The organism is Flavobacterium frigoris PS1 (assembly GCF_000252125.1).
Lineage (GTDB): Bacteria > Bacteroidota > Bacteroidia > Flavobacteriales > Flavobacteriaceae > Flavobacterium > Flavobacterium frigoris_A.
Genome location: NZ_AHKF01000012.1, coordinates 1 through 56,530 on the forward strand (window position 1 = coordinate 1; position 56,530 = coordinate 56,530).

Here is a 56,530-nt window from a genome sequence, read left to right on the forward strand (position 1 = left end):
GTAAAAGCCTTAACGTTGTTTTGTTTCGGTTGAATTGTTGCTGATTTTTTAGTAGATGCTATTGTTGTAGTTTTTTTGTCTTCGGTTGATTTTACTTCATTTATAAGGGAAGTCACTACGGCACTATCCTCTGATGAGGTTGACATAGTTTTATTATCCGTAGCTAATGTTTCAGTATTGAAATTTACTGCATCAAAATCTTCGGACTGAACTCCCATTGCACATCCTATATACAAGGGTAGAAAGAGATAGATGAATTTATTTACAGTTTTCATAATAAGGAAGTATAATTGATAGAATGGGACTTTATGCCTTAGTCTATAGTAAGGCTAACGTTAGTGCCTACAAATTTTTCTCTTGAGTCAGCAACTAATAGGCATTCGTAATTTCCTTTAGGTAGCTCGGAAATGTCGATGGTATAATCTTTGCAAAAACCAGGAAATACTAAGCCTCTGATTGTTGTTTTTTGAAAAATATTTTTCCCTTCAGCATCATAAACTTCTAAAGACAATTTTACACCTTCAATAAATGAATGTTGATTAGCAATTTTAATTGTTAAGTTTTTGTTTCCTGTAGTTTTGTCAATTTCAATTTTTTGGAAATCTAAACTTACTTCGTCAAGACTATTTACGTTTGTTATTAATGCAATAGCGTATCTCATTTTTGTATTAAGACCGATGTTTTGAGCAAGTTTTTCTTTTTTAATAGGCTTTGCTATATCTATCATTAACATGTTCCAGAAAGTGCCTCTTATGGCTTGGTCTTTTGGGATGTTGATGGTAAACTTGTAGGTGTATTTTTCTTTAGGACTCAGTACTTTATCCATCAAACTGCCATCAAACCATTTTAAAGACGATTTTAAGTGGGATTGTGTCGCTGAAAAAGTTCGATTTTCTGCGCAAGAAAAAATAGCTTCGTTTAAACTAAAGAAGACCGTTTGTTCTTCATCTGAATTATTTAGTAGAATAATTTCTCCCTGGATTTGAGTACCAGACATTCCAGAATAAACATGTGTTAATCCGTTTGTTACGATAACACTAGAGTAGGTTAAATTCACGAATAGAGATAAGGCGATAATTAAGTATATTTTTTTCATTTTTAGGTTCTTTAATAAAATATTAGAATCTTGTACTCACTGTTAAAGTTAACCTGTAAGTTGGGAAATGGATAGTGGTTTTCGATAGCTCGCTTGTTACTGTAGTCAAATGGTATTATGTAGCCTTTAAACTAGTTCGATGCGTCAGCATGATATTGATCGGGTGTATTTTTGATTGGCGATGTCGTACAAATGAGACTTCTATGTTTGTATTAATTGTGTTTTTAGTATTGGTCCTAAAAGAGAAAGGTTCTATACATTGTGTAAAGAACCTTTCTTTGTAGGTGTGTTAAAAAGAATTGGAGTACTAAATATCTGTCAAAGTATATTTAATAGTTGCAGAGTAATCTCCAGCACGGTATAGTGCGAAGTTTCCATTTTGTTCTAGTGTGTACGTTAATTTTACACCTTTAGCTAAATCGCCAGTGTACACACTTTCAATACTTGTTACTAATAATGCATCTACACCAATTGCATTCGTCACCCCGAGAGCTACTCCTGCACCAGTTACTGTTCCGGCTGAATCTGTTGTGCCTCCATTAGCTATTAGTGCCGGAGCTGTTGGTGTAATTCTTAAATCTAAACTCCCTGGAAATGTACTACCCGCTTCTAACTGAACATTGATCTGACGGGTTAAGTCATATCCGTTAGCATTCGTTGCCGTAGCTACAACACTAGTGTAATTCAACCATAAATTAGTGTAACTCAAGGCTGAAAACGCATACTTACCAGCTTCAGCATTAACACCAAGTTGTGTAGCATCAGCCATGTCAAACACAATTGTTGCAGCTTCTGTTCCGGTATTGCTGTCATAAATGTCTATCAGCGCCACTTCTGGTACATCTACATTGAAAACGTGTGAAGCAATGTTTAAATCATTGTTGTCTTGAGCATTTACATTACTAGCAAATAAAGCGGCAACGGTTACGATTAATAGGTTAACTTTTTTCATAATATTGGGTTTTTTAATTATTAATATGATGTAAAAGTACTATTGGACTAGAATTGTTTTTAGCGTTATTCGTTGGATAACCTTGAAGTATAGATGAGTAAAACATTCTATCCTATAATAGGAAAGTGATAGTTTGCTCTTTTTTCTAAAAAGCATCCTAGTGTAATTTCTGTTTTGTCTTAACTAATAGGGAAGCGCTATTAAACGTATCAAAAAAGTATATATTTGTACTATAATAGCCTACAATATAATTTTAAAATGTTACGATGAAGCAATCTACTACTATATATAGCCTCAAGAAATTAATACTAATTAGTTTTGTACTGCTTTTTTGCATGCAAGCGTACTCTCAAGTGGAAGAGTCTACGAAAGAAGTTGCCTTAATTAAAATTGATTCTTTGTACAGAGAAGATCAGTTCTTTTTTAGTTTTACCTACAATACACTACAACAGAAACCTACAGATCTTGCCCAAAATAAATTTTCAACTGGTTTTTCAGGTGGTTTTTTGAGAGACATGCCTGTTAATAAAGATAGAACGATAGCTTTTGCAACCGGACTAGGGCTAAGTTATAATAGTTACAATCAAAATCTTTTTATATCGGAACTTGGACAAACACCAGTTTATTCAATAATTGACGCTGAAACGGCTTACAGCAAAAATAAATTCTCGCAATTGTTGGTTGATGTACCTATCGAATTTAGGTGGAGGACATCAACCTATGAAAGTCACAAGTTTTGGAGAATTTATGGTGGGCTCAAAATCAGTTATTTGCTGTACAATAAATCTACTTTTAGTGATGCCAGTAGCAAAATAGTTGTTTTGAATAACAAAGATTTTAATAAGGTTCTTTATGGACTCTATATTTCAGCGGGTTATAACACCATAAATGTGTATGCCCATTACGGCTTAAACTCTCTTTTTAAATCGGCAAATATAGAAGGCAAAAGCATAGACATGAAGGCACTTAATATTGGGGTTATGTTTTACATTTTATAGCCATAAAAACAATAGGAGAATCTGTGGGATAGTCCCTAAAAGGATACCTATTATTAATTCCTTACTGCTGTGGGCTTTCATTACTAATCGCGACGAAGCTACAAAACCGTTCATGAGTATCAAGGTCATTATTAAAGCTACATTTTGGGTTTGATAATGTATAGTGAGACCAAAAGCGAATAGTGTCAATGCACTTATTCCCATCATATGCAAACTTGCCTTTGTTTTAATAAATAGTAAAAGCATTGCGATCAACGTGCTGAATAATGCACCCAATAGGAAAAAATGGAGCTCTGTATAGCGCTCTACCGTGATGCTATTGCGAACTAGAATTATAAGCAAAAAACTTTGAATGAGTAAAGGCAACTTCCGCTCAGATATTGCGGGAACCATAATCGATGCAATTCTCCCTGAATAACGCAAAATAAAAAAAAACAGTATCGGAATTAGTACTGTAATAATTAAGATCTGAGATAAGACAAAATACTTTTCCTGACTTCCAAAATCAGAAAAATTTAAAATTAGGTAATATATGGTTGCGTATAGCGGAATAAATACGGGATGGAAAATATAGGAGAATAGGGGGAGTATTTTTTTCAAAACTTATGTAGTTGGTTAGCAAGACAAATATAAGGAATATGAAAAAAAAGGAGGTGATTATTTTCTTGATTTTAATTTGATGGTAAAATGAGTAGCCGTTTTTTTAAAGGAGGTGATCTACTGTCAATCCTGAAATTCTCCGTCCACAGTGCCTACGTTTTAAAAAGAAGTGTTATTTTTGAGAAAGTTTCGCAAAAGCTGATATTCTTTGAAAACAGCTCATAATCGAGGCTTTTCTTTAATTGTTATAACAAATTAGCGTGTGTCGCACTCCAAATAAATGAGCATATTACTAAAAAACATCATTCCAGTGCTAAATGCCGAATGGATCGGGAATACTCCCGAAGCAGAAGTGGAAGCTATTTCTATCGATAGCCGTTCATTGCAAAATAGTTCTCATACCTTATTTTTTGCATTGGTTGGCCCTAATAATGATGCGCATCTTTACATCAAGGACTTAATTGAGATTGGTGTGCAGAATTTTGTGGTGACCTATATCCCTGAAGAATGTAAAGCAAAAGCAAATTTTATTGTAGTACAAAACACTTTAGAAGCATTACAACAGTTTGCCGCCTATTATCGTGCTCTTTTCAAATTCCCCGTAATTGGTTTGACCGGAAGTAACGGCAAGACAATCGTAAAGGAATGGCTGAACTTCTTGTTGAGCCCCGATTTTAACGTGATTAGAAGCCCAAAAAGTTATAATTCGCAGGTAGGCGTTCCCCTATCAGTTATTGCCATAAATGAAAAGCACAACCTTGGGATTTTTGAAGCGGGAATATCGACGGTTACTGAAATGGAAAAGCTAGAAGCGGTGATCAAACCCACTATCGGGATTCTGACAAACATAGGCTCATCACATGATGAAGGCTTTGAGAATTTAGAACAAAAAATAAAAGAAAAACTACTTCTTTTTAAGGATTCGAAAGTGCTGATTTATCAAAAAAACAAGCTTATTGATAAATGTATATTACCAGATACAAAAACATTTAGTTGGAGTTTTGAGCAAGAAAACGCTGATGTACTGGTTTTTAAAAAACAGACTGAGAATCAAAGCACCACGCTGCATTATAAATACAAAGGAAATGCATATGAATTAAATATTCCTTTTCAGGACAAGGCATCGATAGAAAATGCCATTTCCTGTTTGCTGCTTTTATTATATTTTAATTATGACAGTGCAACTATTCAGTCTAGAATGTTGTTGCTTTTTCCGGTTGAAATGCGCTTGAAAGTTAAAACAGGTATTAATAATTGCAGTCTTATTGATGATAGTTATAGTTCCGATTTTCAGTCGTTAAAAATTGCGCTTGATTTTCTGGAAAGCCAAAAACAGTTTCAAAAGAAAACGGTTATTCTATCGGATATTTTCCAAAGTGGATTGTCAAATGAAGAGTTGTACTCGAAGGTTGCCCAGTTGATTGTTTCTAATAATATTAGCCGAGTTATCGGGATAGGGGAGACTATTTCTGAATTTAAGGAAAAGTTTACCCACTGTATTACATTTAAAAATACGGCTGAATTTGTTTCGAATTTTGAAAACCTTGAATTTGCTAATGAAACCATTTTGATAAAAGGCGCACGTTCTTTTCAATTTGAGGAAATTGTTTATTTATTGGAAGAAAAGACACATGAGACTGTTCTTGAAATCAACCTGAACGCCATTAGTTACAACCTGAACTTTTTTAAATCAAAGCTAAAACCCGATGTCAAAATTATGGTAATGGTTAAAGCATTTGGTTATGGTAATGGAGGTCTTGAAATTGCCAAATTACTAGAACACCATAAGATAGATTACCTGGGTGTGGCTTTCGCTGACGAAGGAATTTCGCTGAAAAACGGTGGGATTCAATTGCCTATAATGGTTCTTAATCCTGAGAACACTAGTTTTTCGGCTATTATCCAACATCAATTGGAACCAGAAATCTATTGTTTAAAAAGCTTGCATGCTTTTTTAAAAATTGCGAAACACAAAAATCTGGAGCGCTTTCCCATCCATGTAAAATTAGATACGGGAATGCACCGTTTGGGTTTTGAAGAAGACAGTATTGACGAGCTTATTGCTACGCTAAAGGGGAATGTTCATGTGGAGATAAAAAGTATTCTGTCCCATTTGGCCACAAGTGATGATGTAAAGCACCGTGATTTTACTGATTCGCAGATAAGCTTATTCGACAAATTATCATCAAAAATAGTATCTGAATTGGGAATAAATCCTGTTCGTCATATATTGAATACTTCGGGAATTAGTAATTTTCCTGATGCGCAATTTAATATGGTTCGCTTGGGAATAGGACTATATGGAGTTTCAAATGATCCCTCGGAACAAAAATATTTAGAGAATGTGGGTACTTTGAAGTCGGTTATTTCTCAAATCAAAACCATTTCCGCTGGCGAGAGTGTAGGTTATGGTCGGAAATTCATGGCTGAAAAACCAACGAAGGTTGGGACGATTCCAATTGGTTATGCCGATGGAATATCCAGAGCTTGGGGTAATGGTGTCGGATTCGTTACCATCAAGGATAAAAAGGCGAAAATTATTGGTAGTATCTGTATGGATATGCTAATGGTCGATGTTACTGAAATTGATTGTACCGAAGGAGATGCTGTAATCATTTTTGGAGAAAGCCCAACAGTCTCCTATATCGCCAAGAAACTAAATACAATCCCTTATGAAGTATTGACCAGTATTTCACAACGGGTAAAACGTGTATTTTATCGATAATTCAGGTAAATTGTAAGAGAAACGTTAGGATTTGTTGAAAATTTATTAAATTAGATTTCCGAATTTTAATCTAAAAAAATAATTATGGGATTTTTCAGTGATTTTAAGGCCTCTTTGATGAAAGGCGACGTGTTAAGTTTAGCAACTGCCGTAGTAATTGGTGGTGCATTTGGAAAGATTGTAGGGTCTGCAGTTGATGACATTATTATGCCCATTGTAGGATTGATAACTGGTGGAATTGATTTCACGCAGAAATTCATCAGTCTTGATGGTATTAGTTATGAAAGTTTAGATGCCGCAAAAGAAGCAGGTGCCGCAGTTATTACTTATGGTAACCTTGTTCAATCCATAATCAATTTTGTGATAATTGCATTGTTTGTTTTTGTTGTGTTAAGAGCAGCCGAAAAAACAAAAAAGAAAGAAGAAGCGGTAGCTGCAGCTCCTGCTGGACCAACTCAAGAAGAGTTACTTATACAAATTAGAGATTTATTGAAAAAATAATACCGCTATACTATTTGTTCTAATTCATCCTGAAGATACTTCAGGACTAAACCGCTTCTTAATTGAGGCGGTTTTTCTTTTTTAAGTGATAAAAATGAGTAAAATCTTTTCTGTAGAATAGATACAATTTACAAAATGTTTTATTTGTAACAATTTGTTACTTTTTGTGAACGCCCTTGTTTTGATCTTAATATTACTTACTTTTGTACTTCGAAATAAGTTTTCAATATTAAAAATATAGTATGAGAATAGCAGTTGTAGGTGCTACCGGAATGGTTGGCGAAGTAATGTTAAAAGTATTAGCGGAAAGAAACTTTCCTGTAACGGAGTTAATCCCTGTGGCTTCTGAGAGATCAGTGGGAAAAGAAATAGAGTTTAAAGGTAAAAAATATAAGGTTGTAGGTATGCAAACGGCTGTAGACATGAAGGCAGATATTGCTTTATTCTCTGCCGGCGGAGAAACATCACTTGAATGGGCTCCAAAATTTGCAGCAGCTGGAACTACAGTTATCGATAACTCATCAGCTTGGAGAATGGACCCTACTAAGAAATTAGTGGTTCCGGAAATCAATGCTTCTGAGTTGACTGCAGCAGATAAAATCATTGCGAACCCAAACTGTTCTACTATTCAAATGGTCTTAGTTTTGGCACCTTTGCATAAAAAATACAATATCAAGCGTGTTATTGTTTCTACTTACCAATCCATCACTGGAACGGGAGTAAAAGCAGTACAACAATTAGAAAACGAATATGCAGGTGTTCAAGGTGAAATGGCTTATAAATACCCAATTCATAGAAATGCAATTCCACAATGTGATTCTTTTGAGGAAAACGGATACACTAAGGAAGAAATGAAATTAGTTCGTGAGACTCAAAAGATACTTGGCGACAGAACGATTGCTGTTACAGCGACTGCAGTTCGTGTGCCTATCGTAGGGGGACATAGCGAAGCAGTAAATGTTGAGTTTACAAATGATTTTGAGGTTTCAGACATTCAAAACATATTACATCATACTGATGGTGTGGTTGTACAAGATAATAATGACACTTATACGTACCCAATGCCAATGTATGCGCAGGGAAAAGATGATGTTTTTGTAGGAAGAATTCGTCGTGACGAAAGTCAGGCTAATACACTGAATATGTGGATTGTTGCTGACAATTTGAGAAAAGGGGCTGCAACAAATACCATTCAAATTGCTGAATATCTTGTTGCGTCAAAACTGGTTTAATCCATTTTAATATTATATCTCTAACCATCTGTTTTAACAAATTGTTAAAACAGATGGTTTTCTTTTTTAGGTTTGCCTACCTTTGCAGCGGATGAAAAAGAAGCAACTCATAATTAGTCTTTCTTTGGCGGTGACCGTATTACTCTCAATACTGTTGCAGTCTTTGCATACTTATGAGCATTTCGTAAAGCAGTTTACTCAAACTGAATGCCATCACAAATACAATGGGAGTAGGCCGGAAATAACACATCAACATCACAATTTTGATCATTGTAAGGTATGTCATTTCACATTTGGGTCCTATATTTCTCCAGTTGAGTTTGCATATAAACTCAACTCAAATTTCAGAACAGTTCCTTACTTTCTTGCAACAGCAGATGCTATTATTTCATTTTCTGGAAGCTTGTATTCTCATCGTGGTCCCCCTGTAAATAACTTGGGCTAATTTTTTAGCCACCATCATTTCTTTTTATTTACTAAATAGTTAGACTCTAGGCACCATTCTTTTGGAAAGCAAGAGTGACTAACGATACAATCATTTTAATGAAAAAAATCATCATAACCCTAATCTTGGGGTTTTCAGCTATGCTCCAAGCACAAAATAAAGTGTCGGGGACAGTAACAAATATGGCGAACCAGCCCATAAAAGGAGTTTCAGTTTATGCTCCAGAATTACATCAAGGAACAACAACAGATGCTAACGGAAATTATATTCTGACAAATCTTCCCAGTAGGAGTTTAAAGCTAAATTTCGTGTTTGTAGGTTTTTCTAACCAGAATAAGACCATCGAGATACGACAGAAAGAGAACACACTTAATATAATCCTTGAAGAAACTATATTCGAAATGGATGAGGTAATCGTTTCTACTGCTTTCAATAAAATACAGTCACAAAATGTGATGAAGGTAGAACATGCCACCATAAAGGAATTACAACAAAAAGGAACAGCAACCTTAATAGAAGGATTAGCAACGATTCCTGGTGTTTCTCAAGTTTCCACAGGAACTTCAATAGGAAAGCCAGTTATTCGCGGTTTGAGTGGAAACCGGGTGTTAGTTTATTCACAAGGAGTTCGCATGGAAAACCAGCAGTTTGGTGACGAACATGGTCTGGGATTGAACGATGCTGGAGTAGAAAGCGTTGAGGTTATCAAAGGGCCAGCTTCGTTATTGTATGGTTCAGATGCTCTTGGTGGAGTTTTGTATTTCAACCCAGAGAAATTTGCAGATGCCAATACGTTTAAAGCTAATTTTAGCCAAAAATTATTTTCCAACACCTTGGGAAGTAACTCTTCGCTTGGGTTAAAAACATCAACTGAAAACTGGAAATTCCTCGCTCGCGGAAGTTACAATACGCATTCTGATTACCGTATTTCTGGAGGGGACCGCGTAACCAACACGCGTTACAATGAAACCGATTTTAAAACAGGTATTGGCTATAGCAATTCTAGTTTTTCTTCGGTTCTTCGATACAATTATAATAATTTGGATTTAGGAATTCCTGAGGATGGTATTGCAGAGCAAAGTAAAAGCAAAAACACGGGTTTTCCAAGACAAGGCGTTTTCAGCCATTTGTTGAGTTTAAACTCTGTTATCTATTTAAAAAATTCAAAATTGGATATTGATTTGGGATATATTGCTAATGATCGTTCTGAGTTTGAGGATAGTGATGTGGCAGGATTGCGTATGAAGTTGAAAACTTTTAATTACGATGCTAAATACCATCTACCCACATTGGGTAAACTAGAATCAATTTTCGGAATTCAAGGAATGCACCAAACCAATACGAACTTTGGTGAGGAGTATCTGATTCCAGATGCGACTACTAATGATTTTGGTGTTTTTGGAACAGCTAATTATGAGTGGGGAAACAATAGTGCCGTACAAGCGGGTTTACGTTTTGATAATAGAAAAATTACTAGTGTTGAAAACGGTACAGTTGGAGAAGAGGGATATTTTAAAGCAATCGATAAATCATTTGATAGTTTTAATGCTTCTTTGGGATACAAGACAAACCTTGCAGACGATTTTACCTTACGATTGAATTTGGCCTCTGGATTTAGAGCGCCTAACTTAGCTGAATTAACATCTAATGGGGTACATGAAGGGACTAATCGCTATGAAATAGGGAATTCTGATTTAAAAACAGAACAAAACGTACAAACGGATTTGAACTTAGAGTACAAGAATGACCATTTTGAATTTTTTGTAAACGGATTTTACAATCACATCAACAATTATATTTACACATCACCTACAGGTACAGTTCTGGAGAATTCTGATGTATTCAATTATATTCAAAGCAATGCCAAATTGTATGGAGGGGAAGTTGGTTTGCATTTTCATCCGCATCCATTGGACTGGTTGCATTATGAAACTGCTTTTGAAACCGTTACGGCTAAAAAACAGAACGGGGACTACTTGCCACTGATTCCTGCAAACAATTGGAATAATACGCTTAGAGGTGAATTTAAAGTTAAAGAGTGGCTTGAAGCTGGATTCGCTACTTTTAATGTGAATACAACATTTAACCAAGACAATGTAAGTGGTTTTGAAACTAAATCTAACGGTTATACTTTAATAAATTTAGGCCTTGGGGGAACAGTAAAACTAGGTAAAACTGTTTTTGATGTTAACCTTAATGGAAATAACCTTTTCGACAAAAGATACATTGCCCATTTGTCAAGATTAAAAACGGATGGGATTCCTAACATAGGTAGAAACATTGTTCTAGGAGTGAACTTTAGCATTTAATTGAAGGGTTACTATAAGAAGCTATTTCTTAATCATTTCTTACAAGGCACAAAATCAAAATAGCAATTGGTTTTGTGCCTTTTGTGTTTATAATAATTACAATTAATGCTTTTTTGAATCTAAGTTCCGTATATTTGTTTAACTAAAATAAATAAAAGTTAAACAATTAAATTATCGTGAGTAAAGCTGCTGTAAATATTGTTTGGTTCAAGCGTGACTTGCGTTTTATAGATAACGACGCATTATATAACGCAAACAATTCGGGTCTACCATTAGTGTTGATTTATTGTTTTGAACCCACAGTTATGAGTTATCCAGATTCTGATGTGCGCCACTGGCGATTTATTTATGAATCCATCCAGGATTTACAAACCAAGCTCAATCCTATAAATGCAACTTTCTATTATTTTCACAATGAAGTGCAAAATGTTTTTTCAGAGTTGTCAAAAAAGTATGAGATAAAAACTGTTTTTTCTCACCAGGAAATTGGTAATAAAATCACTTTTGACAGAGATATAACCATGCAGAATTTTTTTCAAAAAAACAATATCATTTGGAAAGAATCACAAATGCATGGTGTCATTCGAAAATTAAAATCGAGGCAACATTGGGATAAGCGCTGGGAGAATGTCATGCGTGCAGAGCCAAAAATGGTAGCGGTAAACGATTTAAATCTAGTTCATTTAGAAGACGGTTTTTATAGTTATTTAAGAGGAAATCCATTAACAGAAGAGATAGTAAATCCAAATAAAAACTTCCAGAAAGGAGGCGAGAACCTAGCTTGGCGATACCTCGATAGTTTTGTAAAAGAACGGTATGTCAATTACAGCAAGCATATTTCTAAACCAGCTTTAAGTAGAAAAGGATGCAGTCGTATGTCTCCATATTTGACTTACGGTGCTATTAGTATGCGAATGATTTATCAATATACCAATCAACATTATGAAAATTCTAAGAATAAACGAGCCATTCTTAATTTTGTTTCCAGGCTCCATTGGCACTGTCATTTTATTCAAAAATTTGAAGACGAGTGTCGAATGGAATTCGAAAATGTAAATAGAGCGTATGACACTTTGGTTAAACCAAAAAATGAAAGGTATATCAAAGCTTGGCAAGAAGGAAAAACAGGAGTGCCTATTGTTGATGCTTGTATGCGATGTTTAGTAACTACGGGTTACATTAACTTTAGAATGCGAGCTATGGTGGTTTCATTTTTCACCTTTAATTTATGGCAAGACTGGCGTGAACTGCATTTTTTAGCTCGGCAATTTCTGGATTACGAACCGGGAATTCACTATCCACAAATACAGATGCAATCTGGTACGACTGGAATCAATACAATTCGGATTTACAGCCCCATAAAAAACTCTGAAGATCATGATCCAGATGGTGTTTTTATCAAACAATGGCTACCAGAATTAGCTGATATTCCTGTTAGTTTGATTCACGAACCTTGGAAGCTAAATTTAATTGAACAGCAATTTTATAACTGTGAAATAGGGAAAGATTATCCTGAGCCAATTGTAAACATAGAAGAAACTAGAAAATATGCCAGCGACATTGTATGGAGTTTTCGAAAAAAAGACGAAGTGAAAGAAGAAGGAAAACGGATTTTGAAAAAGCATGTTTCTAATCCGAATCGAAAAACTAAAAAGACAAAAACATAATGACTATTTTTTTAAAAGCAAATTGGGAAAATATTATCATGGCCAATTATGAAATTGACCCTGAAATACTGCTCCCTTACTTGCCGAAAGGCGTCGAGCTTGATTTGTATGATGGAAAAGCCTACGTAAGTCTGGTTGGGTTTATGTTCAAGAAAACTAAATTGTTTAACGTTGCTATTCCTTGGTTCGGCACTTTTGAAGAAATTAATTTGCGGTTTTATGTGATTCGAAAAGAGGGAGACAAATGGAAACGCGGAGTTGTTTTTATTAATGAAACCATTCCATATCCTATTGTAGCTTGGATGGCAAATAAATTATACAAAGAACATTATACCGTTGTGCCTACAAGACACGAAATAAGTAACAAAAAAAACAAGCAAAAAGTAAATTTTGAATGGCTTTTGAATAAAAAATGGAACAGCATTTATGTAGAAGCAACAACGGAATCTAAAGCTATGAAAAACCAATCTTTAGAAAAATTCATATACGAACATTATTATGGATACACGAAAATTGATGAACACAATACCGAAGAATACAAATTGCAGCATCCAACTTGGATGGTTAACGAAGTTTTAGATTATAAAATAGATTGTGATTTTACAGCCATGTATGGTGAATCATTTTCTGTTTTAAATACTACAAAACCAGAGGCTGTTTTTATTGCTGAAGGTTCATCAGTGGCTATACAATGGAAAAGAAACCGATTAAATTTTGATAATGAAAGGCGTTAAAAAACAGCATTTGCCCACTAAAATATGCATTAGTTGCCAAAGATCATTTTCTTGGCGAAAAAAATGGGAAAAAGTGTGGGAAGAAGTGAAATACTGCAGTGATAAATGTAGAATGAATAAGTAAAATGAAAAAAACGATACGGTTAATTCTTGGCGATCAATTAAACAGCAATCATTCTTGGTACGATACCATAGATGAAGCTGTTACTTACGTATTGATGGAAATTCGCACGGAGACGGATTATGCTACTCATCATATCCAAAAGATTGTAGGCTTTTTTGCGGCAATGCAGGCTTTTGCATTAGATCTAAAAGCCAAAAAACACAACGTAATTTATCTTCATTTAAACGATGAAAACAATCTACAATCCTTTGATAAAAATATTGAATTTTTGATTGAGCATAATAATTTCACCCATTTCGAATACCAACTTCCAGATGAATATCGGGTGGATGAGCATCTAAAAAGTTTCTGTAAAACGCTCTCAATTACAAGCTCGGCTGTTGATTCAGAACATTTTTTTACAACAAGGGAGGAGCTAGGACATTTTTTTGAAGGCAAGAAAACATTTGTCCTTGAAAGTTTTTATCGTGCGATGCGAAAAAAGCACAACGTTTTAATGGAAGCAGGAAAACCAGTAACTGGGCAATGGAATTATGATGGTGAAAACCGAAAAAAGTTGCCTAAAAATCACAAACCAACGCCACCGCTGATTTTTAATAATGATGTATCGGAAATTCTGGATGAGATTAACAAGACCAATATTAAAACGATTGGGAATATTGATTCTAAAAATTTTGTTTGGCCAATAAACAGGCAACAGTCACTTGAATTATTAGACTTTTTTGTAACTGACTGTTTGCATTTGTTCGGAAGTTATCAAGATGCCATGACGCCAAATGAATGGTCCTTGTATCATTCTAGGATTTCGTTTTCTATGAATGTAAAAATGATTTCGCCACAAGAAGTTATTGATAAAGCAATTGAAGAATGGAAAAAGAGACCTAACGAAATACAATACAATCAACTGGAAGGTTTTGTACGCCAGATTATTGGATGGCGGGAATACATGCGCGGTATTTATTGGCTCAAAATGCCTGAATATGCTTCCTTAAATTATTTTGATAACCAGGAAAAATTACCGGAATGGTTCTGGACAGGCGAAACAAAAATGAATTGTTTAAAAGATGCTATTGGCCAGAGTTTAGAGTATGGTTATGCGCATCATATTCAAAGGTTGATGATTACGGGCAATTTTGCGCTTTTAGCAGGAGTAAACCCTGATGAAATTGATGCTTGGTATCTCGGAATATATGTAGATGCTATTGAATGGGTTCAAATTACAAATACGCGTGGCATGAGTCAGTTTGCCGATGGCGGTATCGTAGGGACAAAACCCTATGTAAGCTCGGCTAGTTACATTGATAAAATGAGTCATTATTGTGGCTCTTGTTATTACAAAAAAGCAATTAAAACGGGTGAAAAAGCTTGTCCGTTTAATAGTTTGTATTGGAATTTTTATGACAAAAATGAAGAGAAATTAGGCAAAAACCCTAGAATTGGCATGATGTATAACGTATGGCGAAAGATGCAACCCGAAGCACAAGGGGCCCTATTAGAACAAGCAGATTACTATTTAAAAAACATAAATAATTTATAATGAAAACGGCTATAGTTTGGTTTAAAACGGATTTACGATTGTATGACAACGAAACACTGATTAAAGCAATTGCTCAAAGCGAAGAAATTTTGCCTATTTATTGTTTTGATGATTCTCATTTTGAAACTACTCAATATGGTTTTAAAAAAACGGGCAGTTACCGCGCGCAATTTTTATTAGAATCATTAAAAAATCTAGATGCTAATCTACGTAAATTAGGCTCTGGATTACTTATTGTAAAAGGAAAACCAGAAGTTGAAATCCCTAAAATTGTGGCAGAATATAAGGTGCATAAAGTTTTTGCTGAACGCGAAGTAGCCTTTGAAGAAAAGCGAACAGAAAAATTGGTTCAAACTGAACTTTTCAAACTGCGTTGCGAGCTAGAAACTTTCAGTACCAGCACACTATATCACGCAGAAGATTTGCCATTTGCCAAAAAAGACATCCCTGATATTTTTACTGTTTTTAGGAAAAAAATAGAACAAGAGACATCAGTTAGAAGTGTTTTTAGTTCGCCTTTAACAATTGCATCGCCAATCATTCCTAAATTGAATTTGCCTACTTTAAAAAAGTTAGGCCTGGAGCTTTCTAAAATAGATTCCCGGGCGGCTATTAATTTTAAAGGAGGAGAAACACAAGCGAAGAAGCGATTAAACCATTATTTTTTTGAAACAAAAAGTCTTTCTAGTTATAAAGAAACCAGAAACGGAATGGTTGGGGAGGATTATTCGTCAAAATTTTCTGCTTGGCTGGCTTTGGGCTGTATTTCGCCAAGAGCAATTTATTTTGAAATTAAAAGGTACGAAAATCAAAATGGGGCTAATGATTCTACCTATTGGTTGGTTTTTGAATTGTTGTGGCGTGATTTTTTTCGGTTTATGTTTAAAAAGCACCAAACTAAATTTTTCCTCTACTCTGGAATACAAAATGAAAAAGTAAATTCAAAGTCACTAAACGAGAAATTAGTATCGCAATGGATCAATGGGGCAACTGATTCCGATTTTATAAATGCCAATATGATCGAACTCAAACTAACTGGCTTTATGAGTAACAGAGGGAGGCAAAACGTCGCTAGCTATTTTTGTAACGAGCTCAATATGGACTGGCGCATGGGTGCTTCTTACTTTGAATCTCAGCTTATAGATTATGATGTGTGTAGCAATTGGGGAAACTGGGCTTATTTAGCAGGCGTAGGCAATGATCCAAGAAAGCACCGTTATTTTAATATCGAGAAACAAGCCAAGGATTACGACAAGGACAGTGCTTTTAGGGACCTGTGGTTGCAATAGTTTTTTACCATGTAAGTCAATAAGTTTAGTTGCTTTTTTAAAATGGTGTATTTCGATTCTTCGCGAGAGAAACTTACACAAAGAAACGCAATGCTTTACAAAGAGATTTAATGTTCTCCGTGTATCTTTGGGAACTTTTGTATGACACTTTTAAACAAACAATGTAACAAAAAACAACTTTTCAAGACTCATTATCTTTAAGTGTCTTCTTTCGTGATCTAGACAATCAAATTCCTTATTTTTGTTCTAACCAATACTTTTTTTTAATGAAAAAACTAATTCTGATAATGGCGGTAATCCCTACAATAGCATCTTTTGGACAAAATACAAACCCACTAAAATACCCTGAAACCAAGAAAGGAGAAACGGTTGATGTATATTTTGGTACTAAAGTCAGTGATCCATACCGTTGGCTGGAAGACGATCGCTCTGATGAAACAGCAGCTTGGGTAGCGGCCCAAAACAAAGTGACTTATGGTTATTTAGAGCAGATTCCTTTTCGCGATGCGCTAAAAAATCGTCTAGAGAAACTGTGGAATTATGAAAAAATAGGAGCGCCATCACAAGAAGGTAAATACACTTATTATTCAAAAAATAACGGACTTCAAAACCAGGCTGTCGTCTATAGAAAAGACGCTGAAGGAAAAGAAGAAGTGTTCTTAGATCCAAATACATTTTCTAAAGACGGAACCACTTCCCTTGGCGGATTGGATTTCTCCAAAGACGGTTCTAAAGTGGCTTATGCCATCTCTGAAGGCGGAAGCGACTGGAGAAAAGTAATCCTGATGGACGCTTTGACTAAAAGAGTTTTGGAAGACACAATAATAGACGTGAAATTTAGTGGTTTGTCTTGGAGAGGAAACGAAGGTTTCTATTACTCTAGTTACGAGAAACCAAAAGGGAGCGAATTGTCAGCCAAAACGGACCAACATAAATTGTATTTCCACAAACTGGGAACTTCCCAGAAAGAGGATCAAGTGATCTTTGGTGCAGACCAAAAAAGAAGATATGTTGGTGGAAGCGTAACAGAGGACGATAAGTATCTAATCATCACAGCTTCGACTTCGACTTATGGAAACGAATTGTTTATAAAAGACCTTAGCAAACCTGAAAGTTCTATAGTTACCGTTGTAGATAATTTCAATAGTGACAATTATGTGATGGACAATGAAGGAAGTAAGCTATTTATAGTGACTGATTTAAATGCGCCCAATAAACGCATTGTAACCGTTGACGTCAGCAATCCAAAAGCCGAAAACTGGAAAGATTTCATTCCTGAAACGGAGAATGTCTTGTTTCCGTCAACCAGCAGCGGATTTATTTTTGCTAATTATATGATTGATGCTGTTTCGGCAGTAAAGCAATACGACTACTCGGGTAAACTGATTCGCGACATTGAATTGCCAGCAATAGGAACAGCGGGCGGTTTTGGCGGAAAGAAAAAGGACAAAATAGTGTATTACTCCTTTACTAATTATACCACGCCCGGAACAATTTATTCGTTGGAACCAAAATCAGGGAAATCAGCAGTGTATGAAAAGCCAAAAGTGGATTTCAAAAGCGACGAATACGAATCCAAACAGGTTTTTTATACGTCCAAAGACGGAACTAAAATCCCGATGATTATCACCTACAAAAAAGGATTGAAACTCAACGGTAAGAATCCCACAATGCTCTATGCTTATGGGGGATTTAATGTGAGTTTGACACCAAGTTTCAGCATATCTAATGCGGTTTGGATGGAAAATGGAGGAGTATTTGCTGTACCTAATTTACGCGGAGGCGGAGAATATGGTAAAAAATGGCATGATGCGGGAACCAAAATGCAAAAACAAAATGTGTTTGACGATTTTATCGCTGCGGCGGAATATCTAATTGCGCAAAAATATACCTCTTCTGATTTTCTTGCCGTTCGTGGCGGTTCAAATGGAGGTTTGCTTGTAGGCGCAACGATGACGCAACGTCCGGAGTTGATGAAAGTCGCTTTACCCGCCGTGGGCGTGATGGACATGTTGCGGTACCATACCTTTACCGCAGGTGCGGGCTGGGCTTATGATTATGGAACAGCACAAGACAGCAAAGAAATGTTTGAATACATCAAAGGCTATTCTCCGGTACACAACGTCAAAGCGGGAACTCATTATCCGGCTACTATGGTCACGACAGGCGATCACGATGACAGAGTAGTGCCAGCACATAGTTTTAAATTTGCTTCTGAACTACAAGAAAAACAAACTGGAAACAATCCTACATTAATTCGCATTGATGTCAAAGCGGGTCACGGAGCAGGAAAATCAGTTTCGGCCACGATCCAAGAAAACGTAGATATTCAAGCATTCACCTTGTACAATATGGGATTTAAAGCATTGCCAAAATAGTTTTAAGGATTTATTTCGGCAGCTACTTCCTGCTGTTAGCTATATCTCTTGTGGCGAACCCCGCCACAAGAGTATGCCGCTGCCATCAGGGCTAGGGCATTTGTGAAATAAAGATTTATAGTATTCAAAACGCCATTCTAAAAAGTGGCGTTTTTTTATAACGACTTATTGCACTTTCTTCGTCATCTGGTGTCAGTATGAATACTATTTTCAAACCATCAGAATATCGTTTTGTCATGAATTTATTAAAAAACTAAACATTTCTTCCTACTTTAGTATTTCAAAACACAAAGAATAGATATGCAAGAGTCTTTAAATAAGATAAAAAGTGTTGTAAAAAGAAAACCTTCCCCGAGAATTATCAAAAAAAAAGGCCGGTTTATTTTGCTATTTATTGCATTTATACTTCTGATATCAGGTGGTTTGGCTTTTTATGTAAAAGCAAATAAAGCCAAAATTCTGTCTCAAATAAGCACTCAGATAAGTGAAAATATAAATGGGACCTTAGAAATAGGAGATCTCAACTATAAGTTTTTTGCAGGTTTTCCTAATGTTACTTTATCGCTAAAAAACGTAGTGATAAAGGACAGTCTCTGGGCAACACATAAACATACTTTATTAAATGCTGAGGAAATCGAACTTCGGCTGAATGTGTTTAAATTATTCAAAAGTGAAAAGCAAATTCAGGAAGTAGTGGTTAATAAAGCAAGCGTTTATTTGTTTAAAGCCAAAAACGGACAATCGAATTCTAATATTTTTCGAGACAAACCAAAAGAGTCAAAGTCAGACAAACCGATAAACACCATTATCGACCAGTTGGTATTAAATGACGTGAGTTTTATATCTGAAAACCAACAAGGGCACAAGTTGTTTCATTTTGAGGTTCCGAACTTAAAAAGCAAAGTAAAATTTAATGACGATCATATAAAAGCAGTGATTGAACTAGATGTTTTGGCTAAAAGTATGGCTTTTAATGTGAATAGGGGAACTTTCATCAAAGACAAAAAAGTCACAGGAATAGCAGTCGCTGATTATTCGAAAAAACAAAAAACGATAGATGTGTTTTTGGACAAACTAAAAATAGGAGAAGATGCTTTTGATATCTCTGGACATTTTGATTTAGGAAAAACGCAGTCTCCTTTTGCGATTGATATAAAAACTAACATTTTATGGCGTAATGCCTCAAAGTTACTGGCTAATAATATCAGTTCAAAACTGGACTTGTTTAATATTGATGAACCAATTAAAGCACATTGTACTTTGAAAGGGGATTTAAATGCTGCTGGCGATCCTGAAATTGTAGTGACTGCTGAGGTTCGGGGCAATAAATTACAAATTCCAGACGGAACCATAACCAATTGTAATTTTGATGGTAAATTCACTAATAATTATGTAGAAGGAAAGGGAAATAATGATGCTAATTCGGCTATTGTTTTTTCTCATTTCTCAGGCGCATATGCTACTATCCCTTTTACGATTGCACAAGCTAAAATTGTTGATTTTGAGAAACCAATAGCAACCGGAAAATTAAAATCAGACTTTGATGTTGCCAGATTAAACGAAATTACTAATGATGAATTCATGCGTTTTAAAAAAGGGAATGCCAAAGTAAATCTTGATTTTGCGGTAGACGTGGCCAATTATAAGCTAGTAAAACCACAATTTGTGGGGAATGTTTTTGTAAAAAATGCATCACTAACCTATGTTCCTAAAAACTTGACTTTTGACAATACTGCTGTTGAACTTTATTTTACCGAAGAAGCACTCTTAGTGCAAAAAATTAGTTTTAAAGATCGCTTAAACTCAGTGTTTATGGAATTTAAAATCGAAAACTTCCTCAACCTGTATTATAATGACCCAGAGAAAATGCTTATTAATTGGAAAATTTATTCTCCCTATTTGAATGCCAAACAGTTTTTGGGAGTTTTAACGACCAATCAAATAGCGAAAAAGAAAAAATCAAGGGCAACTAGTAGTTTTTCTGACAATCTTCATGATGCTTTTGATAAAAGTCAGGTAGTATTAGATCTCAAAGTAGATAAAATAGGATATGCTAAATTAGTTGCCACAGAGGCAAAAGCCAGAATTCAGATCATAAACAACAAATTGATACTTGAAAAAGGCTGGGTAAAAAGTTCAGGAGGAAATATTTCTTTTGATGGAATAATGACACCACAAAAAGAGTCTTATTCTATTAGTGCCAATGCAAAAGTTAATGGCGTTGATATTTCGGATTTTTTAAATTCGTTTGATAATTTTGGCATTCGATCCTTTTCTTCAGAAAGTCTTAAAGGTAAACTTATTGCCCAAGCCTCGGTAAACGGAATGTTAAATCCTGAAGGAGAATTGCTAAAAGAAACGATAGCCGGAGTTGTGAAATTCAATATTAATAAAGGAGCTTTAGTTGATTTTGAACCTATAAGAAAAGGTTGGCAGCTTCTTGTTCCTTTTAGAGATTTAAACAACATTACTTTTAGTGATTTGAAGGGAGACTTTCAAATCAAGGGCGAAAAAGTGGCTATTAATGAATTGAAAATTAGTTCTAATGTGATTAATTTTGATGTATTTGGCATTTATTCCTTTGGAAAAGGGACTAATTTAAATATTACGGTTCCACTCCGGAATTCTAAAAATGATGGCGATATAAAGAATAAAGCAGAACGAGAAGACAAAAGATACAGAGGAATTGTTTTGCATTTGTTAGCTACAGATGGCAAAGACGATAAAGTAAAAGTGAAGCTGGTAGCAAACCCAAATAAATAAAAAATTAGACTATAAATGGAGCTGTTATAGGTTGGCTCTGCTTTTTAAATGTCATTTTAGGAGAGTGGTTTTTTTTTGTTATTGTTTTCCAATTTTTCGTTGTAATCAAGACAAAGCAAGAAGTCAATCGTCAATAGCATTAAAATCAATCCGTCAGCAATGTTTCCAGTAATCTGGCGTCATGTCCATAAATATCGTCATAAAAATGTACTTCGCCCTGGGGATCTACCCAAGAAGTGAAGTAGCCAATGTAAACCGGAATTTTAGTTTTTAGGTTATATGTTTTTTCCACTTCTCGATTCATAGCGGCATCGATTTTTTCTACAGGCCAGTTTTTATCGCCTTCCAAGACCATAATGGCCAAATCCCTTGGTTTTTCCAAACGTATGCATCCGTGGCTGAAAGCCCTTTGCTCCTCGTTGAACAGGCTCTTAGATGGCGTGTCGTGCATATAAATAATGTGGGAATTAGGGAAGACAAACTTCACCTTCCCTAAAGCGTTTTGCTCACCGGGTCGCTGCCGTACACGATTGCCTACCCATTCCATGTCGTGTATGGAGAGATAGTTGGAGTTTTTAGCAATGGCGGGTAAAATCTCTTTCCTTAATATACTTGGGGGTACATTCCAATAGGGGCTGAAGATAATCTGACTCATCTGACCACTAAAAACCACCGTTTTATTCATAGATTTTCCTACAACTACTTTGGAAGTCAAAACAGGTTTACCATCCTTAAAAAAAGTGAGTGTAAACGAAGGAATATTGACCACAATATGCCGTTCGTTTTTGGTCAAACTCGGTGAAAGCCATCTACAGCGCTCCATATTGACCATCAAAGTTTTGATGCGTTGCTGTACAGTAACGTTCATATCCTTAATGTGTTTGGGCAGCAATTCGGGATCAGCCGAAAAGGCATTTCGTTCCTTATATTTTAAAACACCGGATAACAGTTCACTGTCGTAGTTGTTTTTTTTGGAGTCGTTTTTCAGATCACCGCTTAGGTAAAGGCGGTTTCTGATTTGCAGAATTGCGGTTGCGGTATCACTGGGTTTAAGCGATTTTATTTTCGTAGGCAACACGATAGTGCTCCAGCCTCCTTTTTTCTCAATGTTTCGATAGTCTTGCAGGGCCGCTTTCAACTGGTAATACTGTCCCAGCAGGTCCTTGTCTGGTTTGTTGATGAGACTAGGATCTTGCAGTAAAGAGTCTAAGCGGTTAACGTAAGATTGTTTTTTTCGAGGCAAATACCAACCTAATTCTTTGGATTTATTGAGGTCAATTCCCTTTAAAACTCGATCTGCATAGAAGAAGTAGAGCGAAGACATCAGTAGTTCTACCTCGACCTCTGGCTTTTCCTCGTTTTCTGGGTCTAGAAAAATGGTGTGTATTTTTTCTTGGTACGGAACCTTAATTTGCAAGCCTTCCTGATCCAAATTGTTAATTTTGTCATACAGTAAATCTGCAAACTCATTCCTGCCTGTGCTGTCGTACCAGAGGTAGTGGTATTCGTGTTTTTGATACAGCGCCACCACTTCAGGTTTTAAGTAGTTTAGTTTGGGGTATTTTTTAAAAAAGGGAGCTATCAAAGTGCTGTCAAAAGGGACGTCAGGAAATGAAGGAACCCTTTGATAGAGCATCGCTAGATTGAGTGCCATAGTTTTTCCGTTACTGGCTTTTGTGGTAAGTGGTAAAAGCAGAAACAAAAAGTAGGCAATAGAAAACAGGAATGATATAAGGAGACGTTTCATGTCTTTACTATTTGATAGTCAGGTATAAAGATACGAAAATAGGATGGGGAAAATGAAGTTTTGAGCCCATAAATTGGTTTTAGCAATCTCCGAATTAAATTTTGTGTCAAAAAAAAATAGCTAGCGGAAAGCAGTGGGTTTTGAGCTATTTGAAATTGTAGTGAAAGCAGTTTATTTATTGAGAATAACTGATAATAGGACTAATTTTATCCGAAAGCTGCGTTGAAATTCCGAGCCGTCTTGTCGATATACTGTCGATAAAAGGACTGTAGAAATATTCGGTTTTTTGTTCGTCAGAATTCTCAGTGAAATCATTTTTGAGGGGGGACTGCTATAATCGCTTTTACGGCTTCGGCTGATTTTTCATGTATAATGCGTTCTAGTGCAAGAGCTGGCTTCTCTGCTTTTTTTGTGTCTTTTATCAAAGAAATGGTTGTTTGAGTGTTCAAGTTTTTCTCTATCAAGTCAGCAGATGATTTTTCTCCTGAATCGAAATTACTCGTTGCACAAAAAATTAGAAGTGAGTTCAATACTAAAAATAGAATTGCGAAAGTGGAGAGCTTGAGTTTCATAACCTTTAGCCTTTAGGTCATTAAATGTAATAAAAAATCAACTACAAGTAGTATCGCTACATATAAAGTAGACGAGTGGTACTCTTTTTCGGTTCAATTGCATGAATTGAAGTAGACGATTTGGAAAAAACAGATTAACCAATAATTATATAGCAAATTGGGTCAACCGAATTTCGTACACCGTCAGATAAATGATTAAGCCTACCGTTTGAAATATTTTTCTATCTAGAATGTTCTTTGCTTTATTTGTAATCGTCATAAAAAAGGAGGTCGGCTAGGCTGTTGTCTTTGTAGTATATGTCGAAATAAAAATTAATTTCATCAGCATCATTGACCCAAGCCGTGAAATAACCAATATGAATTGGTATTTTGTTCTTCAGCACATAGGTAGTTTCCTTGCCGCCATTCATGGTCTTGCTTATCTTTTCTGACGGCCAATTGGGATTGTCCTTTAAAATTAATAGTGCCAATTCTTTTGCTTTTTGCATATTGATGCAGCCGTGACTGAACATGGGAATTTCAACCTCGAAATTTGTCTTATAAGGCGTGTCATGCAGATAAATATCATAGGTGTTGGGAAAAACAAACTTTACTAATCCTAAAGCATTCTGGTCACCCGGTTTTTGTCGGACATTACCATTGTTCCATTCCATGTTTTTTTTCTCCAGATAGTCTGGATCTTTTTTCATTGCTGGTTTTATTTCATTTTCTATGATACTTCGAGGGACATTCCAATAGGGACTGAATATGATCCGACTGATATTAGAACTAAAAATGACTGTTTCCATCATGTTGATTCCCACAAACACCTTGGACTCTAGCGCTCTCTGCCCATTTTTAAAATAAATAAGCTTAAAGGAGGGCACGTTTACGATGATAAATTCGTCCTCTTTTGCCAGTGCTGGCGGAATCCATCGGCAACGTTCCATGTTTACTATTATGGTTTTGATGTAACTGGTAATTGGAATATTCATCCTGTTAATTTGGCGTGGGCCAATATATTGATGTGCCTGATAGCCATTCCTTCTGTTAAACTTGAGCACTCCTTCCATTAGTTCCTGATCGAAAACATTGCTCTGAGAGTCCTCTTTTAGATCTTCCAATACATAAAGGCGATGTCTGATTTGACCTATGATTTTTGAACTGTCACGCAGATGGTGGATGGGTACTAAAGGATTGGTTTCAATAAGTGGCCAATCACCGCTCTTTTCTATCTCGCGGTATTTTCTCAAGGCATTCCGTAGTTTGTAATATTGCCCAAAAAGCTGTTTTTCATTTTTGTCCAAAAGTTTGGGAACGGTTAATAGGGAATCTAGCAAGTTTGTATACGAAACGTTTTTCCTTGGTAGAAACCAATCCGTTTCCTTAAACTTCTCGCTGTCTATGCCGTGAAATACTTTTTTAGCGTAAAATATATACATTGTCGATAACATTATCTCCGTATCCATAGGGGATAGGTCAGCGGTGGATCCTTTATTGAAAATGGCAGCAATTTTATCCTGGTACGCTAAGTTAAAGTTCAGACCTTCATTCTTGAGTTGGCTTACTTTGGCGTACAATAAACTAGCAAATTCGATAAGTCCTTTGCTGTCAAACCAAATCGTATTGTAATTGTGATTTTGATATAAGGTAATTACCTCTAACTTGTAATTTTTTAATTTGGGGTATTTTTGAAAAAAAAGATCGATCTCGCTAAGGTCAATGTCAAGTATGGATTCTTTGGGAGAGATGTTCATAGCTGTTTCTGACCACTGCGAAGCACTGTCCGAAACAGTTGTTGTCCTATTACGGTCGGCTGAGGCAATAAAAATGCCAAATAAGAATACTGCAATAAACGAAAGAAAGTTTTTCATCATAAAAACTTTTACTAAAGTTATAAAAAATATCGGTTTTTTAGGTAATAATTCCCATTCAATTAGCGGTACAGTACTTCTCAGGTCTAATTTAGTCTATCGGAACGAAAGTGGAGGCGGAAAGAGCAAAATCTATCAAATATCAAAAGTAAAGGCAATTTGGTGGTCTGCGTTGCAAAGTTCAAAAGCAAATAGAAATCAGTTATAAACAAGCTTGCGTCATATTACAGGGATAACTTGCCAGTAGATATGTGATTTCCGTTACTATCATAAATTTTTACTAATGGCTTCGTTTTTTTGTGATATTAAGGTTAGATTTGGAAGACAACTATAAATTGATAATAATATGAAGATACAAATTAACACCGACAAAAATGTAGAAGGAAGCGAAAGACAAGAAACGTATTTTTCTGGAGAATTAGAAAAAGCACTTTCACGTTTTGATGATAAAATTACCCGCATTGAAGTTTATTTTGCCGATGAAAATGGCGATAAGTCCGGAATTAATGATAAAAAATGCGTTATAGAAGCACGTCCAACAAAAATGCAACCTCTAGTGGTGACTGATTATGCTGACTCAACAGAGAAAGCATTTCACGGTGCATTAGACAAGATGAAAAAAATACTGTCAACTTCTTTTGAAAAACAAAAGGAACATTAAACACCAATCCTTTTGGAGTTGCAAATAAATATAAAAATGACACTTTTCTTAAGTTAGGAAAGTGTCATTTTTTCATGGAATTATATGATGTTGTGGAGGCTGGGTTTTGAGTCTATAAAAGCTATTTTATATATAGCAAGGTTGCCAAGGCTTCGTCTCTATCGTAAACGTCTTCATAAAAATGAATGGTCCCTTCGGTATCTACCCAAGCCGTGAAATAACCAATGTAAACTGGAATTTTATTGTGAAGGGTGTACCAAGATTCTTCTCCCTTGTTCATGGCTTCTTCAATCTTTTCCTGATTCCACTTTTTATCGTTTTGCAAGATGTGGACTGCTAGCTCAATTGGTTTTGCCACTCGGATGCATCCATGACTAAAAGCTCTGTCTTCTCTGTTAAAGAGGCTTTTGGCAGGAGTATCGTGTAAATAGATAGCATTCGAATTAGGGAAGAGGAACTTTATCAACCCCAAGGAATTTTTGGGTCCAGGTCTTTGTCGTACATATTCTTTATGCCATTCCATGTCGTGCTCCTCCAGATAGTTTCGATTTTTTTCTATGCCTGGAAGGATCTCTTTCTTTAAGATACTCTCCGGAATATTCCAATATGGACTGAATACGATGTATTTCATCGGGGTGCTAAATATCACCGTTTTGTTCATGGCTTTGCCTACTACAACATCAGATCGCAGTTCCGGTTTTCCATTTCTAAAATACGTTAATTCATAAGCGGGGATATTTATGGCAATTAATTCTTTGGCTTTTGTAATGTCATTTGAAACCCATCGACAGCGTTCCATATTGACTATAAGTGTTTTTATGCGCTGTGCAACGGGTATATTTAAATCTTCGATGAGTTTTGGTCTAATTACTTTGCTAGCGGCATTTCCACTGCGTTTGTTGTATTTTAAAATTCCGGTGGCTAATTCATTATCATAAATCGCACTTTTAGAGTCGGTGGCAATATCTCCGGAAATGTATAAACGTTCTCTGATTTGTGTAATGGTTGTGGAGCTGTCGCCAATAGTAAAAGACTTGAATCTTGAATCAAGGTCAATGTATTTCCATCCGCCTTTCTTTTCCATTTGGCGGTATTTTAGTAGCACATCTTTAAGTAGAAAATATTGACTCAACAGTCCTTTCTCTTCCTTGTGAATTAACGAAGGGTCGACCAAGAGAGAATCTAGATAGTTGACGTAGGATTGTTTTTTTCGTGGCAGATACCATTCCATTTCGTTCGATTTCTTAACATCTAAACCATGGTAAACGGTTTCTGTATAATAAAAGTACAAAGCTGAATGAAGGAGTTCGGTATTAATGTTTCGTTTTTCAACAGTATTGATTCCATTGTAAACTCGGTCGAGTTTGTCTGCATAGGGAGCGACATTCTCAATCCCTTCCTCTTTTAAGGAATTGATCTTGTTGTAGAGTACGTTGCCAAATTCATTGATTCCATTTTTATCATACCAAACATAGTGGTATTGGTGTTTTCGATACAATTGCTCAACATCCCCTTGATACTCTTGTAGTTTAGGGTGTTCATTGAAAAAAGTTTTTACCAAGCTGCTGTCAAAAGGAGTTGTTATGTCTTCTTCAACAGCAACAGCGACTGTAGCTTGATTTTTTTTGCAGGAAACTAGTGTAAATATAAAGAGGGCGACAATCATTGCAGTAGGTACAATTAACTTTCTCATAATTTGGGTTTGATGATTAATATTTTTAGGTACAACAAAAATACGTTAAAATAGCCTGCAATATCCCAGTTTGTGATTGGGCTGAAATGGCTATATTTACCTTTATGATCTTAAGTTTTACGGAAGAAATTTTCTTTTGCGTTTAAAGGATAGCTTTTAAGTACAAGATAAAGTTTGTTTTGTGAAAAACAAAAGACAATCAGTCATCTATGAAAATAAATAATAATATAAATATGAAAAATGTAGTTCTTCTCTCGTTATGCTATTTATTATGTGCTGCTTTTACAACTGCTAAGTTTGATCAACACAAGGACAAAGAAATGATCAATGCTACGCTTGACGCTTGGCACAAAGCCGCAGCGGACGCAAAATCCGACATCTATTTTAATTTTATGACAGAAGATGCGGTTTTTATTGGTACTGATGCGACAGAGAATTGGAGTAAAGCTGAATTTCAAGCCTACGCAAAACCCTATTTTGACAAAGGTAAGGCCTGGAGTTTTATCCCATTGGAGCGCCATATTTATTTTGATAAAACTGGAAATACGGCTTGGTTTGATGAACTGTTAAGTACCCAGATGAAAATTTGCAGAGGTTCAGGGGTTTTGGTTAAAATAGGCCAAGAGTGGAAAATTAAGCATTATGTTTTGTCGATAGCCGTTCCTAATGATAATGTGGGGGAAGTGGTTAAGGTTAAAGCGGCTATAGAAGATGCGTTTCTGTTAAACTTACAAAAAGGGGAACGATAGGCTGTTTTTTATTTGCCTGGCAGAATTCATAACCATGTATTTCTCAATAGACAACTATAATAGCTAAGGTTAAATCCTATTCTGATAGCAAACAGGCTTCAAAATTACGGATTCTGTTATAATTATTCAAATCCCCCCTGTTTTGTGTCGATGTAAGCTATAAAATCATTATTTTTTTAACTTTGTCCCCTTGAAAATAAGGGTTAAATAAATTAAAATGAAAACTGAAAAACGCTGGGTAATTTCCTTTGTAATTATAAGTATGGTTTGTATCACTGGAGTTTTATGGCCAGCAGTAACAGAAAACAATGCTATTCTTTCTCAATTTGGCACTCTGGATCAGATCGTTCCTGCTGATGTTGCTTGGATGCTTACTTCGTGTTGTTTGGTTTTAATCATGACGCCGGGATTGTCTTTTTTTTATGGAGGAATGGTAGGGAAGAAGAATGTGATTTCTACCATGCTGCAAAGTTTTATTTGCTTAGGAGTAGTAACCTTATTGTGGGTAGTAGTAGGCTTTAGTTTGGCTTTTGGTGAGCCTTTAGGAATTAATATCGGAAATGGTTTTTGTAGTTTTGTAGGTGATCCTACAAGTTTTGCATTTATGGATTATGTGGGTGTTTTGCCTCATAATAAAATGGCTACTACTGTTCCCTTTATGCTGTATGCTTTGTTCCAGATGAAATTTGCTGTTATTGCGCCTGCAATCATTACAGGTTCTTTTGCTGAACGTGTTCGATTTATTTCGTATTTGTTATTTATCTGTTTGTTCACTTTGTGTATATATGCGCCGTTATGCCACGCCGTTTGGTATCCTACTGGAATTTTAGGCGCTTACTTTGGAGTTAAGGATTTTGCCGGAGGGACAGTGGTTCATATGAGTGCCGGATTTGCGGCTTTGGCTGGTGTTATTGTTTTGGGAAAAAGAAAAAATAGTAAGCATGTCCCTACGAATATCCCTTTTGTTTTATTGGGAACAGGAATGCTTTGGTTCGGTTAGATTGGCTTTAATGCTGGTTCATCGCTAGAGGCTAATGGAGTTGCGGCGATGGCTTTTGCAACGACCACAACGGCTTCCGCCGCTGCAATGTTGACGTGGATTTTCTTTGATCGCATCAACGGTAGAAAAGTTTCGGCATTGGGTGCTTGTATTGGCGCTGTAGTGGGATTGGTTTCCATAACGCCAGCTGCTGGCTATGTTACCGTTCCGGAAAGTATGTTTTTTGGTTTTGTTGCCGCCCTAGTTTCAAATATGGTTGTAAATGCTAGGTTCTTGAAAGGGATTGATGATACCTTAGATGTTTTTGCCTGTCACGGCGTAGGTGGAATCACAGGAATGGTTCTTACAGCAATTTTTGCCCACGGTGAGCACGCAAGTTTGCTTCATGGAGGTTGGAATGTCTTTGGCCATCACATAACTGCATTAGTTTTGGTCTCAATCTATACTTTCTTTGGAGCTTATATTTTGTTTAAAATCACCAATAAAATTATTCCGATGCGTGTTTCTGAGGAATCAGAGGTGATGGGACTGGATTTGTCACAACACGACGAAACCCTTTTTCCAATTGAGTGCGCGGACTAAGGTGTATAATTAAATGTTTTATGGAATAAGTTTGACTTCTCGATTCTTCACAAGGGTTTTTGTCATATTACCTTTAAATAAATCGAGCTGCTTACGCAAATTGTTATTGTAGTTAACAACTGTCACTTTGATTTTTTTTACTAAAAATGCATGTTTTTCAAATAAAAGCAGGCTAGGTAGAAAAGGGATCGAGAAGTTTTTATTCCTAAAATAGGCACACAAATTAAATAATTCACTGCCATACCCTTCGGTCTTATATATTTCCTTAATTTTGCCGAAATATTTTAAAAATCGTGGGAAGCAAAAATAAATTAAAGAGATTCGGAGAAAACGAAACATTCGGTAACGTTTTTCAGCCAACAAGAGAAGAAGTAGTTGGAGATTTATTTCCTTTAAAAGGAAAATGGAATTCTGATTTCTTCAAAAATGACAATCCAATAGTATTAGAATTAGGCTGTGGAAAAGGGGAGTACTCCGTAGGATTAGCGCAAAAATACCCTAATAAAAACTTTGTGGGAATCGACATCAAAGGAGCGCGTTTTTGGCGTGGTGCTAAAACAGCAGTTGATGAAGGATTGCATAATGTGGCTTTCATTCGAACTCAAATCGAGTTGATCAATCATGTTTTTGCTGAAAATGAAGTCGATGAAATATGGATCACCTTTCCAGATCCACAAATAAAATATAAGAGAACCAAGCACCGCATGACTAATTCAGAGTTCTTGCAGTTGTATAAAAAAGTATTAAAAAAAGATGGTGTTGTTAACCTGAAAACAGATAGTGAATTCATGCATGGATATACATTAGGTTTGCTTCACGGTGAAGGACATGAAGTGCTGTATGCTAATCACAATGTGTACGTAAACGAAGGAAGTCCAGAGGAAGTGACTGCTTTTCAGACTTTTTACGAAAAACAATATTTGGAGGTTAACAAAGCAATTACGTATATTCGATTTAAAATTAAAGAATAATAGTACACTTGCAATTGGAATAGCTAGCCAATATTACACCTTTGAACCAAACTAAATGAATTTAATTATACCTTATTTTTTAGGCTTCGTTACTGCAGTCATAGGGATTATTCCTCCAGGGCTAATTAATATGACAGCAGCTAAAGTGAATCTCAAAGAAGGACAGAGAAATGCGTTTTGGTTTGTGTTGGGAGCAGTTATTATTATTTTTTTTCAAGCTTACCTAGCTATTTTATTTGCTCAAGTCATAAACATTCGCCCTGATATAATTATCTTATTGCGAGAAGTGGGATTTGGTATATTTGGAGCGTTGACGGTCTATTTTTTAGTCCTGGCGAAAGCGCCAAAGATTAAGAAAACCAAAATTAAAAAGAGAAGCCAAAAGAAACGGTTTTTTCTGGGTATGTTGCTGTCAGCTCTTAATTTTTTCCCCATTCCCTATTATGTTTTTGTCAGCATTACTTTGTCTTCATATGATCTTTTTGCGTTTGACATAACGTCTATTTTTATTTTTGTAAGCGGCGTGGTGTTCGGATCTTGCCTTGTCTTTTATTTTTACATTAAATTCTTCCAGAGGATAGAAAGCAAAGCAGATTATATGTTAAAAAACATGAATACGATTATTGGTAGTATAACAGGTATGATTTCAATCATCACTTTATTCAATATCATTCGGTATTATTTAGAGAAGTAAGACGTAAAATAAACGAGCTAATCGTTCTTAAGATTAGTTAAATCCATGGCGAACGATAATTTTTTCGAAAGAGTATATAGTATTGCTAAGCAAATTCCTTACGGAAAGGTGACCTCCTATGGGGCTATTGCTAGAGCATTAGGTACAGCTCGCTCCGCAAGAATGGTAGGCTGGGCAATGAATGCGGCGCACGGTCTTGATGATGTACCCGCACATCGAGTGGTTAACAGGATAGGATTGTTGACAGGGAAATTCCATTTTGAAGGTACAAATCTCATGCAGCAATTATTAGAGAGCGAAGGGATAGAGGTAGTCGATAATCAGATTGTCGATTTCGAAAAACACTTTTGGGCTCCTGATGTGATGGAGGGGTAAGTAAGCATAGTACATGCATGCGAAAGCGGTAGCAAAGGTTTCATTAGTTCAGAATAGCTAAAAGAGAGGATTATAAATCCCGATAATTCCTGCTAATTTTAGCATCGATAAATGCAATACAAAAACGACTGTTATAAGAACTTAATCTGTTATCTTTACAATCTGAAATCAGTTTAAATAAACATAACGTTTCAACTATAAAAATCAATTGAAAATAGTAAACTTATAATGAAATTAGATAGAAAAGACATTCTTAAAGCTTTAGAGACAATTACTATAGCTGGAGAAGGAAAGAATATGGTAGATAGTGGAGCGATAGCAAACGTTATCACTTTTGGAGATGAAGTAGTGGTTGATTTAGTTTTGCACACGCCAGCGATGCATATCAAAAAAAGGGCAGAGGACGACATCAAAAAAGCGATACTTGAATTAGTGTCTCCTGACGCTAAAATAAAAATCAACAGTAAAGTAGAGGTTGCAGATAAACCTGAAATTAAAGGAAAAATGATTCCTGGAATCAAAAATATTATTGGAGTTGCCTCTGGTAAAGGTGGAGTAGGAAAGTCTACGGTTACTGCAAACCTTGCGGTAACTTTGGCTAAAATGGGATTTTCAGTAGGAATCCTTGATGCTGACATTTACGGACCATCGATGCCAATCATGTTTGACGTTGAAGGCGAAAAGCCAGTTTCAGTTACAGTTGACGGGAAGTCAAAAATGAAACCAGTTGAAAGCTATGAAGTGAAAATACTTTCTATTGGGTTTTTTACAGCTCCAAGTCAGGCTGTTATCTGGAGAGGACCAATGGCTTCTAAAGCCTTGAATCAAATGATATTTGATGCTGACTGGGGAGAACTAGACTTTATGTTAGTTGATTTGCCTCCGGGAACTGGAGACGTTCATCTTTCGATAGTGCAATCATTACCAATTACCGGTGTTGTGATAGTGAGTACGCCTCAAGCTGTGGCTCTAGCCGATGCTAAAAAAGGAGTTTCCATGTTTATGTCTGAAGCAATCAATGTTCCTGTTCTTGGAATTATTGAAAACATGGCTTATTTCACACCAGAAGAGTTACCTGAAAATAAATATTACATCTTCGGAAAAGAAGGGGCTAAAGATCTTGCTGAAGATTTAGGTGTTCCTTTCTTGGGGGAGATTCCAATTGTACAATCCATCCGTGAGGCTGGAGATTATGGTCGTCCTGCAGCAATGCAAAGCGCATCACCTATCGAACACATTTTTGATGAGGTAACCAGAAACGTGGTACAAGAAGTAGTAAATAGAAACGAAAATTTACCCGCTACCGAAGCTGTTAAAATTACAACTATGGCAGGTTGTTCGGCGGTAAAAAAATAATTTTAGATTAAACCTTTATACTTTTTAGGTTTTAAATCTTTCAAATTGAATAAAATGACAACAGAAGAATTAACAATTGAAGTTCAAAAAGCACTGGAAGAAATCAGACCTTTCTTGAATTCTGACGGCGGTGATATTACGCTTATTTCTATTGAGGAAGACAAGCATGTTAAAGTACGACTTGAAGGAGCTTGTACTAGTTGTAGTGTCAATCAAATGACACTAAGAGCCGGTGTCGAAACCACCATCAAAAAGTTTGCGCCGCAAATTGAAACTGTTGTAAATATTCTTTAAATTTTAATAAGGGCGTTTCCACTTTTAGAAAAAAGTCTATCCAGCATTGCGGTGATGGGACTTTTTTCTAAAAGCGGTCGGGCTATCCGCGCTACTTCGGTAGCATGCTACTATCCCTAACGCAAAACAATACAGTAAGTTAACAAACCAATTCCAATATTTAAAAAATGGACGTTTTAATAAAAATTAAAGATAGAGAAGGAGTAGTTCATGAATTGCAAGCGCCAACTGATATGGCAATGAATATCATGGAGTTGTGTAAAGCCTACGAACTTCCTGTTGAAGGAACTTGTGGAGGAATGGCTATGTGCGCTTCCTGTCAATGTTATGTCCTTAATGATGTAGCGTTACCTGAAATGGGAGATGATGAAGAAGCGATGCTCTCAGAGGCATTCTACGTAAAGCCTAACAGTCGTTTGGGCTGTCAAATCCCAATCACCGAAAGTTTAGAAGGTTTGGAACTGGAGTTGGCTCCAGAGAATTAATATAAAGTCCCGAATTATCGGGACTTTTTTATTTGTTTAAGATTTTAGCGGCTACAGGAGCTATCCTCTCCACAAACAACGAATAGGCTTTTTGTGATGGGTGTAAGCCGTCTTGCGCTACGAGATCCGTGTTTGTTAATCCTTTTCTGGTTATGTCAGTTATATTGATAAATTCAATGCTGTTTTCTTCACAGTATTTTTTGGCGAAAGCATTATAATTATCGATCTCAGTTGAAATTTTCATTGGGTTTCCTGAACCTTGGCCGAAAGGCGTATAAGCATAGTCAGGAATAGACACTACTATTACTTTACTTTTCTCTCCATTCGCAAAAGTGATACTTTTATTTACTAACTCAGGAAACTCTTGCTCGTAAACCGAAAAAGATTTGTGCTGGTACTGATTGTTTACCCCAATTAATAGCGTAACCAAATCGTAATTTGGCGTCAAGTTTTGGTTATTTATTGCTGAAACTAAATTGGTTGTAGTCCATCCTGTTTGAGCAACTACTTTTAAAGAATAGGTATTGGTAATATTGGTGTTTTTTAAGCTTTGTTGTAATTGTTCAGGAAACTTGCAGCTGCTACATACACTTTGACCTATGGTGTAACTATCTCCTAATGCTAAATAGTTAATGCTATGATCTAGCGTCTTTACTAAAGGGATGCTTTGGGATGTGGTATTTTGAGAACTTTCCATTATTGGTTTAGTCTCAAAAACGGAGTTTTCTGTACTGCAATTGGTGAAGAGCAGTGCTAATAATAAAGTAACTAGTATTAAGATCGGATTTTTCATTAGTTTTAAATTAATGTTTAATGAATTCTAATACTAGTTACGCTAATAAGATAGTGTTGGTTTTATGCCATGGCAACTTTATTTGTGATGCTTTCTTCAATTGCATCCCATAATCCAATGCGTTTTTCTAAAGCCATTTTGGCTATTTCTTCAACCTCTGACCATTTCTGCGCGTCATTTTCACAAAGTTCAGTTATCATTTGCATTGCCATAGGGCCATGTTCGTCAGAATCTAGTTCAATGTGTCTTTCGAAATAATAAATTAATTTGCTTAAGTCTGTATTTGGAAAGTTTTCTTGGAAATTTTTTAGGATGGCTGTGAACATATTCGGAATCAAATCTTCGCGTCCAAAGGTAAAAGCTGCTGCTATTTCATGAGGCTTTCCTTCTTCAATTACTCTGAAAGTAAAGTCTAAAAACGCTTTGACATTTGGATGTAGGGCGCTTATTTTTATGGCAACGAAAATATTCTGTAATGAATGTACTTCTGTTAAAAAGCCATCAATTTCAGAGGTGTTTGCTCCACAATCTTTCATTGCTTCGATATACATTTCGTAGTGGCTTTGACGGCGACCATCAATTGTTAGGTCTGATTCTTCTGCAACGACGATTTCGTTGATTAAATATCTAGTTTCTGGATTGGCTGTGGCGAACCAAGGAGTCGTGGTGCAGGTTAATTTAGATTGTAAAGCCTTTAGTAAGGACATGAAGTCCCATACTGCAAATACGTGGTTCTCAAGAAAGCATTTTAAGTCATCAATCGTTTTGACTTTTTTGTAAAGCGGATGCTGCAACAAGATGATTTTTTGAGGCTCTATCGTGTTGTTAATATGCTGAATAGTCATAGCTTTTATTTTTAGTGTAAATTTAAAAAAGCTTCTTGTTTCCAAGAAGCTTTTATCATCGATTTTTTAAATACTGCAATAGTTTTTATTTCTATTTAAAGGCAGGGATTCCAGTAATATCCATTCCAGTTATTAAGAGGTGGATATCGTGTGTTCCTTCATAGGTAATAACAGATTCTAAATTCATCATATGTCGCATAATAGAATATTCTCCTGTGATTCCCATGGCACCAAGCATTTGTCTTGCTTCACGGGCAATATGGATTGCCATATCAACATTATTTCTTTTAGCCATAGAGATTTGAGCTGTAGTTGCTTTTCCTTCGTTTCTTAAAACACCGAGTCTCCAAGTTAGCAGTTGCGCTTTGGTGATTTCGGTAATCATTTCAGCTAGTTTCTTTTGTTGCAATTGCGTTCCAGCAATAGGTTTGTCAAACTGGATTCTTTCTTTCGCATAACGCAAGGCAGTGTCATAACAGTCCATTGCAGCACCAATGGCGCCCCAGGCAATGCCATAACGAGCAGAATCTAAGCAACCTAGTGGTGCTCCTAATCCAGATTTGTTAGGTAACAAGTTTTCTTTAGGCACTTTTACGTTGTCAAAAATTAACTCCCCTGTTGAAGAAGCTCTAAGTGACCATTTGTTATGTGTTTCTGGAGTCGTAAATCCTTCCATTCCACGTTCTACGATAAGTCCGTGAATTCGGCCTGTTTCATCTTTTGCCCAAACAACTGCAATGTCAGCAAATGGTGCATTTGAAATCCACATTTTAGCACCATTTAACAGATAATGGTCGCCCATGTCTTTAAAATTGGTAATCATGCTTCCTGGATCTGAACCGTAATTAGGTTCTGTCAAACCAAAACAACCAATGAATTCTCCAGTGGCTAATTTTGGTAAATATTTCATACGTTGCTCTTCGTTACCGTATTTCCAAATAGGATACATAACTAATGAAGATTGTACAGATGAAGTAGAACGAACACCTGAATCACCACGTTCGATTTCTTGCATGATTAGTCCGTATGATATTTGGTCTAATCCAGCTCCGCCATATTCCACAGGAATGTAAGGGCCAAAACCTCCAATTTCGCCTAAGCCTTTTATAATTTGTTTTGGGAATTCTGCCTTTTGAGCATATTCTTCAATGATGGGTGAAACTTCACGTTTTACCCATGCACGTGCAGAATCACGTACTAATTTGTGTTCCTCAGATAATAAATCATCTAATAAGTAGTAGTCTGGCGATTGAAATAAATCTGGTTTCATATTGAGTCTTTTATAGTGGTCTGGCAGTTGTTGATTAATCTTAGTATAAAATTAAAGCAATTTGCACGATTGGTTGTTTTTACGAGACAAATTTACATAAAGAAATATAACAAAACCAATACGAAATGTTATATTTTTAAATAAATAATGTGGAGCTCCTATTTCATTAGAAACAAAGCGATATAGGCGCTATTAAATAGCAGCTTTGAGACTTGTATGTGCTGAATTTAGTAATGTAAAATAGTGGAATGGGTGGTGAAATTTGATTTTTCGGTAATTACATTTTCAAATAGAACTCTTTTGTCAGTTCTATGTATTCTTTTGTATAAAGGTGTCTTGCAGTTTCGATGATTAGTTCGTCGATAATGATATTGTTGTTTTCGGTGCGGCCAAAAGCCAATAAGCTGCGTTTAATCCCGGTTGTGGGAGTTCCTTTAACGCGAGTTATTTTTAATGGGTACAGCTCATATTCTTTGGCAAGAGCCAAAAAAGTATTCTCCTCTTTAAAAGGAATTATTACTGAAAAAACACCATTTTCTGAAAGTAATAAAGCGGCTGCTTCGACAAGGTCTTCAAAAGGCATGGCGTCTTGAAAACGTGCCATATCTCTTTGATTGCTGTCAGTTTTGTAATCTTCGCTGTAAAATGGAGGGTTGGAAACAATAAGGTCGTATTCGTCTTCGGGTTCTTCGACAAATTCGTCCAGACCTGCATGAAAACAGAATAAACGGTCGCTCCAAGGAGAGTTTTCAAAATTATCTACCGATTGCTCGTAGGCTTCTTCGTCAATTTCCAGTGCGTCAATTTGTTCGGCATGACTGCGCTGCGCTAACATCAAGGCAATTATTCCAGTTCCAGTTCCAATATCTAAAATACTAAACGGATTGTTTTCGATTGGTGTCCACGCGCCAAGTAAAACGCCATCGGTCCCTATTTTCATAGCACAACGATCTTGCTCTGTTGAGAATTGTTTGAATTGAAATTTTGACATGGAAATGAGAGTGTTTATTTGGATTTTTAATAATAACCGAATAAACAAATAACCGATTAAACTTTTCTAAAGATACATTTCGATCAAGCCTTCTGGTAAATCCATGAGTACTTTTTTATTCTCACGGTCAATTTTGACAAGAAAATGGTCAATCATGGGTATAAGAATTTCTATATCATCTTTTAGTACTTCGAATAATGGTTGAGCAGTAGTGTCATTGATAGATTGGATTTCTCCAACATAGCCAAGACGTTTGTCTTCAACTTCAAAACCAATTACTTCGTGAAAATAGAATTTGTTACCGCTAAGTTTCGGTAACATTTTTATTGGAAGATATAAATCGTTACCGATAATGGCATCGGCTTCTTCTTCATTATTTACGTCTTCAAAGCGAACGCGAAGGAAGTCGTTTTTGTGCAGGGAACTACTTTCAATAAAAAAAGGAACCAAGTGTTTGTTGCATTCAACAAACACTGATTCCAAGTTCTCGTATAGCTCTGGCTCGTCCGTGTCTAAATAGGCAAGGACTTCCCCTTTAAAACTAAATTTTTTGGCGATTTTACCTAAATAGAAACAATCTTCTTTACGCATCTTCGCTTCTAAATTTATGCTTGAGTTTCTTCGTTGTTTTCTTCTGCAGCAGGAGTTTCTTCAGTTGATTCAACTTCAGCAACTTCTTCTTCAACAGCAGGAGCGGCAGCAGCGATAGCGTCTGCTTCAGCTTTTGCAGCTGCAGCTAAACGTTTTGCATTTACATCTTGTTCTGCTTTGAAAGCTTTAGCTTTAGCGTCAGCTTGAGTTTTAGTCAAACCTTCTTTTTTAGCATCAACTGTTCCAGTTTTAGCTTCTAACCAAGTAGCTAATTTTGAATCAGCTTGTTCTTGAGTTAAGGCTCCTTTACGGATACCACCGTCAAGGTGATGTTTCAATAAAGCTCCTTTGTAAGAAAGAATTGCTTTAGCAGTTTCAGTTGGTTGTGCACCATTGTGTAACCATTTAACTGCACTATCAAGGTTTAAGTCGATAGTTGCTGGGTTTGTGTTTGGATTGTAAGTACCGATTTTCTCTAAGTATTTACCGTCTCTTTTTGAGCGAGCATCTGCTGCTACAACCCAGTAAAAAGGTTTTCCTTTTTTACCGTGTCTTTGTAATCTAATTTTTACTGACATAATCTAAATGATTAAATTTTGAGGTACTCGACCTCTATTAATTAAGGATGCAAAGATATACTATTTTTTTCTAATATGACAATAAGTTGTTATTGTAATGAATAAGAATGTTTTACACTTGTTTTTGCTGTATTTTTTTCTCGCTAATCCTATTTATTTAGCGATAATACCATACTTTTGTTACTATAAATTACGCATTTTATGAAAAAAACAATTCTTTTTATGATCGTGCTATTTTCCTTAATGTCCTGTACAGAGGATATAAGGTTTAATAATCCCTCTTTTCAAGGGTCAAAGGATAATCTCTTTTGGAGGGCAATAGAGTCTAAAGCAACAATAAGTCCCAGCGGATCTTTAGTTATTGAGGCATATTCTGGAAACGAAGTAATAACTTTAAAGACGACTTCAACGGTAAAGCAAACGTATCCTTTGGGAACAAGTACAAGTAAAACAGCCACTTATGTTTTAAAGGATATTGATGGAACAATTACTTTTTCAACAGGAATTGGAATTGGTAACGGCCAGATAATCATAACACAATATGATGCAGTAGCTAATACAGTGTCAGGCTCCTTTAAATTTAATGCGAAAAACATTTACAATAATCCATTGGCAGGTGATATTTTGAATTTTCAGCAAGGGGTATTTTATAAAGTTCCCATAAGGTAGCACCTGCTAACCAATTAGGGCATCTACGTAATTTTAAAAGTGCTTGGATTTAGCCTTTTTGTTAGTTTTCCTCTTTTTCTAAATTAAAATAAAATCATAAATAAGCTAATATATAGTGTGTTATAAAAAAATAGCATTACATTTGTTGCAATTATTATAAATAAGTACATATGAATATTTTTGTTGGAAGCCTTCCATTCAGTATTGAGGAAGCAGATTTAAGAGAGTCTTTCGAGGCTTATGGTGCAGTTGATTCTGTAAAAATTATCACTGATAAATTTACTGGAAGAAGTAAAGGATTCGGTTTTGTTGAAATGACGAATGATGATGAAGCTCAAAAAGCGATTGATGAATTGAACGGTGCTACTGTTCAAGGACGTGCAATTGTGGTTAACAAATCTGAGCCAAAACCAGAAGGAGAAAGAAGAAGTTTTAACAATAACAGTCGTGGTGGAGATTCACGCGGTGGTTATGGTGGTGGAAACAGCCGTGGTGGAGAAAACCGTGGTGGTGGAAACAGAGGAGGATATTAATATTTTTTTCTACAACTATAAAAAAAGGGGACAATGTAAATTGTCCCCTTTTTTGTTTTTAAGATAAAGTGTAGTTTTTCACTAGAGAATTAAATATCAAAACCATTCTTGCTACAAAATGGGGGCAATCTGAAATCAGGAGGTCTTAGTTATGCTGAACGGGTAAAGAAAGAATTATTCTCTTGAAAGTTATAAAACGAAAAATGCTGCCAATGTAAATTGACAGCATTTTTGCTTGTAAATAGTTAGTTGGTGTAGTAGTTGTTTGTTTTATAGGTATGCTTTCCGTCAGTCGCGTTCTTGTGTAGCTTACAAATTAGCAACTAACCAGTCTCCTACATCACTTGTTTTGTAAACTGTTGCCCCTTTTTTGGCTAAATCCTCGGTAACAATACCTTGTTCTAGTGATTTGTTAACCGCGGCTCTGATAGCTTCAGCTTCTTCTTTTAGTCCAAAAGCATCTTCAAACATCATGGCCGCTGATAATACAGTCGCTAATGGGTTGGCAATATTTAATCCTGTAGCTTGTGGGTAAGATCCGTGTATAGGTTCGTATAAAGAAGTGTGTTCTCCTACTGATGCTGATGGCATTAATCCCATAGATCCAGAAATTACAGAAGCTTCGTCTGTTAGGATGTCTCCAAACAAGTTTTCAGTAATCAATACATCATAAGAGTTTGGCCATTGTACTAATCGCATCGCAACAGCATCTACAAATTCGTAACTTACGGTTACTTCAGGGTAATCTTTTTCCATTGCTTGTACAGTCTCTCTCCATAAACGAGAAGTCTCTAATACGTTAGCTTTGTCAACACAACATAATTTTTTAGTACGTGTCATGGCTAATTCAAAACCTTTTTTTGCTAAACGTTGAACTTCTGCTCTCGTGTAAGTACAAGTGTCAAATGCAGTTTCGCCATCGTCTTTTCTTCCTTTTTCTCCAAAGTAGATTCCACCAGTTAATTCTCTTAAGAAAACTAAATCAGTTCCTTCGATTCGTTCTCTCTTTAGAGGAGAATTGTCAATCAATGATGGAAATGTGAATGTAGGTCGAACATTAGCAAATAGACCTAGTTTTTTACGCATCAATAACAATCCTTGTTCAGGTCGTACTGGTGCAGAAGGATCATTATCGTATTTTGGATGTCCAACTGCTCCAAAAAGGACAGCGTCCGCAGCCATACATATATCATGTGTTTCATCTGGATAGGGAACTCCTATGGCATCAATTGCACAAGCTCCAGTAAGAGCCGGAGTCCAAGTGATTTCGTGCTTGAATTTTTTTGCAATGGCATTAGAAACTTTTACGGCTTCATTGATTACCTCTGGTCCGATTCCGTCTCCTGCTAATAGTGCTATTGTATATCTCATTATAGTATTTTTTATTACTGATTCTTCGTTGTTTTTTGTAAATATGATGCTTTAGTTGGTGACTACATTAAGCATTTTTTGAGTTGCTATAATTGCAGCAACGGTTTGATCAGAGTCGAGTCCTCTTGTTTTAAACTCTTTTCCATTGTTTGTCCAAGTGATAATTGTTTCGCATAAAGCATCTGAACTACTCCCAGGAGGAATACGTACTGCGTAATCAATAAGTTTTGGTAATGCTAATTGCTTAGAGGTATATATTTTCGCCAATGCGTTCATGAAAGCGTCAAATTGACCATCTCCTTGTGCGTGTTCTTCGATAATTTCACCGTCTATTTTCAAGCAGAGGGTTGTTGAAGGACGCAATCCTTTTGCGTGTGACAATACATAAGACTCCACTATAATTTTTTCCTGATACGTTTGACTGTCTAAAACATCAGAGATAATATAGGGTAGATCTTCTTTAGTCACGGTTTCTTTTTTGTCACCCAATTCAATGATTCTTTGGGTAACCAACTTCAAATCTTCTTGGTTTAGTTTTAGTCCTAATTCTTGAAGGTTTTTTTCGATATTTGCTTTACCGGAAGTTTTTCCTAATGCGTATTGTCTTTTTCTTCCAAAACGTTCTGGAAGTAAATCATTGAAATATAAATTATTTTTGTTGTCACCATCTGCATGAATTCCTGCAGTTTGAGTAAAGACATTGTCTCCTACAATAGGTTTGTTCGCTGGTATTCTATAACCAGTAAATGTTTCCACCAATTTACTGACCTTGAATAAAGACGATTCTTTTACATTGATTCCTATCTCAGGCATGAAGTCATTTATTACAGCAACAGTACTTTCAAGAGGTGCGTTTCCGGCACGTTCTCCCATTCCGTTTACTGTAACATGCAATCCTTTAATTCCCGCTTTCAAAGCTTCCATCACATTAGAGATGCTTAAATCGTAATCATTGTGTGCATGAAAATCAAAATGAATGGTTGGATATTTTGTAGTTATTTGCGAAACAAATTTAAAAGTGTCAGAAGGTATTAATACACCCAACGTGTCAGGCAATAATATTCTTTTGACTCCTTGTGTAGCTAAAAAATCTAAAAACTGAAATACATATTCAGGAGAATTGCGCATCCCATTACTCCAATCTTCAAGATAGACATTGGTATCAATATTGTTTTCTTTTGCTAGCGCTATCGTTTGGGCAATTTCTGTAAAATGTTGTTCAGGTGTTTTTTTTAATTGATGTTTCAAGTGATTCATTGAACCTTTAGTCAATAAATTTTGAACCTTAGCACCTGCTTTTTTCATCCAGTCAATAGATAGTCCACCATCTACAAAAGTCAGAACTTCTATTCGGTCTTCATATCCTTTTTCTTTGGCCCAAGCCATAATGCCTTTCACCCCTTGAAACTCCCCTTCACTCACGCGAGCTGAAGCAATTTCTATTCGATCAATATTTAATTCTTCCAGTAATAATTGGGCAATGGTTAGTTTTTCTGCAGCAGAAAATGATACTCCTGAGGTTTGTTCACCATCACGGAGTGTCGTATCCATTATTTCAACTTTTCTTTTTTCCATTTTTAAATTTGATGCTAAAACGATGATTTCTAAATAGAATAGAAAGTCGTGTAATTGTATTTTGTAAAATTATAAAGGCAGTTACTGGCGTCATCAATTATGATGAAGCCCTAGTAACTGCATTATAAGAATTGTTATTTAGTAAGGAAGCTTGTCAGCAAATGCGATTACCTCAGATTTTATGTTTTGCAAATAATCAATGTCATCGAAGCCATTAATCATGTTGTCTTTTTTATATCCTGAAATATCAAAAGATTCTTTGTCTCCTGTTGCTTTAAGTGTAATTGTTTGTTCTGGAAGGTTTACTTCTAGTTCTGTTTTTGGATCAGTTTCAATAGCTTTGAATACTTTGTCAGCAAATTCAGCACTCACTTGAACGGGTAATACACCAACATTTATACAGTTATTTCTAAAAATATCAGCAAAAAAACTAGATACGACACATCTAAAACCATAATCGTAAACAGCCCAAGCTGCATGCTCTCTTGATGATCCAGAACCAAAGTTTCTTCCTCCTACGAGGATTTTACCGCTATAAGTTGGGTTGTTTAATACAAAGTCTAATTTTGGAGAACCATCATTATTATATCTCCAGTCGCGGAAAAGGTTGTCTCCAAAACCTACACGTTCAGTCGCTTTTAAGAAACGAGCAGGGATAATTTGATCCGTATCTACATTTTCGATAGAAAGCGGAACTGCTGTACTAGTAAGGATATTAAATTTATCGTAAGCCATTGTCTGTATATTTTATAAGATGAATAAATTCATCTGTTATTTTTTTTTTTAGATTAAATCTCTTGGATCTGTTAGTACTCCTGTTACGGCAGCTGCAGCAGCCATAAATGGACTTGCCAATAGTGTTCTTGAACCAGGCCCTTGACGTCCTTCAAAGTTTCTATTTGAAGTGCTAACTGCATATTTTCCTGCAGGTACTTTGTCATCATTCATCGCTAAACAAGCTGAACATCCAGGTTGACGCAATACAAATCCAGATTCAGTCAAAATATCAAGAATTCCTTCTTCTTTAATTTGTGCTTCCACAACATGTGATCCAGGAACCAACCAAGCGGTAACATTATCAGCTTTTTGTCTTCCTTTTACAATAGAAGCAAAAGCTCTAAAATCTTCAATACGACCATTAGTACAACTACCTAAGAATACGTAGTCAATTTGTTTTCCAATCATGGCATCACCTTGATTGAATCCCATATAACCTAATGATTTTACATAGGTTTCTTCTCCTTCAGCAACGTCTTTTGAACTTGGAATACTTTTAGTAATTCCCAATCCCATTCCAGGATTTGTTCCGTATGTAATCATGGGTTCAATATCTGATGCTTGAAAAGTGATTTCTTCGTCAAAAATTGCATCAGCATCAGTTTTTAATGTTTTCCAATAAGCAACAGATGAGTCCCAAGATTCTCCTTTTGGAGCAAATAAACGACCTTCTAAATAATCGAAAGTTGTCTGATCTGGAGCAATCATTCCTCCACGAGCACCCATTTCGATACTTAGATTACAAACGGTCATGCGACCTTCCATAGTCATGTTTTCAAAAACTTCACCTGCATATTCTACAAAATATCCTGTAGCGCCCGAAGTAGATAATTTTGAAATGATATATAATGCAACGTCTTTCGGTGTAACTCCAAACTGAAGATCTCCAGCTACGTTAATACGCATTTTTTTAGGTTTTGGTTGCATGATACATTGTGTTGAAAGTACCATTTCTACTTCTGAAGTACCAATTCCAAAAGCAATTGCTCCAAAAGCACCATGTGTCGAAGTATGTGAATCTCCACAAACAATTGTTGCACCCGGTAAAGTAATTCCGTTTTCAGGACCTACTACGTGTACAATCCCGTTTTTTACGTTTCCTAAGCCCCAGTGGCTAATTCCGTATTCTTTTGAATTTTCTTCCAATGCTTTCAATTGATTAGCTGATAAAGCGTCTTCAACTGGTAAATGTTGGTTTATTGTTGGTGTGTTGTGATCTGCAGTAGCAAAAGTACGCTCTGGGTATAGGACAGAAATTCCTCTTTCTTTTAAACCTAAAAAAGCAACAGGACTAGTCACTTCATGAATGAAATGACGGTCAATAAAAAACACGTCTGGTCCATCCTCAATTTTACGCACCACGTGCGAATCCCATACTTTGTCAAATAATGTAGTACTCATTTTAAATATTTTTTAAGTGTATTTTTCATTTATGGATCGTTAAAGAGTCCATAATTGTAATAATGAGAGCAAATTTAAAAAAAGAAACAAAGTCGTCAATTTGGATTTTTCATTATATACGATACCCAAACCCTTTTTACAACTTCAGATGACTGATATTTTGATGTTTCTGGTTTTATCGAGCAATCGGAATTCATTTTTAATTTTGTTGATCGTCATTTGGGATGTTGGATTTGCTACTTTGGGCTATTGACTATTTCTCATTTAAAACTCATTTAAAGTGTGTTATGTTTAGTAAAAGCCGTATAAAAGCTGTTTATTTCGGAAAATATGCAGCATTTGCTTATTTTTGTATTTTTAGAAATAAATTTATTTGTTGGAGGATTTACATGATAAAAGTAGCTTTTGGCGGAAACTAAGGCGCTATTTGTTTGATAAAATAGTACGACATCCAAAAAAATGTGAGGCAAGTGATTTGTCTCTTAATTATGCTATCTTAGAAATTAATAAGGTTATAATTACAAGGAAAAAGGGATTGTTAATTTAAATGATTATTTTGTTTTTTTATGGGTATTTGTTGATAACTTGCCTTCGTTCTTACTTGAAAAAAACCTAAATTTGAAATTCATTTTTTGTAATTTATTGAATTTACAATCACCTGATAAACAACTATGTACTTAATATTCGATACTGAAACTACAGGATTACCAAAGCGTTGGGATGCGCCCATAACTGATACGGCTAACTGGCCGCGCTGTATACAAATTGCGTGGCAGCTGCATGACGATATGGGGAAACTCATAGAGCATCAGGATTATTTGGTAAAACCGGAGGGCTTTAATATTCCGTATGATGCGGAACGAATTCACGGGATTTCTACTGAATTGGCGGAAGCCGAAGGGATTTCTTTGGCAGAAGTATTGGAGAAATTCAACGTGGCTTTAGGTAAAGCCAAATTTATTGTAGGGCAAAATCTAGGTTTTGACGTTAACATTATGGGCTGTGAGTTTCATCGTTTAGGGGTTGAAAGTCCAATGGCTTTAATGCCAGTTTTGGATACTTGTACTGAAATTACTGCGTCTTTATTACAGTTACCTGGAGGTCGTGGAGGTCGTTTCAAGTTACCGACATTAACTGAGTTACACCAGTATTTATTCAACAAACCATTCTCGGAGGCGCACAATGCTACTGCCGATGTAGAGGCAACCACGCGTTGTTTCCTTGAATTAATACGTAGAGAGAATTATACTGCAGAAAAGCTGGATGTTCCTGCTAGTTATTTTAGGGATTTTCAGAGTAAAAACCCGACCGAGATTAAACTCATTGGTTTAAAGCATATCAATTTAAAGCAAGCTTCTGATAAAATTCGCCAACAGTTTGGAGAAAAACAGGGGGCGACAATTTCGAAACAAGAACTTACAGATAATAAAAAAGTACTTGTCGATACTGATTTTGTGCATCTGCATAATCATACTCAATTTTCGGTTTTGCAGTCTACGATTAGTATTCCGGCTTTGGTAAAAGCGGCTTCACAACAAAAGATGCCTGCCGTTGCCATGACGGATCACGCGAATTTAATGGGGGCTTTTCACTTTGTAAGGGATGTTTTAAATCATAATAAATCGGCTGAAGCCAAGAATGCAGCTTTGATTGCAGATGGAGAAGAGCCAACAGAGGTTATGATGAAACCTATTGTGGGTTGTGAATTTTTTGTTTGTGAAGATCATAAGGACAAATCCCGTAAAGACAACGGATACCAAATAGTGCTTTTGGCGAAGACCAAAAAAGGATACCATAATCTGGCTAAAATGTCTTCCATTGCTTACACAGAAGGGTTTTACTATGTACCTAGAATTGACCGAAAGGTTATCCAAAAATACAAGGAAGACATTATTGTCTTATCCGGAAATCTCTATGGTGAAATTCCAAGCAAGGTTTTAAATCTTGGTGAAAACCAAGCCGAAGAAGCCTTAATTTGGTGGAAAGAAGAATTCAAAGAGGATTTTTATATTGAGGTGATGCGTCACAATCAAGAAGATGAAAATAGGGTAAATACCACTTTGATTTCTTTGGCCAGAAAACATGACGTTAAAATTGTTGCTACTAACAACACCTTTTATATAGATAAAGAGAATGCCAATGCGCACGATATTTTGCTTTGTGTACGTGATGGAGAAAAGCAGACAACGCCTATAGGTCGTGGTCGTGGCTATCGTTTTGGTTTACCCAACCAAGAATATTATTTCAAGACAGGGGAGGAAATGAAAAAGCTCTTCACTGATTTGCCAGAATCGATTTCGAATCTAAGCGAAATTGTAGATAAAATTGAAATTTACAATCTGGCACGTGAAGTTTTGTTACCTAAATTTGAAATTCCAGAGGAGTTTAATGTTCCTGAAGATGCAGTTGACGGAGGAGTAAGGGGGGAGAATGCTTATTTGAGACATCTTACTTATGAAGGTGCAAATAGAAGATATGCTGAAATCACTGAAGAGGTTCGCGAGCGTCTTGATTTTGAATTATTGACTATTTCTAATTCCGGTTATCCGGGATATTTCTTGATTGTACAAGATTTAATTGCCGAAGCAAGAAGAATGGGTGTTTCTGTAGGTCCAGGACGTGGATCGGCAGCTGGATCAGTGGTGGCCTATTGTTTGAAAATTACCAACATTGACCCGTTGATGTACAATCTGCTTTTTGAGCGTTTCCTGAATCCCGATCGTGTGTCCCTGCCAGATATTGATATTGATTTTGATGACGAAGGACGAAGCAGTGTCATGGATTATGTGATCCGAAAATACGGTTCGAAACAAGTGGCGCAGATTATCACTTATGGTAAAATGGCTACGAAATCAGCGATTCGTGATACAGCTCGAGTACTAGATTTACCTTTGTTTGAAGCGGATAAAATTGCCAAATTGATTCCTGGGATGATGCCGTCTAAGTGGAATTTATCACGGTTCCTGAATGAAGAGGAAGCTGTTATTAAAAAAGTAGTTCGTCCTGAAGAGTGGGATAAAATAAAGGAATTAATAGGTCTTGCTGGTGAAGATGATTTGAGTGGGGAAACCATTCAACAAGCGACAATTTTAGAAGGGAACCTTAGAAATACAGGAATTCATGCTTGTGGGGTGATTATCACTCCAAGCGATATTACGGATTTTGTTCCTGTGGCTACGGCCAAAGATTCTGATTTGTATGTCACCCAATTTGATAACTCCGTTGTAGAAACAGCTGGTTTGTTAAAAATGGACTTCTTGGGTTTGAAAACCCTAACCTTAATAAAGGACACGGTTAAACTGGTTAAATATAGAAGTAATATAGATCTAAATCCGGATGAGTTTCCAATTGATGATTTAAAAACATACGAACTTTTTCAGCGAGGAGAAACAGTAGGGATATTTCAATATGAATCTCCTGGGATGCAAAAATATATGAAGGAATTGAAGCCAACGGTTTTTCCTGATTTAATTGCCATGAATGCCTTGTATCGTCCAGGTCCAATTGCATATATTCCAAGTTTCGTAAAAAGGAAGAATGGGGAAGAGGAGATTATTTATGATCTTGACGCTTGTGAAGAATTGTTGAAAGACACTTACGGAATTACTGTTTATCAAGAGCAGGTAATGCTTTTGTCCCAAAAATTAGCTGATTTCTCAAAGGGTGATGCCGATGTTTTGCGTAAAGCAATGGGGAAAAAACAAAAGGATGTTCTAGATAAAATGAAGCCTAAATTTATCAATCAGGCTGCAGCTAAAGGGCATGCCGTGGATAAATTAGAAAAGATATGGAAAGACTGGGAGGCATTTGCTGAGTATGCCTTTAATAAATCGCACTCTACCTGCTATGCTTGGATTGCCTATCAAACAGCTTATTTAAAAGCCAATTATCCTGCTGAATATATGGCAGCGGTACTGTCTAATAATATGAGTGACATCAAGCAAGTGTCTTTCTTTATGGAAGAATGCAAGCGAATGGGACTGGAAGTTTTAGGTCCAGACGTGAACGAGTCCTTTTATAAATTTACAGTAAATGATAATTATGCGGTTCGTTTTGGAATGGGAGCTGTCAAAGGTGTGGGAGCCGGTGCGGTTGCTACTCTAGTTGAAAAGAGAAAAGATGGGAAATACAAGTCAATTTTTGACTTAACCAAACGAATAGATTTGCGTGCTGCCAATAAAAAAGCATTGGAAAATTTAGCATTGGCTGGTGGTTTTGACTCCTTTTTAGGGACAACTCGGGCGCAATATTTTCATGATGATGGAGACGGAATCACTTTTTACGAAAAAGCCATACGTTATGGAGCGAAATTTCAAGAGAATGAGAATTCATCCCAGGTAAGTTTGTTTGGAGAAAGTAGTGATGTGCAAATTGCAGAGCCAATTGTACCGCCTTGTGAAGATTGGAGTACGATGGAAAAACTGGCAAAAGAAAAAGAAGTGGTTGGGATTTATATCTCAGGACATCCATTGGATGATTACAAGTTTGAAATGAAATATTTTTGTAATGCCAAGCTGGAAGCGCTAAGAAGTATGGAACTCCATGTAGGGAAAAGTCTCACTTTTGGTGGAATCATAAATGATGTGCAGCACAGAGTAGCCAAAAACGGAAAAGGTTGGGCGATATTTACATTAGAGGGATATGATGAAAGTTATGAGTTTAAGATCTTTGGTGAAGAGTACTTGAAGTTTCGTCATTTCTTGATTCAGAATAACTTTACGTATATGAAAGTGTCAGTCAAAGAGGGCTGGACCAATCAGGATACAGGGAAGAAAAGTGATCCTAGGATTCAGTTTACGTTAGTTCAATACTTACAGGATGTATTGGATACCTTTGCAAAAAAACTAATTGTACTCTTAAATATTACCGATTTACAGGCCGAGTTTATTCATAAATTGAGCCATCTTTTTCAGGAAAATAAGGGAGATAATCAGGTGTCGTTTGAAATTATGGAGCTGGAGAAAATTAAGAAAATAATAGAAACAGCGCCACTTCTTCTTGAAAATCAAACTGATGATTTTGTTGAAGATAATGATGATGTTGAAGCTTCTGAATCTGAAGAAAAGGAAGCTGCTGAGGTTACTGAAATAGAAGAAATAAAAGTACTGACCAAGTTAACAATGCCAAGCAGAAGGCTAAAGATCAAAATATCAAATGAGTTACTCGTTGAGCTAGAAAAAATGCAGATTAATTTTAAATTGAACTAGTTTACATATTTCTTAAAGTAGATTTTTGGATTGAAATAAAGCAGAGAAATCGTTATAGTTGAACGGTTTTTCTGCTTTTTTCATGTCTTTTTACGGGTTTTGGACTATATTTTTATTTTTTAAAATGTTAATTTTTTTGGTGTAAGAGACTGATTCATATATGCATGCATAGAATGCGTTTTTTGTAGTCGAAGTTCTTTGTGGTTTTAAGAAATGCATCGACTAAAATTATTTATTTTTGTTGTAAAACTAAAAAGATAATTATGAAAAAGAACCTGTTTATTATAGGGCTTATGGCTTGTTCAATGACTATGTTAGGGCAAACTGATAAAAAAGAAAGCAAAAAAGACGGTTGGTATTTTAAATTAGGAGCTTCTTACTTCACGCAAGCTACCGCAACTGAATTTCCAACAGTAGGAGGAAGAGCGGCAAACAAAGACGTTTATGTTAATGGAAAATTAGATTCGAGAGAAAGCGTTACAGGATCTTTTGGAGAAGGTTTCCGTTACGGTGGTAATGTAGGATATCGCTTTACTGATCGTTTGGGTGTGGAAATGGGTATTAATTACTACAATAGCAATAGCAAAACTATGGTACAAACGATCTCTCAAAACACTACAGTTTTAAGATCTGAGGGGCAAGTTAAAGCTTTAGATGTAGCTCCAGCTCTTGTGTTGTTTTTAGGAGAAGTTAAAGGATTTGAAACATATTCAAAAGTAGGTGTTATAATTCCTATTAATGGAGATTTAACTATTAAGACTGATGCAGTAGTTCCAACTAGTGCAACTACTTCTGCTGCCATTTATAGCGTTGATGAGGTTAAACCTAACCCTACTGTAGGATTTTTAGCTGCACTTGGTACTTCTTATAAATTAGGTAAAAATTTATCGGCATTTGCTGAGGTTGAATACCGTAACTTTACAGTACATGGTAAAACAAAAGAAACTACTGAGTTTACTATGAATGGAACAGATGCTTTGGCTAGTAGAAGCCAATCGGAGATCCATACTAATTATTCAAATCAAATCAATAGTACTTCTAACAATATGCAAACAAACGCTGCTGGTTTTGATAGTACTAAGCCAACAGATGATTTAAGCTCATACATCAGTATTAGTGGTGTTGGATTAACTTTAGGATTAAAATACAGCCTATAAATAAGATTGAATATATACAAATCAGGCCTTCTGTAAAGAAGGTCTTTTTTTTTGATAATATTCTTGAAATAGCCAACTTTCCTAGCCCTGATGGAAGCGGCATCCTTTGATTACCTCCTTTAGGAAATCAAAGATACAGCGCACAGCAGGAAATGGCTCCTAATCAATAGAAATTATAAGCAAAATCAGATAAATAGCAATTGTCAATACTTTCATAACCAAAACTAATTTGAGGATGGTGCTTCATCGGTTTTAAATTTCTAAATTTGTATTCTAGTTTTGACTACGATTAAAACTTTAAACTTTAAACAAAAATATTATGGCATTAGCAATAACAGACGCTACTTTTGAAGAAGTAGTATTAAAATCAACAAAACCAGTAATGGTAGATTTTTGGGCAGCATGGTGCGGACCTTGTAGAATGGTAGGTCCAATCATTGACGAATTGAGTACTGAATACGACGGTAAAGTGGTAATCGGGAAAGTGGATGTTGATGCAAACCAAGAATTTGCTGCAAAATACGGAGTGAGAAACATACCTACAGTTTTGGTATTTCATAACGGTGAAGTAGTAGGAAAGCAAGTAGGAGTGGCTCCTAAGCAAACTTACGCAGATAGTTTAGACGCGTTGTTGTAATCAGTAGATTGCAATTTATATAAAATCTGAAGAAATTCAGGTTGAAAAGGTTTGACGTAAGTCAAACCTTTTTTTTATTTTTAACCAATATTAATTGAAGTATTGAATGAAAATAAATATCTTTTTGCTGTGTGTGGTTTCATTAATGTTGTCTTGTCAATCTGCTAAGAAACCACTTTTATTAGAAACGGGAATTTCTAGAGAGTTAGCGATTTTTCGTAAAGGTCAGCTATCAGATGTCTTTTATACGCTGTCATTTGATCTACCTAATGAGAAAGAAAGTCCTATAGTGTCTACTCTTAAAGTAGATCTTAAAATTAATAATAACAAAGAGTCTTTGTATTTGGACTTTAATGAAAACAAGGAAAATCTTAAAAAGCTTGTTGTGAATGGCAAAGAGATTGGTATTTTGCACGAAAAAGAACATTTGATTATTAGTAAAGAAAATCTGTTACTAGGACAGAATAAAATTGAAATAAATTTTATTGCTGGAAACGTATCATTAAATAGAAATGATGGTTTTTTATATACCTTATTAGTTCCAGACAGGGCGAGTACTTTGTTTCCTTGTTTTGATCAGCCTGATATTAAAGCAAATTACACACTTGAGATTAAAGCGCCGAAAAATTGGACTGTTTTAACGTCAAGTGCAGTAAGTAAAGAAACGCAAGAGGGTGACTTTATAAAGTATCATTTTACCCAATCAGATAAGATGAGTACCTATTTATTTTCTTTTGTGGCTGGTGAATTTAAAAGTACTTCGCAAAAGCTTGCTGGATTCCCGATGAAGATGTTGTATAGAGAAAATGATGACGAGAAAGTAGAAGCAAGTACTGCTACTATTTTTGATTTGCACCGTCAAGCGATTTCGTATTTAGAGCAATACACTAATTTCCCGTTTCCATTTAAGAAAATGGATTTTGCTGCGATTCCTGTTTTTCAATATGGAGGAATGGAACATGTAGGCGCAATACAATATAGAGAAGGAACGCTGTTTTTAGATAATAGTGCTACAGATAGTGAGAAATTAACTAGAGGAAAATTAATAGCTCATGAGACTTCTCATATGTGGTTTGGTGATTTAGTTACGATGAAATGGTTTGATGATGTATGGATGAAAGAGGTGTTTGCTAATTTTATGGCGGATAAAATCATGAATCCAGCGTTTCCAAATACCAATCATAATTTGCAATTTCTTACGGCTCATTACCCAGCGGCTTACGGTGAGGATCGAACTAAAGGAACGCATCCAATTCGTCAAGAGTTAGCCAACCTTAAAAATGCAGGTTCACTTTACGGAGGAATTATTTATCATAAAGCGCCTATCATGATGCGGCAGTTAGAGACTACAATGGGTAAAGAGGCGTTTCAAAAAGGAATTCAAAAGTATATTCGTAAATATGCTAATGATAATGCAAGTTGGGAGAATCTTATTGAAATTCTGGATGCAGAAACACCTATGAATCTAAAAAAATGGAGTAATGTATGGGTTAATCAATCCGGGAGAGCGCTCTTTGAAGATAAAATCACTTACGATGAGAATGGTAAAATTCAGAAATTCGAAATTCAACAACAAGCAGAAGACGGTTCGTCTAATGTCTGGCCGCAACTATTTGAAGTTGGATTTGTGTATCCAGATTCAACTAAAGTATTTAATGTAGCAGTAGTAGATCGATCAACAGACTTGGAAGAGGTTATTGGTTTGTCAAAACCGCTTTCGGTCATCTATAATTATAATGGTTACGGCTATGGTGTTTTTCCGATTGATCGTAGTTCATTAGATTCGATAGCATTAGTAAAGGATGATGTTGCTCGTGCCTATAGTTATATTAATCTTTATGAGAATACGTTAATAGGCTCTATTGCACCCCAATTGGCTTTTGATGTTTGTTTAAAAGGAATTAATATCGAAAAAAACGAGTTAATTGCTAAGTTGTTGACAGAGCAGTTGAATTCGTTATTTTGGAATTTTCTTACTGAGAAGCAGCAATTGTCTAGTCAAAGTCGCTTAGATTCTTTAGTTTATAATAGAATTCAAGGGGATTTACCATCGAACATAAAAAAAACTTTATTTGGCGTGTTCCAAAACATGGCTTATTCAGAAACAGGCAGTGAAAAATTGTACCAAGTTTGGAATAAAGAAGTTGTTATTCCGGGTTTAAAGCTCAACGAGGATGATTTCACGAGTATGGCGATGAGCTTAGTGCTTTTTAATCATCATAATTCAGATCAAATACTTGTAAAGGCAAGGGCGTCAATTAGTAATCCTGATAAATTAAAAAGATTTGATTTTTTACTACCTTCATTGTCTAATGATGAGGGGATAAGAGATGGTTTTATGGAGTCATTGAAAGAAGAAAAAAATAGAGAAAAAGAGTCATGGGTGCAGTCTGCTTTGGCAAATATTCATCATCCGCTGCGTCAAGAAAGTGCAAAGAAGTATTTAAAGCAATGCTTAGAGTTGACAGAAGAAATACAGCTCACCGGAGATATATTTTTCCCTAAAGCATGGCTTAGTAATAGTATTGGTAGGTATTCTTCTGCTGAAGCATTAGATATAGTCACTAAATTTTTAAAGGAGAATCCAGAATTTAGCCCTATCTTGATAAGGAAATTACTTCAGGCTATAGATGATTTGTCAAGAGCTCAATTAATAAAGAAGGATAATTAATGAAAATTGAATCGCAAATAGAGAAAATTTCGAGTTTTCAGCATCTTGAGTTGCTTGCCAATCAAGTAGTGGAAGGATTTATCTCAGGTATGCACAAAAGTCCTTTTCATGGATTTTCGGCTGAATTTGCCGAGCACAAGGTCTACAATGCTGGAGAAAGTACGAAGCATATCGATTGGAAGCTATTTGCTAAGACGGATCGCTTGTATACTAAACGCTTCGAAGAAGAAACTAATTTACGTTGTCATATCATTATTGATAACTCGTCATCGATGCATTATCCTAAATTAAAGAGTGATCAGCCCTTTTATGAGAACAAAATTGGCTTTTCCGTTTTGGCTACATCAGTTTTAATGAACTTATTAAAGAAGCAAAGGGATGCAGTGGGCTTGAGTGTTTTTTCGGATAGTTATGAATATTATGCTCCCGAAAAAGGGAGTGATCGCCATCACAGAATGATCTTGAACACGCTGGAAAATTTATTAAAAGAGACGTCGGTTAAAAAAAGCACTGATATCGTAACCTTTTTGCACCAAATTGCAGAAAAGATGCATCGTCGCTCAATGATTATCCTTTTTACGGACATGTTTCAGTCAGGAGAAGAAGAGGCACTGCTGAATGCGTTACAACATTTGAGGCACAATAAACATAAGGTCGTCTTGTTTCATGTCGTTGATACTAAAACGGAGTTGAATTTTGATTTCGATAACACCCCAAGAAAATTCATTGACGTGGAAACAGGCGAAGAAGTTTCTGTTTTTGCCGATAATGTAAAGCAGGAATATGAAAAACAAGCGCAGTTATATTTCAAGAAATTGACATTAAGCTGCGCTCAAAATAGAATTAAGTACATTCCTGTAAATGTTGGTGAAAATTTCGAGAAAATTTTATTGACATATTTAGCTGAGAAACAAAACTTTGGATAGTACTTGTGAAAAAAAGTATTCTTTTTAAGTAAAAACGTTTGTGTAACTCAAAATCTATTGTATCTTTGCAACCGCAATAATGAGTGGGTCTGGTAGTTCAGTTGGTTAGAATACCTGCCTGTCACGCAGGGGGTCGCGGGTTCGAGTCCCGTCCAG

45 protein-coding genes and 1 pseudogene are annotated in these 56,530 nt (G+C 35.9%); 28 read left to right on the plus strand and 18 right to left on the minus strand.

Annotated elements, in window-relative coordinates; all coding sequences use genetic code 11:
- The 3 genes from HJ01_RS04365 to HJ01_RS04375 all read right to left on the minus strand — a co-directional run.
- Positions 1 to 275 (minus strand): hypothetical protein (locus HJ01_RS04365; RefSeq protein ID WP_138984267.1); only part of this gene is annotated, 275 nt, incomplete at its 3' end.
- A 38-nt stretch (positions 276 to 313) separates the two neighbouring features.
- Positions 314 to 1,096: a hypothetical protein gene (locus HJ01_RS04370; RefSeq protein WP_007137095.1), complete on the minus strand. Its 783-nt coding sequence runs from the start codon at positions 1,094 to 1,096 to the stop codon at positions 314 to 316.
- Positions 1,097 to 1,403: 307 nt separating this feature from the next.
- Positions 1,404 to 2,048 (minus strand): hypothetical protein, encoded by a 645-nt coding sequence (locus HJ01_RS04375; RefSeq protein ID WP_007137096.1) that lies wholly within the window; start codon positions 2,046 to 2,048, stop codon positions 1,404 to 1,406.
- Between the two features lie 266 nt (positions 2,049 to 2,314).
- On the opposite strand from HJ01_RS04375, the gene HJ01_RS04380 reads away from it, so the two are divergent.
- The gene (locus HJ01_RS04380; protein WP_007137097.1) at positions 2,315 to 3,046 is read left to right on the plus strand and encodes a porin family protein; all 732 of its coding nucleotides are present in this window, start codon (positions 2,315 to 2,317) and stop codon (positions 3,044 to 3,046) included.
- Here HJ01_RS04380 and HJ01_RS04385 read toward each other — a convergent pair.
- The gene (locus HJ01_RS04385; protein WP_007137098.1) at positions 3,041 to 3,646 is read right to left on the minus strand and encodes a hypothetical protein; all 606 of its coding nucleotides are present in this window, start codon (positions 3,644 to 3,646) and stop codon (positions 3,041 to 3,043) included. The genes HJ01_RS04380 and HJ01_RS04385 overlap by 6 nt on opposite strands.
- A gap of 280 nt (positions 3,647 to 3,926) precedes the next feature.
- On the opposite strand from HJ01_RS04385, the gene HJ01_RS04390 reads away from it, so the two are divergent.
- From HJ01_RS04390 to HJ01_RS04435, 11 genes are all read left to right on the plus strand, one after another.
- Entirely contained in the window at positions 3,927 to 6,371 is a 2,445-nt protein-coding gene (locus tag HJ01_RS04390; RefSeq protein WP_007137099.1) for a bifunctional UDP-N-acetylmuramoyl-tripeptide:D-alanyl-D-alanine ligase/alanine racemase, read from the plus strand.
- Positions 6,372 to 6,455: 84 nt separating this feature from the next.
- Positions 6,456 to 6,872 carry a large conductance mechanosensitive channel protein MscL gene (gene mscL, locus HJ01_RS04395; protein WP_007137100.1) on the plus strand — a complete coding sequence of 139 codons (417 nt, stop codon included), beginning with the start codon at positions 6,456 to 6,458 and terminating at the stop codon, positions 6,870 to 6,872.
- Positions 6,873 to 7,114: 242 nt separating this feature from the next.
- Positions 7,115 to 8,104 (plus strand): aspartate-semialdehyde dehydrogenase, encoded by a 990-nt coding sequence (locus HJ01_RS04400; RefSeq protein WP_007137101.1) that lies wholly within the window; start codon positions 7,115 to 7,117, stop codon positions 8,102 to 8,104.
- 543 nt (positions 8,105 to 8,647) lie between these two features.
- Entirely contained in the window at positions 8,648 to 10,858 is a 2,211-nt protein-coding gene (locus HJ01_RS04405; protein WP_007137102.1) for a TonB-dependent receptor, read from the plus strand.
- A 176-nt stretch (positions 10,859 to 11,034) separates the two neighbouring features.
- On the plus strand, positions 11,035 to 12,525 hold the full coding sequence (locus HJ01_RS04410; RefSeq protein ID WP_040473694.1) for a cryptochrome/deoxyribodipyrimidine photo-lyase family protein: 1,491 nt from the start codon (positions 11,035 to 11,037) through the stop codon (positions 12,523 to 12,525).
- A complete protein-coding gene (locus HJ01_RS04415) occupies positions 12,525 to 13,259 on the plus strand; it encodes a YqjF family protein (RefSeq protein ID WP_007137104.1) in 735 nt (244 codons plus the stop codon). Before HJ01_RS04410 ends, HJ01_RS04415 begins: the two co-directional genes overlap by 1 nt.
- Positions 13,246 to 13,383, plus strand: coding sequence for a DUF2256 domain-containing protein (locus HJ01_RS17295; RefSeq protein ID WP_081478700.1), 138 nt, complete (start codon positions 13,246 to 13,248; stop codon positions 13,381 to 13,383). The genes HJ01_RS04415 and HJ01_RS17295 overlap by 14 nt, the downstream gene beginning before the upstream one ends.
- Position 13,384: 1 nt before the next feature.
- Positions 13,385 to 14,920 carry a cryptochrome/photolyase family protein gene (locus HJ01_RS04420; RefSeq protein ID WP_007137105.1) on the plus strand — a complete coding sequence of 512 codons (1,536 nt, stop codon included), beginning with the start codon at positions 13,385 to 13,387 and terminating at the stop codon, positions 14,918 to 14,920.
- Entirely contained in the window at positions 14,920 to 16,209 is a 1,290-nt protein-coding gene (locus tag HJ01_RS04425) for a DASH family cryptochrome (protein WP_007137106.1), read from the plus strand. The genes HJ01_RS04420 and HJ01_RS04425 overlap by 1 nt, the downstream gene beginning before the upstream one ends.
- 287 nt (positions 16,210 to 16,496) lie before the next feature.
- On the plus strand, positions 16,497 to 18,587 hold the full coding sequence (locus HJ01_RS04430) for a prolyl oligopeptidase family serine peptidase (RefSeq protein ID WP_007137107.1): 2,091 nt from the start codon (positions 16,497 to 16,499) through the stop codon (positions 18,585 to 18,587).
- Positions 18,588 to 18,887: 300 nt separating this feature from the next.
- Positions 18,888 to 21,350, plus strand: a complete 2,463-nt coding sequence (locus HJ01_RS04435) for an AsmA-like C-terminal region-containing protein (protein ID WP_007137109.1) — start codon at positions 18,888 to 18,890, stop codon at positions 21,348 to 21,350.
- A 145-nt stretch (positions 21,351 to 21,495) separates the two neighbouring features.
- On the opposite strand, the gene HJ01_RS04440 is transcribed toward HJ01_RS04435, so the two are convergent.
- The 3 genes from HJ01_RS04440 to HJ01_RS04450 all read right to left on the minus strand — a co-directional run bounded on the left by HJ01_RS04440 (position 21,496) and on the right by HJ01_RS04450 (position 25,525).
- Entirely contained in the window at positions 21,496 to 23,097 is a 1,602-nt protein-coding gene (locus HJ01_RS04440) for a murein L,D-transpeptidase (protein ID WP_007137110.1), read from the minus strand.
- Between the two features lie 311 nt (positions 23,098 to 23,408).
- The gene (locus tag HJ01_RS04445) at positions 23,409 to 23,669 is read right to left on the minus strand and encodes a hypothetical protein (protein WP_040473696.1); all 261 of its coding nucleotides are present in this window, start codon (positions 23,667 to 23,669) and stop codon (positions 23,409 to 23,411) included.
- Positions 23,670 to 23,911: 242 nt separating this feature from the next.
- Entirely contained in the window at positions 23,912 to 25,525 is a 1,614-nt protein-coding gene (locus HJ01_RS04450) for a murein L,D-transpeptidase (protein ID WP_238531067.1), read from the minus strand.
- A gap of 343 nt (positions 25,526 to 25,868) precedes the next feature.
- On the opposite strand from HJ01_RS04450, the gene HJ01_RS04455 reads away from it, so the two are divergent.
- Positions 25,869 to 26,183, plus strand: a complete 315-nt coding sequence (locus tag HJ01_RS04455; protein ID WP_007137114.1) for an HPF/RaiA family ribosome-associated protein — start codon at positions 25,869 to 25,871, stop codon at positions 26,181 to 26,183.
- Positions 26,184 to 26,304: 121 nt separating this feature from the next.
- Here the strand turns inward: HJ01_RS04455 and HJ01_RS04460 are convergent, their stop codons facing one another.
- The gene (locus tag HJ01_RS04460) at positions 26,305 to 27,876 is read right to left on the minus strand and encodes a murein L,D-transpeptidase (RefSeq protein ID WP_007137115.1); all 1,572 of its coding nucleotides are present in this window, start codon (positions 27,874 to 27,876) and stop codon (positions 26,305 to 26,307) included.
- A 233-nt stretch (positions 27,877 to 28,109) separates the two neighbouring features.
- Here HJ01_RS04460 and HJ01_RS04465 point away from each other — a divergent pair, with 233 nt between their 5' ends.
- From HJ01_RS04465 to HJ01_RS04500, 8 genes and pseudogenes are all read left to right on the plus strand, one after another.
- Positions 28,110 to 28,625 (plus strand): nuclear transport factor 2 family protein, encoded by a 516-nt coding sequence (locus HJ01_RS04465; RefSeq protein ID WP_040473698.1) that lies wholly within the window; start codon positions 28,110 to 28,112, stop codon positions 28,623 to 28,625.
- A 217-nt stretch (positions 28,626 to 28,842) separates the two neighbouring features.
- Positions 28,843 to 30,207, plus strand: a pseudogene (locus HJ01_RS04470) (ammonium transporter).
- A 293-nt stretch (positions 30,208 to 30,500) separates the two neighbouring features.
- Positions 30,501 to 31,178 carry a tRNA (guanosine(46)-N7)-methyltransferase TrmB gene (trmB, locus tag HJ01_RS04475; RefSeq protein WP_007137119.1) on the plus strand — a complete coding sequence of 226 codons (678 nt, stop codon included), beginning with the start codon at positions 30,501 to 30,503 and terminating at the stop codon, positions 31,176 to 31,178.
- 55 nt (positions 31,179 to 31,233) lie between these two features.
- The gene (locus HJ01_RS04480; protein ID WP_007137120.1) at positions 31,234 to 31,872 is read left to right on the plus strand and encodes a LysE family transporter; all 639 of its coding nucleotides are present in this window, start codon (positions 31,234 to 31,236) and stop codon (positions 31,870 to 31,872) included.
- Positions 31,873 to 31,917: 45 nt separating this feature from the next.
- Positions 31,918 to 32,247: an MGMT family protein gene (locus tag HJ01_RS04485; RefSeq protein WP_007137121.1), complete on the plus strand. Its 330-nt coding sequence runs from the start codon at positions 31,918 to 31,920 to the stop codon at positions 32,245 to 32,247.
- A gap of 228 nt (positions 32,248 to 32,475) precedes the next feature.
- Positions 32,476 to 33,603, plus strand: coding sequence for an Mrp/NBP35 family ATP-binding protein (locus HJ01_RS04490; protein ID WP_007137122.1), 1,128 nt, complete (start codon positions 32,476 to 32,478; stop codon positions 33,601 to 33,603).
- Positions 33,604 to 33,657: 54 nt separating this feature from the next.
- Complete coding sequence (locus tag HJ01_RS04495) at positions 33,658 to 33,897, plus strand: NifU family protein (RefSeq protein ID WP_007137123.1); 240 nt, start codon at positions 33,658 to 33,660, stop codon at positions 33,895 to 33,897.
- A gap of 167 nt (positions 33,898 to 34,064) precedes the next feature.
- Positions 34,065 to 34,382 carry a 2Fe-2S iron-sulfur cluster-binding protein gene (locus HJ01_RS04500; protein ID WP_007137124.1) on the plus strand — a complete coding sequence of 106 codons (318 nt, stop codon included), beginning with the start codon at positions 34,065 to 34,067 and terminating at the stop codon, positions 34,380 to 34,382.
- 28 nt (positions 34,383 to 34,410) lie between these two features.
- On the opposite strand, the gene HJ01_RS04505 is transcribed toward HJ01_RS04500, so the two are convergent.
- The 6 genes from HJ01_RS04505 to HJ01_RS04530 form a co-directional block, all read right to left on the minus strand.
- Complete coding sequence (locus HJ01_RS04505; RefSeq protein WP_007137125.1) at positions 34,411 to 35,175, minus strand: SGNH/GDSL hydrolase family protein; 765 nt, start codon at positions 35,173 to 35,175, stop codon at positions 34,411 to 34,413.
- A 62-nt stretch (positions 35,176 to 35,237) separates the two neighbouring features.
- On the minus strand, positions 35,238 to 36,020 hold the full coding sequence (locus tag HJ01_RS04510) for a DUF3050 domain-containing protein (RefSeq protein WP_007137126.1): 783 nt from the start codon (positions 36,018 to 36,020) through the stop codon (positions 35,238 to 35,240).
- A 91-nt stretch (positions 36,021 to 36,111) separates the two neighbouring features.
- Positions 36,112 to 37,290 carry an acyl-CoA dehydrogenase family protein gene (locus tag HJ01_RS04515; protein WP_007137127.1) on the minus strand — a complete coding sequence of 393 codons (1,179 nt, stop codon included), beginning with the start codon at positions 37,288 to 37,290 and terminating at the stop codon, positions 36,112 to 36,114.
- Between the two features lie 277 nt (positions 37,291 to 37,567).
- A complete protein-coding gene (locus HJ01_RS04520; protein ID WP_007137128.1) occupies positions 37,568 to 38,281 on the minus strand; it encodes a tRNA1(Val) (adenine(37)-N6)-methyltransferase in 714 nt (237 codons plus the stop codon).
- A gap of 66 nt (positions 38,282 to 38,347) precedes the next feature.
- Entirely contained in the window at positions 38,348 to 38,872 is a 525-nt protein-coding gene (gene rimM, locus HJ01_RS04525) for a ribosome maturation factor RimM (RefSeq protein WP_007137129.1), read from the minus strand.
- Positions 38,873 to 38,886: 14 nt separating this feature from the next.
- Positions 38,887 to 39,450 (minus strand): 30S ribosomal protein S16, encoded by a 564-nt coding sequence (locus tag HJ01_RS04530; RefSeq protein WP_007137130.1) that lies wholly within the window; start codon positions 39,448 to 39,450, stop codon positions 38,887 to 38,889.
- 201 nt (positions 39,451 to 39,651) lie between these two features.
- Between HJ01_RS04530 and HJ01_RS04535 the strand changes: the two genes are divergently transcribed.
- Positions 39,652 to 40,119, plus strand: a complete 468-nt coding sequence (locus HJ01_RS04535) for a DUF6252 family protein (protein ID WP_007137131.1) — start codon at positions 39,652 to 39,654, stop codon at positions 40,117 to 40,119.
- 170 nt (positions 40,120 to 40,289) lie between these two features.
- Positions 40,290 to 40,652: an RNA recognition motif domain-containing protein gene (locus HJ01_RS04540; RefSeq protein ID WP_007137132.1), complete on the plus strand. Its 363-nt coding sequence runs from the start codon at positions 40,290 to 40,292 to the stop codon at positions 40,650 to 40,652.
- A gap of 309 nt (positions 40,653 to 40,961) precedes the next feature.
- Here the strand turns inward: HJ01_RS04540 and leuB are convergent, their stop codons facing one another.
- The 4 genes from leuB to leuC form a co-directional block, all read right to left on the minus strand.
- Positions 40,962 to 42,023: a 3-isopropylmalate dehydrogenase gene (leuB, locus tag HJ01_RS04545; protein WP_007137133.1), complete on the minus strand. Its 1,062-nt coding sequence runs from the start codon at positions 42,021 to 42,023 to the stop codon at positions 40,962 to 40,964.
- Between the two features lie 51 nt (positions 42,024 to 42,074).
- On the minus strand, positions 42,075 to 43,598 hold the full coding sequence (locus HJ01_RS04550; protein WP_007137134.1) for an alpha-isopropylmalate synthase regulatory domain-containing protein: 1,524 nt from the start codon (positions 43,596 to 43,598) through the stop codon (positions 42,075 to 42,077).
- A 138-nt stretch (positions 43,599 to 43,736) separates the two neighbouring features.
- On the minus strand, positions 43,737 to 44,333 hold the full coding sequence (leuD, locus tag HJ01_RS04555; RefSeq protein ID WP_007137135.1) for a 3-isopropylmalate dehydratase small subunit: 597 nt from the start codon (positions 44,331 to 44,333) through the stop codon (positions 43,737 to 43,739).
- Between the two features lie 48 nt (positions 44,334 to 44,381).
- On the minus strand, positions 44,382 to 45,776 hold the full coding sequence (leuC, locus tag HJ01_RS04560; protein ID WP_007137136.1) for a 3-isopropylmalate dehydratase large subunit: 1,395 nt from the start codon (positions 45,774 to 45,776) through the stop codon (positions 44,382 to 44,384).
- Between the two features lie 671 nt (positions 45,777 to 46,447).
- On the opposite strand from leuC, the gene dnaE reads away from it, so the two are divergent.
- The 5 genes from dnaE to HJ01_RS04590 all read left to right on the plus strand — a co-directional run bounded on the left by dnaE (position 46,448) and on the right by HJ01_RS04590 (position 56,374).
- Complete coding sequence (dnaE, locus tag HJ01_RS04570; RefSeq protein WP_007137139.1) at positions 46,448 to 50,983, plus strand: DNA polymerase III subunit alpha; 4,536 nt, start codon at positions 46,448 to 46,450, stop codon at positions 50,981 to 50,983.
- A gap of 263 nt (positions 50,984 to 51,246) precedes the next feature.
- Positions 51,247 to 52,140: an outer membrane beta-barrel protein gene (locus HJ01_RS04575; protein WP_007137140.1), complete on the plus strand. Its 894-nt coding sequence runs from the start codon at positions 51,247 to 51,249 to the stop codon at positions 52,138 to 52,140.
- A 319-nt stretch (positions 52,141 to 52,459) separates the two neighbouring features.
- Positions 52,460 to 52,777, plus strand: coding sequence for a thioredoxin (gene trxA, locus HJ01_RS04580; RefSeq protein WP_007137141.1), 318 nt, complete (start codon positions 52,460 to 52,462; stop codon positions 52,775 to 52,777).
- A gap of 106 nt (positions 52,778 to 52,883) precedes the next feature.
- Positions 52,884 to 55,448: a M1 family metallopeptidase gene (locus HJ01_RS04585; RefSeq protein WP_007137142.1), complete on the plus strand. Its 2,565-nt coding sequence runs from the start codon at positions 52,884 to 52,886 to the stop codon at positions 55,446 to 55,448.
- Positions 55,448 to 56,374 (plus strand): DUF58 domain-containing protein, encoded by a 927-nt coding sequence (locus HJ01_RS04590; RefSeq protein WP_007137143.1) that lies wholly within the window; start codon positions 55,448 to 55,450, stop codon positions 56,372 to 56,374. The genes HJ01_RS04585 and HJ01_RS04590 overlap by 1 nt, the downstream gene beginning before the upstream one ends.
- Positions 56,375 to 56,530: the final 156 nt, after the last annotated feature.

Excerpts from the sequence above, each read along its gene's own strand:
- HJ01_RS04370 (WP_007137095.1), bottom strand. The coding sequence starts at position 1,096 with ATGAAAAAAATATACTTAATTATCGCCTTATCTCTATTCGTGAATTTA.
- HJ01_RS04375 (WP_007137096.1), bottom strand. The coding sequence starts at position 2,048 with ATGAAAAAAGTTAACCTATTAATCGTAACCGTTGCCGCTTTATTTGCT.
- HJ01_RS04380 (WP_007137097.1), top strand. The coding sequence starts at position 2,315 with ATGAAGCAATCTACTACTATATATAGCCTCAAGAAATTAATACTAATT.
- HJ01_RS04390 (WP_007137099.1), top strand. The coding sequence starts at position 3,927 with ATGAGCATATTACTAAAAAACATCATTCCAGTGCTAAATGCCGAATGG.
- mscL (WP_007137100.1), top strand. The coding sequence starts at position 6,456 with ATGGGATTTTTCAGTGATTTTAAGGCCTCTTTGATGAAAGGCGACGTG.
- HJ01_RS04400 (WP_007137101.1), top strand. The coding sequence starts at position 7,115 with ATGAGAATAGCAGTTGTAGGTGCTACCGGAATGGTTGGCGAAGTAATG.
- HJ01_RS04405 (WP_007137102.1), top strand. The coding sequence starts at position 8,648 with ATGAAAAAAATCATCATAACCCTAATCTTGGGGTTTTCAGCTATGCTC.
- HJ01_RS04415 (WP_007137104.1), top strand. The coding sequence starts at position 12,525 with ATGACTATTTTTTTAAAAGCAAATTGGGAAAATATTATCATGGCCAAT.
- HJ01_RS17295 (WP_081478700.1), top strand. The coding sequence starts at position 13,246 with ATGAAAGGCGTTAAAAAACAGCATTTGCCCACTAAAATATGCATTAGT.
- HJ01_RS04420 (WP_007137105.1), top strand. The coding sequence starts at position 13,385 with ATGAAAAAAACGATACGGTTAATTCTTGGCGATCAATTAAACAGCAAT.
- HJ01_RS04425 (WP_007137106.1), top strand. The coding sequence starts at position 14,920 with ATGAAAACGGCTATAGTTTGGTTTAAAACGGATTTACGATTGTATGAC.
- HJ01_RS04430 (WP_007137107.1), top strand. The coding sequence starts at position 16,497 with ATGGCGGTAATCCCTACAATAGCATCTTTTGGACAAAATACAAACCCA.
- HJ01_RS04435 (WP_007137109.1), top strand. The coding sequence starts at position 18,888 with ATGCAAGAGTCTTTAAATAAGATAAAAAGTGTTGTAAAAAGAAAACCT.
- HJ01_RS04440 (WP_007137110.1), bottom strand. The coding sequence starts at position 23,097 with ATGAAACGTCTCCTTATATCATTCCTGTTTTCTATTGCCTACTTTTTG.
- HJ01_RS04445 (WP_040473696.1), bottom strand. The coding sequence starts at position 23,669 with ATGAAACTCAAGCTCTCCACTTTCGCAATTCTATTTTTAGTATTGAAC.
- HJ01_RS04450 (WP_238531067.1), bottom strand. The coding sequence starts at position 25,525 with ATGATGAAAAACTTTCTTTCGTTTATTGCAGTATTCTTATTTGGCATT.
- HJ01_RS04455 (WP_007137114.1), top strand. The coding sequence starts at position 25,869 with ATGAAGATACAAATTAACACCGACAAAAATGTAGAAGGAAGCGAAAGA.
- HJ01_RS04460 (WP_007137115.1), bottom strand. The coding sequence starts at position 27,876 with ATGAGAAAGTTAATTGTACCTACTGCAATGATTGTCGCCCTCTTTATA.
- HJ01_RS04465 (WP_040473698.1), top strand. The coding sequence starts at position 28,110 with ATGAAAAATGTAGTTCTTCTCTCGTTATGCTATTTATTATGTGCTGCT.
- HJ01_RS04480 (WP_007137120.1), top strand. The coding sequence starts at position 31,234 with ATGAATTTAATTATACCTTATTTTTTAGGCTTCGTTACTGCAGTCATA.
- HJ01_RS04485 (WP_007137121.1), top strand. The coding sequence starts at position 31,918 with ATGGCGAACGATAATTTTTTCGAAAGAGTATATAGTATTGCTAAGCAA.
- HJ01_RS04490 (WP_007137122.1), top strand. The coding sequence starts at position 32,476 with ATGAAATTAGATAGAAAAGACATTCTTAAAGCTTTAGAGACAATTACT.
- HJ01_RS04495 (WP_007137123.1), top strand. The coding sequence starts at position 33,658 with ATGACAACAGAAGAATTAACAATTGAAGTTCAAAAAGCACTGGAAGAA.
- HJ01_RS04500 (WP_007137124.1), top strand. The coding sequence starts at position 34,065 with ATGGACGTTTTAATAAAAATTAAAGATAGAGAAGGAGTAGTTCATGAA.
- HJ01_RS04505 (WP_007137125.1), bottom strand. The coding sequence starts at position 35,175 with ATGAAAAATCCGATCTTAATACTAGTTACTTTATTATTAGCACTGCTC.
- HJ01_RS04510 (WP_007137126.1), bottom strand. The coding sequence starts at position 36,020 with ATGACTATTCAGCATATTAACAACACGATAGAGCCTCAAAAAATCATC.
- HJ01_RS04515 (WP_007137127.1), bottom strand. The coding sequence starts at position 37,290 with ATGAAACCAGATTTATTTCAATCGCCAGACTACTACTTATTAGATGAT.
- HJ01_RS04520 (WP_007137128.1), bottom strand. The coding sequence starts at position 38,281 with ATGTCAAAATTTCAATTCAAACAATTCTCAACAGAGCAAGATCGTTGT.
- rimM (WP_007137129.1), bottom strand. The coding sequence starts at position 38,872 with ATGCGTAAAGAAGATTGTTTCTATTTAGGTAAAATCGCCAAAAAATTT.
- HJ01_RS04530 (WP_007137130.1), bottom strand. The coding sequence starts at position 39,450 with ATGTCAGTAAAAATTAGATTACAAAGACACGGTAAAAAAGGAAAACCT.
- HJ01_RS04535 (WP_007137131.1), top strand. The coding sequence starts at position 39,652 with ATGAAAAAAACAATTCTTTTTATGATCGTGCTATTTTCCTTAATGTCC.
- HJ01_RS04540 (WP_007137132.1), top strand. The coding sequence starts at position 40,290 with ATGAATATTTTTGTTGGAAGCCTTCCATTCAGTATTGAGGAAGCAGAT.
- leuB (WP_007137133.1), bottom strand. The coding sequence starts at position 42,023 with ATGAGATATACAATAGCACTATTAGCAGGAGACGGAATCGGACCAGAG.
- HJ01_RS04550 (WP_007137134.1), bottom strand. The coding sequence starts at position 43,598 with ATGGAAAAAAGAAAAGTTGAAATAATGGATACGACACTCCGTGATGGT.
- leuD (WP_007137135.1), bottom strand. The coding sequence starts at position 44,333 with ATGGCTTACGATAAATTTAATATCCTTACTAGTACAGCAGTTCCGCTT.
- leuC (WP_007137136.1), bottom strand. The coding sequence starts at position 45,776 with ATGAGTACTACATTATTTGACAAAGTATGGGATTCGCACGTGGTGCGT.
- dnaE (WP_007137139.1), top strand. The coding sequence starts at position 46,448 with ATGTACTTAATATTCGATACTGAAACTACAGGATTACCAAAGCGTTGG.
- HJ01_RS04575 (WP_007137140.1), top strand. The coding sequence starts at position 51,247 with ATGAAAAAGAACCTGTTTATTATAGGGCTTATGGCTTGTTCAATGACT.
- trxA (WP_007137141.1), top strand. The coding sequence starts at position 52,460 with ATGGCATTAGCAATAACAGACGCTACTTTTGAAGAAGTAGTATTAAAA.
- HJ01_RS04585 (WP_007137142.1), top strand. The coding sequence starts at position 52,884 with ATGAAAATAAATATCTTTTTGCTGTGTGTGGTTTCATTAATGTTGTCT.
- HJ01_RS04590 (WP_007137143.1), top strand. The coding sequence starts at position 55,448 with ATGAAAATTGAATCGCAAATAGAGAAAATTTCGAGTTTTCAGCATCTT.